Genomic DNA, 57,315 nt, shown 5'->3' with positions numbered 1-57,315 from the left:
CCGGAGCCCGACGGTCCCTACAACCTCGTCGTCATCGGCGCCGGGCCGGCCGGGCTGACCGCCGCCCGCGAAGCGGCCGGCCTCGGCGCAAGGGTCGCGCTCATCGAGCGCAACCTGATCGGCGGCGCCTGCATCAATGTCGGCTGCATCCCGTCAAAGTCGATCATCCGCACGGCCAGGCTCTATGCCGATATGCGCGATGCCGAAAGTTTTGGTGGCGACACGCCGGATCATCTTCACGTCGACTTTCAGCGCGCAATGACGCGGATGCGTCAGATCCGGCAGCGGATCAGCCGCGCCGATTCGGCCGCGACCATCGCGTCGGAAGGCATCGACCTCTATTTCGGCGAAGCGCGATTTGCCGGACCGGACGCGGTCATGGTCGCCGGCAAGACTCTGCGTTTCAGGAAGGCGCTGGTGGCGACAGGCGCGCGTGCGAGCCTGCCGACGATTCCGGGACTTGCCGAAGCCGGTTATCTCAGCAACGAGACCATGTTCAACCTCACAGCCTGCCCGCCACGGCTTCTGGTCATCGGCGGCGGACCGCTCGGTTGCGAGGCAGCGCAGGCCTTCTGCCTGCTGGGTGCGAAAGTCATCCTGGCGCAGCGCGACCCGATGTTCCTGCCCGGCGAGGAACGCGACGCCGCCCAGGTGCTTTCGGACGCGCTGGCGCGCGAGGGGATCGACGTTCGCCTCAACACCGAGGTGGTGGAGGTCCGGACGGCAGGTGGGAAGAAGCTCGCCGACCTGGTGCGCGACGACGACACGACGACGATTTCCGTCGACGAGATCGTCACCGGCATCGGCCGCTCGCCCAATGTCGACGGTCTCGAGCTGGAAAACGCCGGGGTGGCGTATGATTTCAACGGCATCAAGGTCGACAATTATCTCAGGACCACAAATCCGCGCATCTATGCGGCGGGCGATGTCTGCCTCGACTACAAATTCACCCATACCGCAGAGGCAACGGCCCGCATCGTCGTGCAGAACGCCCTGTTCCTCGGCCGCAAAAAGCTGAGTGAGCTGGTCGTCCCGTGGTGCACCTATACCGATCCGGAAATTGCCCATGTCGGCTTCTACCCGGCACAGGCGCGCCAGAATGGCATCCCGGTCAAGACCTATACGGTGCTGATGCACGACGTCGCCCGTGCGGTGATGGACGGCGAGGAAGAGGGGTTTGTCAAAATCCACGTCAAGGAAGGGTCCGATCGCATCCTGGGAGCCACGGTCGTCGCCAGCCATGCCGGCGAGATGATCAATGCGGTGTCGCTGGCCATCAAATCCGGTATGGGATTGCACGCGCTGGCCAACGTCATCCATCCCTTCCCGACCCAGGCACAAGGCATAAAGATGGCCGGCGACGCCTACCGGCGAACCCGGTTCACCTCATTTAGGAGGCAGCTGTCGGCGCGCTGGCTGGCGTGGTCCAGGCGATGATCGCTGCGCGGCTGCCGGCATGCATTCTGGCCGGCCTGTCGCAAAGCCGGTGGCAGCGATATCCGGCGCTTGACGAGAGGGCGGTTCGGCTAAACAAGTCGACACTGTTTTTGTGATTGCGGAACCATCTGAAATGCCATCTGGAATCGAGCTGCGGAGCGCCGAACGGCGTATGCTGGTCGTGTCGCACGATCCGGCTTTTCCACCGGCCTCCGGCACGGATCTGCGAAACCATCGCAATGCCGTGTCGGCAGCGGCATTCGGCCCTGTCTGCCTGGTCTCTTTGCGACCGCGAGTCGCGGTGAAGGAAGCAGTCGATCCGCCAATCCGCATCGAAGCCCTGTCGACCGAGGGAGAGGCGCGCTCCGGCTCGATCGGCTGGTGGCGTATAAGGGCAGAGCACCGCATTTCGCGCTCCGCTCTGGCGCGGCTGGAGACGCTCGTTCGAGACTTCCGCCCGGATACCATTGTGGTCGAGGGCATCGGCCTGTTCAAGCTGCTGCCGCCTTTGAGACCACTGACGACACAGCTCATCCTCGACATGCACAATGTCGAGTCCGACCTGGCGGGGCAATTGCATCGCGCCGGCAAGGCACGATCCGCCGCGGCCAGGTTCGCCACGGCCCTTGCCATCAGGCGCCTCGAAAGAAAGGCGCTTTCGCTTGTCGACAGGGTCTGGGTCTGCTCGAACGAGGATCGCGGCAGGCTGAATGTGCTTTTCCCGCGCAAGGTGCCGATCGATGTCGTTCCGAACGGAATTCCCCACGCCGGCGATAGTCCCGAAACGCTGCCCGCCGAGGCCGCCGCCGACAACGGTTTCCCGGTGATCCTGCTCGTCGGTCATCTCGACTATCCGCCTAACGTCGATGCGGCCGAGCGGTTAGCCGGCTCCATAATGCCGCACATCCGGCAGGTTTTGCCGGCGGCGACACTGGTTCTCGCCGGGCGCAGGCCGAAGCCTGCCGTGCGGGCGTTGGCCGGATTGCCTGGCGTGGAACTCGTCGAAGACCCCGAAACCATGGCGCCGCTGCTGTCCAGGGCGCATCTCACCATCATCCCGCTTACGGCAGGCGGCGGCACGCGCATCAAGATCCTGGAGGCGATGGCCTGGGGCGTGCCGGTGATCGCCACGCCGCTGGCGGCCGAGGGGCTGGGCTTCGTCGAGAACGAGGAGCTGCTGCTGTCGGATACCGACGAAGGGCTTGCCGACATGGCCGTCGGACTTTGCCTGGACACTGAGCGCAGAGCAAGGCAGCGCCTCCGCGCGCATCAAGCGGTTTGGGCCAGGTTCGGACCGCGAGCCATCCGCAACGCCGTTCGCGACGGGCTGGGACGGGACGAGGCTGGCGCTTGATCACGGTTCAGCGCAGAAGCGCAGGCTTCAATCGTGCAATTTCCGCGCTATCGGCGGACCGACGGAGAAACCGGAGAATGTGACCTCGAAACCCTCGCGTTGCGGCGAACAGCACATCATGCCGACATCGACCGTCTTCGAGATCGGAAAATAGGCAAGCCGCACCGGCTTCCAGTGGCCATCGGAAGCATCGAGGTACTGGATGCGGATCGTCTCGGCATGACGGGTCAAGCGGATCCGCACACCATGCGGACTGGCCGCGATGGTGGCCAGCGACCAGTCCGAGGCATCGTTGGTGACGACCACGGAAAAATACATCACACCGTCGGTGTATTCGATGCCGGCCTTGATCCAGTGCGTTTCGCTCAGCCGGACCATCAGCCCAGCCTGGTCGTAGAGCACCTCATAGCGCCCTTCGACCATGACTTCGGCGGTGAAATCGCCTTCGACCGGCCGGTACAGGAAGTGGCCGTTGTCGCGCCAGAAACCGTAGAAGGTCTCGCGCCAGAAATCGGTCTCCTTGCCGGTACGCACATGAACGGTATCGCCGACGATGGCATGGTGCGGCGGCGGATTGAGCCAGGTCAGGTCCTGCAATGTCATCGCCTTGCGCCGTTCCGGTGTTCTTGGTGTCGGCCTGTCGCAGGCATGATCGGCCGGTGGCCGATCAGCCCGGCATGATCGGCCGGTGGCCGATCAGCCCGGCATGATCGGAGCCGATCAGCCTGCGAATGTATAGGCGGTCTTCACCGTGGTGTAGAACTCCATGGCATAGCGCCCCTGTTCGCGCGGACCGTAGCTCGACCCCTTGCGCCCGCCGAAGGGAACATGGAAGTCGACGCCCGCCGTCGGCAGGTTGACCATCACCATGCCGGCCTCCGAATTGCGCTTGAAGTGTGTGGCCTGCTTCAGGCTCGTTGTGCAGATGCCCGAGGTCAGCCCGAAGGGCGTGTCGTTGGCGACGGAAAGCGCCTCGTCATAATCCTTGACGCGGATGACGCTGGCAACAGGTCCAAAAATCTCCTCGCGCGAACTGCGCATGGCGTTGGTGGCCTGCGTCAGCAGCGCCGGCTGTAGGTAGAAGCCGGGCGTCTTGCGGTCGAGCCGTTCGCCGCCGAAGGCGAGCGTGGCGCCTTCCCTGACGCCGATGGCGATGTAGTCCTCGTCCTGCTTCAGCTGGGTCGCGTCGACGACCGGGCCGATCTGGGTTTGCGCGTCGAGCGCGTCACCGACGACCAGTTTGGCCATGCGGTCCTTGAGCGCATCAACGAAACGGTCATGGATGGCGTCCGTCACGATCAGCCTGGACGAGGCCGTGCAGCGCTGGCCGGTCGAGAAGAAGGCGCCGTTGAGCGCGCAATCGACGGCGACCGCAAGGTCGGCATCGTCGAGCACGACCAGCGGGTTCTTGCCGCCCATTTCGAGCTGGAACTTGCGCATGTGCTCGATGCTTGCCGCGGCGACGCGCTTGCCGGTGCCGACCGAACCGGTGAAGGTGATGGCGTTGATATCGGGACTGTCGAGCATAGCCTGGCCAACGACCGAGCCCTTGCCCATGACGAGATTGAGCACGCCTTTCGGCAGGCCGGCGCGATGCAGGATGTCGACGATGGACCAAGCGCTCTCGGGAACCAGCTCCGCCGGCTTGAAGACGATGGTGTTGCCATGGGCGAGCGCCGGAGCGATCTTCCAGGCCGGTATGGCGATCGGGAAATTCCACGGCGTGATGATGCCGACCACGCCGACCGCCTCGCGCGTGATCTCGACGCCGACGCCCGGCCGCACGCTTGGCACGACCTCTCCCGACAGGCGCAATGTTTCGCCGGCAAAGAAGTCGAAGATCTGGGCGGCCCGGATGGTCTCGCCGATGCCTTCGGCCAGCGTCTTGCCTTCTTCGCGCGCCAAATTGCGGCCGATCTCGTCCTTGCGCGCCATGATCTCGTCGGCGGCTTTCTTCAGCACCGCGTGGCGCGCCAGCGGACCGGACCGGGACCATGCCGGAAACGCCGCCTTGGCCGCGGCGATCGCCTGCGCCGCCTGCGCGGCTCCCGCCGAGGCATAGTCGCCGACGACATCGCCGGTATCCGAGGGGTTGATGTTGCGGGAACCGGCGTCGCCGACCCATTCGCCATCGATGAGGTTCTGTCGAAACAGGGTCATGTTCTTGTCTTCCTGCTGGTTGGCCGCGCGGCGGCATCTGTCTGAATTGGTATTTGCCAGACAATTGCCTCTCGGGGAAGCACGCAGTGGGCCGGCCGCCGCGACAAAACCCCTCGGCTTGGAGGCCTGCCGTTGGTGTGGCGACGACAGCGCCGCATCGACTTCAATCCGGCTAACATCTCTGACGTACTATCCGGGCCGGATTGAATTGCTCTGGACAGAGGTGTCCACAGCTTGATTTGCCTGATGCAGCGTGTCATGCGTCGTGTCAATGGACACAGATAAGACGATCCAGCGCGCCGGCGCCACCGGCAACATCAAGGCCACCCGCGAAGACTGGCTGAAGCTTGCGCTTGAAACGTTGATCTCGGATGGCGTCGAACGCGTCCGCGTGCTGACGCTTGGCCAGAAGCTCGACGTGTCGCGCTCCAGCTTCTACTGGTATTTCAAGAGCCGGCAGGACCTACTCGACCAGCTGTTGGACTACTGGCGGCAAACCAACACCAGGTTCATCGTCGAACACGCCAGGCGGCCCTCCGCGACCGTGATCCGCGGGGTGATGAGCATTTTCGAATGCTGGGTGGACGAAAGGCTGTTCGATCCGCAACTCGATTTCGCGATCCGAGCCTGGGCGCGTCGCTCGCCTGCCATCCGGCGCGCGCTCGACGAGGCCGACAAGGAGCGCGTCGAGGCCATTCGCGACATGTTCGTGCGTCATGGCTATGACGCGGAAGACGCGTTCGTGCGCGCCCGCGTGCTTTATTTCATGCAGATCGGTTATTACTCGCTCGAGCTCAACGAGCCGATGAGCAGCCGCCTGGCTCAGGTCGCCTTGTATCTGCGCAGCTTCACCGGCCAGGAACCTGCGGCAGAGGATGTCGAAGAGTTCTCGCGCTATGTCGAGAAGACCCTTTCCGGCAACCGGTAGCGCAGCCATTGGTCGCCGCGCTCTGACAACGGGCGGATCGCGCCGAGCCGCTATGGGCGAATCTGCGCCAGGCCGGCCAGGCGTTCGACGCCGTTGTCATCGGCCTCGAAGCGCTGTTGATCCTGCGGGCGGAGAAGGGGTTCATCGTCATCGGCAAGGACACCGACGGCACGACGCTGCCGCATGATCTCGGCGTCGATGGTCCACGCGCCAGACGCCGGAGCGAATTCGTCGGCCGCCGCTCGCTGTTCACCGAGGAGGCTTCGCGCGGAGACCGCCTGCAACTCGTCGGCTTGACGGTGCCGCAAGGCGAGGCGCCGCTGCCGACCGGCGCGCATGGCATCCGACGAAGCGACGGCAGATTGCGCAGCCAGGGCTTTGTCACCTCGAGCTACCAGAGCCCGACGCTTGGCCGGCCGGTGGCGCTTGGCCTGATCGAGCGCGGTGCGGAGCGCCACGGCGAGACGATCGACATCCAGCATCTCGGCAAGGTCAGGACGGCGACGATCGCCGCGCCTTGCGCCTTCGACCCGGCAGGAGACCGGCTGCATGCGTGATCTCGCGGAAAAATGGTCCGTCCCACCGGACTGGCAGAACGCCACGATCGAAGTGCCGGGGCTCAAAACAGGCGCCGTTACCGGGCTGCACCAACGCCTGGTCAGCGGCGATCTTGCAGCGTGGGCCGAGGCTTCCGGCTTCGATGGACCGGCCGTCGGGGCATTCGGCCTGGCGGAAGGCATACGCTATTCGGTCCGCCTGGCACGCGACCGCCTGCTTGCCGTGTCCACCACACCCATCGGCATGGCCACAGGGTGGTTCTCCGAGGGGTTCGCCGTGACGGAGATCAGCGCCGGATTGCAGGTGTTCGAGGTCGATGGCCCGGCACTTGATGCTTTCATCGCACGCGGGACGACGCTCGACCCTGCTGGGCACCCAAGCGCCAGTGCAACGCTTTCCTTCGCCGGCATCAGTGCCATCGTGTACCGCCATCAGCGCAGCCTGCGCATCCATATCGATCGTGGCCTCGCCGCCTATCTGTGGACATGGATGGAAACGGCTGCCGCCAACATCGCCGCCGGATCCCAGAATTAGCCGGCCACGACAACGCCGGACATCCCGATCGCTACCCCAGGTCGGGGTGGGTGCGTCTTGCGCAAATCAGTTGCAAGGGCTGGACGCCGTCGCGCAAGGGTTCGACTGTGCACTCCGCGTTCATGAATCGCCGTCGCAGTTTTACCGGAGCAATTGCCGATCATGGTCCAAAAGCATACAAGCCGGTCATCCCCCCATCCCTGGATCGACACTGTCTGGCAAACTGTGTGTTTAAGTGACGGGATTTACAAAGCCACACCGGACGGTTCGTGGGATCTGATCCGCAGCGTCGCGCCGGACGGGATTTCCGTGGTGTTCTTGAGCGGCCAGGCGACCGAGCCCGTCGACGTTCCATATGTTGAGGGTGAGCACTCGGTTGTCATCTCATTTGCCGCCCATGTCCATCTTGCGCGTGACAAAGAGGTGCGAACCGGCGCGACGGTCCGTTTTCTGGATGTAAAAGAAGACGAATTTCTATTGGATGGCGTGGAACTGCCGTTACCGACATTCCTGAACGCCGAAGCTCTTGTCGATGAGATGATCGCGGCAGGGCAGCTTGCGTCCGACGACGTCGTGGCCAGGGCCTTTACCGAGAAGCCCAAGGCCGCCTCCAAACGCGCGGTGCAACAGCATTTCAAAAACACCACCGGCATTACGCAGAAGGATTTCCAGTTGATCCGCCGCGCACAGGAAGCGGTTCGGCGCTTGAAAGCCGGCCATGGTGCCGCAGCCGTGGCTTTCGATCTTGGCTACACGGATCAACCGCACATGATCAAATCCATAAAGAAGATAATGGGTTCTCTGCCCTCCAACCTCGATGCGGTTCACAAGATCTGATGCCGGGCGAGGGTTTCGCCCGGCGGAGGTTCACGACTGAGCTTATCTCGCGACAAGCGCAGCGAATTGCTTGATGTCTTCGACATAGAATGCGGGATCTTCCCACGCGGCGAAATGGCCCGCCTTCTCCATATCGTGAAATTGCACGACATTTCCCGAGGTCTGGCGGTCCGCCCATTCACGCGGCAAGCGAACTCCGCCTGGGATCGGCGCTTCAGTCGCCACCGCCACCGGCACCCCCGTGTTTTTTCCCTTGATGGTCGGCGGCTGCATCGCGTTTTGATTGTAAATGCGGAAGGACGAGGCCGCCGTTTCCGTCAGCCAGTAAATCATGATGTTGGTCAAAAGCTCGTCGCGACCAAATCTGGCATCAGCATCATCGCCGACCCCCATCCCGGCCATGAAGCTCATGATCCATGCGGCAAGTCCGACCGGCGAGTCGTTCATGGCGAAGGCGAGGCTTTGCGGCTTGGTCGCCTGGACCAGATTAAAGGCGCCATGCATGAAGAACCATTGCTGGATCGCCCCCGCGTAACCCTGTTCCGGCCCGCTCAGGGCGCCAAAGTCCGTGGTATGGTCCGGGTAGCCCACATCGGTCAGATGGGAGCCAATAAGCTTGTCCGAGTGGCGCTGCGCCAGCGACATGGCGATCACCGACCCCAGATCGCCGCCAGCTACGATGAAGCTGTCGTAACCCAGGACCTCATTCATAAGGTGAGCAAAAATGTCGGCCACCTTGTCGGCCGGGAGAGCCGTTCTGCCGGAGAAGCCGGTCCCCGGAATGGACGGCACGATGACGTGAAATTCCTCCGCCAGCGCATCCACGACCTTGTGATAGCGGTAAAAACTGTCCGGCCAGCCATGAAGCAGAAGGATTGCCGTCGCGCCCTTCTTTCTCGACGGCTGATGGACGAAATGCAGGTCAATCCCCTCGATATCGACCTTGTAGTTCGGCAATGCGTTCAGGCTCGCTTCGGCCTTTCGCCAATCATAGTCATGGAGCCAGTAGTCTGTCAGCTTCTTCATGTAATCGAGATTTGTACCAGTCATCCATCCTGCTCCGGCGGTTTCATCCGGCCAGCGGGTGTGGCTCAGGCGCGCCTTGAGATCGGCGAGCTGGTCATCGGAAATGGCAATTTTGAACGGCATCGGCTTGGCCATTGTCGTATTCTCCTGTGAGACGGCGCTGCGATCGGTGAGACCGCCGAGAAGAGCTGCCGCGATGAGGCTTTTCGCAAATTCGCGGCGGTTCATTCTCGCAGCTCCTTGTTCTTTTTCGATGGAGCCAAACTATTGGAACGGCGGCAGCGCCGATTGTAAATTTGCGCAATTCATCCGGACGAAACGAGCGCTCGATAGGTCCCATTCTCGCGCTCGTTGAGGCATGAAGGATGCACAGCGACAAGGTGAGCGGTGCAGCGTTCCGCCATCCGGCCACAGAGGGAGGCAGGCGGATGAACATTCCGCTTTTTCTAGAGTGTGAACGACCAGAACAGGCAAGCCAGCGTCGCGGCGGCGAAAACCACGAAGAACAGGCTGCGCAGCAGCACGTTGCGGCGCAGCTCGTTCATGACGAAGTGGCAACCGACGATCGCCGCTGCAAACAGGAACCGCCAGTTCAGCAGCGCCCACATGGCGCTGCCCTGGCCGAAGGCCCATCTGGCGAGAAGGCCGCCGACAATGGCGGCAAGCAGCACGATCACCGTCCAGAAAATCGCGTCGGCGGCATGGGTCAGAACGATGCTGGCCGCGCGGATCGGCAGGATCATCATCAACAGCGCGCTGAAGAAATAGACGGCGGCGAGCGGAATGAAGGTTCCGGCATCGGCGATGCCGTCGAGCCGTCTGACGCCGATCGCGCCATAGGGATAGCCGTGCCTGGCCACGGCCAGGCTTAACGCCATGAGCAAGGCGGTCAACACCGCGACCAGTGCGAAGGATGTGAGGGCTTTGCTCATGACGTTCCTGTCCCAGACGAATCAGACAGGAACAGATGTAGCCGGCGGTCGTAAATTGCGCGTAAGCGAGATTACGCACCACGCGGATTTTCGATCTCGGCGCTTTCCGGTGAGCCGGCTACTCGGCGGCTATCCTGCCTGCCGAGCGGTTGGCCAGCACGAAGCCGACCTCGTCGACCGCCTGCGCCGCGCGCTTCAGGATCGCATCCGAGCGCAGCACGCCGTCGGTGAAATCCTTGTCGGTGGCGTAGACGGCGGTGGGCAGGGTGAAGGCCTCGAAGAAGCCGAACAGCGGCCGCAACTGGTGTTCGACGATCAGGGCGTGGCGCTCGCCGCCGCCGGTCGCGGTCAACAGGATGGGCTTTCCCCGCAACACTGCCGGGTCGATCAGGTCGAAGAAATGCTTGAACAGGCCGGTATAGCTGCCCTTGTAGGTCGGCGAACCGACGACGAGCACGTCGGCGGCGAGGACTTGCTCCAGGATTGCGCGCGCCTGGCCGTCGAGATCGCGCGCCCATCTTGCCGTGCCCAGCGACGGGCCGAGGTCCTCGATGTCATAGGTGCTCGCCGACAGGCCATGGCGGGCTGCGATATCCCTGGCGACCAGATCGACGAAGGCGCGCGTCTTTGACGGCCGGGTGATGTTGCCGGAAAAGCCGACGACTGTTGGATTTGACATGGCAGTGGGCCTCTTGGATGGTCGACGTTTTGATGTGGCGAGCCGCCCGCCCGCCGAGGGGAAATCAGCTCCAGGCGTGCATCGGCGGGTTTTCGCCATTGAGGAAATATTTGCCGAGGATCGAGTACTTCCAGCGTATCGGATCGTGCAGCGTGTGGGTGCGGGCATTGCGCCAATGCCTGTCGAGATTGTGCTCGGCCAGCGTCGAGCGCGTGCCCGCCAACTCGAACAGCTTGTTGGTGGCGGCGATGGCGATTTCGGTCGACAGGATCTTCGCCTCGGCGGTGACGATCTGCGCATGCGCCACCGTCTCGGCAGTCGGCTCGGCCACCGCCTTGTCGATCGCCAGGCCCGCCTTTTCGAGCAGCGCCTGCGCGGCGTGCAGGCGTAGCGTCAGGTCACCGACCGCCTGGATGGTGTAGGGGTCGTCCCAGGCATTGTCGACGCCGCTGTCGATCCAGGCGCGGCTCTTCGTCCTGACGAAGTGAACCGTTTCGTCGATGGCCGCCTGGGCAATGCCCGTGTCGACCGCCACCTGGATGATCTGGAAGATGGCGCCGTCGGCGGTCGGTTTGTCATAGCCCTTGTAGCCGGGTACCAGATGCGTCTTCGGCACCTTGACGTTGTCGATGATGACGGTGCCGGACAGCGTCGTGCGCTGGCCGAAGCTCGACCAGTCGTCGATCACCGTCAGGCCGGGCGCACCACGGTCGGCGATGGCATACCAGGCGCGTCCCTCGTCATCGAGCGCCACGATCGGCACCAGATGGGCAAGCAGCGCGCCGGACGAATAGAATTTCCGGCCGCTGACGACCACATGATCGCCGGCATCGGTGAAACGGGTCTCGAAATCGGCGGCACGCTTGGAGCCGAACTCGGAAAAAGCATTGCCGAACCGCGTGCCTTTCAGCACTTCGGCGAACAGCAGCTTCTGCTGATCCGCATCCGACACGGTACGGATGGCGGCAACGACGCCAAGATGGTTCTGCGCAATCTGGCCGATCGAGGAATCCGCCGCCGAAATGATCTCGATCACCCTGGCGAGCGTGGCGTAGGATAGTTCGGGACCACCAAATGCCTTCGGCACGTTGATCGACCACAGGCCGCTTTGCGAGAACGCATCGAGTTGGGCAACCGGCCAGATCCGCTCGCGGTCGCGCCGGGAGGAGTCCTTGACGAACTCGGCCGCGAGCGCGTGGGCGATGGCGATCGCCTCGGCGTCATCCCTGATGATGTGCGCCGGTACGGCTGGCCTTGCGACTGGCGGCACGGCGGCGGACGCGTGGTCGGTGTTGACGGTCGAGACGGTCATTTCACTGCTCCTTGAGATTTTGGTTCAGGCAACGGCATGGAGATGGGCTGGCTGGGCTGCCGGCGATGCCTGCTGCCCGAGATAGAAGGCCCGCACGTCCTCGCGCTGGCGAAGATCGGCAGCCGCGCCGGAGAGAACGGAGACGCCGTTTTCGAGCACCGTGGCGTGGTCGGCATATCTGAGAGCTACCGCCGAGTTCTGCTCGGCGACCAGGATCGACAGGCCGGTTTCGCGGTTGAGTTTTCTGAGTGTCTGGAAGATGTCCTGGACGATGAGCGGCGCGAGCCCCATCGACGGCTCGTCGAGAACCAGCAGACGCGGCCGCGACATCAGCGCCCGGCCGATCGCCGTCATCTGCTGCTCGCCGCCGGAGGTGAGACCGGACAGGGTCCGGCGCTTCTCCTTGAGACGGGGAAAATAGCCGTAGATCCGCTCGCAACAGCACGCCGTAATAGCCCAGCGTGTCGGCGGCCTTTGCCACTTGCGTCAGATAGGGCAGATCGACGGCCCGGCCGCCTTCGGATGTGCCGAGATAGCGGTTGTCGCCATGCGTCGGCAGGAACCACAGCGCCTTGATGCGGTCTGGAATATCCCAGGTCATGGCCTGCCCTCCGCGGCCTGAACGGTGGCGATGGCGGACTGTGCCTGACGGGGTTGAGAGCGGGCGCAGAGAGGCGGGCATGGCGGAATCCTGTCCGGGAAAACAGATCGTCCGCACTTTGCTTGTTCTATAAACTCTGTAGAGTTAGTTTATTCCAAATTCCCCGTTGAAATTGGAAATTCTCCTCGCCCGCCCAATCTGGGCCTGATCCTTGGCGAAGCCCACTGACGTCAGTCCTTGGCGGATTGGAGAAGACTGTTTGGTGGAGCCAATCGGAATCGAACCGACGACCTCTTGAATGCCATTCAAGCGCTCTCCCAACTGAGCTATGGCCCCACTTCCGGCAGTCAACCGGCGCCGTTTCCGGCGAAGAGATCCGGCGCGGGTTGGAGACCGTGCCGTTAGTGCAGGCGGCTTCTAACCCCGCCTTTCCCAGATATCAAGCCTTCAAGAGCGGCTTTTTCTTCACAGGCCACGAAAGCCTGCAAACGCTGGCTTTCAAGGCCGATCAGACCTCGTCGTCGTCGTCGCCGACGCCGATCATGTCGGCAACGTCGTCGTCTTCTTCCTCTTCGTCGGCAAGGAAGGTGTCATCCTCGTCGTCGCCGAGATCGACATCATCCTCGTCGTCGCCGAGATCGGGAAGGTCATCGGCCTTGACATCCTCGTCGGCCTCTTCGAGCGAGACGACCTCAACGCCCTCCTCGTCCTCGGCGTCCACTTCCTTCTCGGCCACTTCCTCTTCCTCCTCGAGGGCGGCAATCTTGCCTTCCTCGAAATAGGAACGCGGATAGGTCTTGCCGGTGTACGGCGAGACGATCGGGTCCTTGTTCAGGTCGTAGAATTTTCGGCCCGTCTCCGGGTCGATACGTTTTGTGCCAAGTTCGGTTTTTGCCACGGCAAGCCTCGTCGATAAAAAGAGTGGTCCCCTTAACCACAGTTTGCAGCGCTGTCAAAGCGAAAAGCCGGCGTCACAAAACCATGCAATGAAAGGCCTCGCGTCAAGTGACGACCATGGGGGATGACCATTTCGCCCCACCGTGATACGAGACCGCCGCCACAAATGAAAAGCGCCGGCCCGCCGGCATTCCGTCCAGGGAAATTCCATGTCTCACGCCGCCGCCCCAAAGTCGGCCACCGCCCGTAAATCATCAGCCCTTTCCGGCACGGCGCGCGTGCCGGGCGACAAGTCGATCTCGCACCGCTCCTTCATGTTCGGCGGCCTCGCCTCCGGCGAGACCCGCATCACTGGTCTACTGGAAGGCGAGGACGTGATGCGCACCGGCGCGGCCATGAAGGCGATGGGCGCGCATATCGAGAAGCGCGGCGCCGAGTGGGTGATCCGCGGCACCGGCAATGGCGCGCTGCTGCAGCAGGAAGGCCCGCTCGATTTCGGCAATGCCGGCACCGGCTCGCGGCTGACCATGGGCCTGGTCGGCACCTATGACATGGAAACGACCTTCATCGGTGACGCCTCGCTGTCCGGCCGGCCGATGGGCCGCGTGCTCGAACCCTTGCGCCAGATGGGTGTGCAGGTGCTGAAGGCGACGCCCGGCGACCGCATGCCGATCACGCTCCACGGACCCAAGCATGCCGCACCGATCACCTACCGCGTGCCGATGGCCTCGGCGCAGGTGAAGTCGGCGGTGCTGCTGGCCGGGCTGAACACGCCGGGCATCACCACCGTCATCGAGCCCGTCATGACGCGCGACCACACTGAAAAGATGCTGAAGGGCTTTGGCGCCAATCTGTCGGTCGAGACCGACGAGCGCGGCGTGCGCCACATCTTCATCGAAGGCCAGGGCAGACTGACCGGCCAGACCATTGCCGTGCCGGGCGACCCGTCCTCGGCCGGCTTCCCGCTGGTGGCCGCACTGATCGTGCCGGGCTCCGACATCGTCATCGAGAATGTGCTGATGAACCCGACCCGCACCGGCCTGCTTTTGACGCTACAGGAGATGGGCGGCAAGATCGACATCCTCAACCCGCGCAATGCCGGCGGCGAGGATGTCGCCGACCTGCGCGTGCGCTATTCCGAGTTGAAGGGCGTCACCGTGCCGCCGGAGCGGGCGCCGTCGATGATCGACGAATATCCCGTGCTTGCGGTCGCCGCCAGCTTCGCCGAGGGCGAAACGCTGATGCAGGGACTGGAAGAGCTGCGGGTGAAAGAATCCGACCGGCTGTCGGCCGTCGCCAACGGGCTGAAGCTCAACGGCGTCGACTGCACCGAGGGCGAGGCAAGTCTGGCGGTGCGCGGCAGACCGGGCGGCAAGGGCCTTGGCGGCCACCCGAACGGACAGGACGCGACCGTGCAGACCCATCTCGACCACCGCATCGCCATGAGCTTTCTGGTGATGGGCCTAGCGACGGAAAAGCCTGTGACCATCGACGACCAGGCGATGATCGCGACGAGTTTTCCGGAGTTCATGGGGCTGATGAAGGGGCTCGGCGCGGAGATCGGGTAACGGTTGATGGCAATCGCAACCCTGCCAGACTGGGGCCGGACATTCCTCCCTTCGTCATCCTTGGGCGGAGCAAGGAGCGAAGCGACGCGGCGCAGACCCAAGGATCCATGCCGTTACGTCAAAGCGTTTCTGCGGCGCAGAATTCTGGTCCGTGGCATTCTTCGGCCGATATCACGGCATGGATCCCAGGGTCTTCGCTCCGCTACGCGTTCGCTGCGCCCTGGGATGACGAAGGCGCGAGCTTGTTGCCAAGCAGACAAGGCGTTGAGCTAGCAATGACACACGTCTTCACCATCGCCATCGACGGCCCCGCTGGCGCCGGCAAAGGCACGCTGGCGCGGCGGCTCGCCGACCATTACCGGCTGAACCTGCTCGACACCGGCCTCACCTACCGTGCCGTTGCCTATGCGTTGCTGCAGCACGCGCTGCCGCTCGACAATGTCTCGGCGGCCGAAACCGCCGCCCGCCAGGTCGATCTGGCCAAGCTCGACCGGTCGGTGCTGTCGGCGCATGCGGTCGGCGAGGCGGCCTCGAAGGTGGCGGTGTTTCCGACGGTGCGGCGCATCCTCGTCGAGAAGCAGCGCGATTTCGCCAGGACACCGCCGGGCGCCGTGCTCGACGGCCGCGACATCGGCACCGTTGTCTGCCCCGATGCCGACATAAAGCTCTATGTGACAGCCAGCGCCGAGGTGCGGGCACAACGCCGGCTGGCCGAGATCGAGAGCATCGGCGGCACCGCCAATTTTGCCGAGATCCTCGCCGATATCATGCGCCGCGACGAGCGCGACATGGGCCGCGCCGACTCGCCCTTGAAGCCGGCAGCAGACGCGCACTTGCTTGACACCAGCGAAATGGCTATAGAAGCCGCGTTTCTTGCGGCCATGGCGATCATCGACGACGTCTTAGCCAAGAGAAACAAGGCCTGAGCCGGGTTTTTCCCTCGTGTTTCCGTTGTCGGAGGCGAAGAAAATACCCATATCGGGCACGAACCAGCCTGCCAGCATTCTTCATGCGCCGGAATTGCCGCTTAAAGAGCGGCCCAGGGCTTTTTGCAGCCCGGAACGCCGGCAGGCCAACGCAACGCTAACCCACGGCGCCCGTCCCGCGACAGAAGCGGGGCACTCCAGGAGAAACAATGTCAGCTGCAAATCCCACTCGCGACGATTTCGCGAGCCTGCTCGAAGAATCATTCACAACCGGTCATTCCGGCGAAGGCCAGGTCGTCAAGGGCACGATCACGGCGATCGAAAAGGACATGGCCATCATCGACGTCGGCCTCAAGGTCGAAGGCCGCGTGCCGCTGAAGGAATTCGGCGTCAAGGGCAAGGACACCACCCTCAAGGTCGGTGACACCGTCGAAGTCTATGTCGAGCGCATCGAGAACGCGCTTGGCGAAGCGATGCTCAGCCGTGAGAAGGCCCGCCGCGAAGAGAGCTGGGTCCGCCTCGAAGAGAAGTTCACCAAGGGTGAGCGCGTCGAAGGCGTCATCTTCAACCAGGTCAAGGGCGGCTTCACCGTCGACCTCGACGGCGCCGTGGCCTTCCTGCCGCGCAGCCAGGTCGATATCCGCCCGATCCGCGACGTCTCCCCGCTGATGCACAACCCGCAGCCCTTCGAGATCCTCAAGATGGATCGCCGCCGCGGCAACATCGTGGTGTCGCGCCGCACCGTGCTCGAGGAGAGCCGCGCCGAACAGCGTTCGGAAATCGTGCAGAACCTCGAAGAGGGCCAGGTCGTCGAAGGCGTCGTCAAGAACATCACCGATTACGGTGCGTTCGTCGACCTCGGCGGCATCGACGGCCTGCTGCATGTCACCGACATGGCATGGCGCCGCGTCAACCATCCGACCGAAATCCTCAACATCGGTCAGACGGTCAAGGTGCAGATCATCCGCATCAACCAGGAAACCCACCGCATCTCGCTCGGCATGAAGCAGCTCGAGAGCGATCCGTGGTCCGAGATCGGCACCAAGTTCCCGATCGGCAAGAAGATCAAGGGCACCGTCACCAACATCACCGACTACGGCGCGTTCGTCGAGCTGGAGCCGGGCATCGAAGGCCTCATCCACGTTTCGGAAATGTCGTGGACGAAGAAGAACGTGCATCCCGGCAAGATCCTGTCGACGACCCAGGAAGTCGACGTGGTGGTGCTCGAAGTCGATCCGGCCAAGCGCCGCATCTCGCTCGGCCTCAAGCAGACGCTCGAGAACCCGTGGCAGGCTTTCGCCAGCAGCCATCCGGTCGGCAGCCAGGTCGAGGGCGAGGTCAAGAACAAGACCGAGTTCGGCCTGTTCATCGGCCTCGAAGGCGACGTGGACGGCATGGTCCATCTCTCCGATCTCGACTGGACCCGTCCTGGCGAGCAGGTCATCGAAGAGTACAATCGCGGCGACATGGTCAAGGCGCAGGTGCTCGACGTCGACATCGACAAGGAGCGCATCTCGCTCGGCATCAAGCAGCTGGCCAAGGATACGGTCGGCGAAGCCGCGACTTCCGGCGAACTGCGCAAGAACGCCGTCGTCACCTGCGAGGTCATCGGCGTCAAGGATGGCGGTCTGGAAGTGCGGCTGGTCGACAGCGGCATCGAGACCTTCATCAAGCGCTCCGATCTGAGCCGCGACCGCGATGAGCAGCGCCCCGAGCGCTTCACCGTCGGCCAGAAGGTCGACGCGCGCGTCATCGCCTTCGACAAGAAGACCCGCAAGCTGCAGGTCTCGATCAAGGCGCTGGAAATCGCCGAAGAGAAGGAAGCGGTCGCCCAGTACGGCTCGACCGACTCCGGCGCTTCGCTGGGCGACATCCTGGGTGCCGCGCTGAAGAAGCAGGGCAGCTAAGCCTCCTGTCCCACCGCCCCTCGGGGCGGTGGTCGGATCAAAGCCCCGCCGGAGCGATCCGGCGGGGCTTTTCTTTACGGTAAGATAAACTTCCTCGCGTATTTGCCGGTGGTCCGTGAGGGAGGCTTTCCATGCGCAATGGCGACGATCGTTCCGCTGCGGGATCTTCGTGGTTGCTGCGTCTTTACACCCGGTCGCCGGCCTTGTTATGCTTCTGCGGAATGGCGATCCTGATGATCGCCCTATGGTCCCTGGGCTTCCAGCTCAGCGGCGACGTCGACGATCTCGTCAAACTGCATGAAGTCCGCACCTTGCTTCAAACGGGCGACATCTTCGACCGGACGCTGCCCGGCGTAGCCCAGCCAGAGCCCTATATCTCACATTGGCCATGGATCGTGGACCTACCCTACGCCGCCTTCGCGCGCCTGCTCGCGCCGCTTGCCGGCTTCGAGCCGGCGCTGACGGTCGCAAGCTTCGCCGTCCCGCTGCTGCTGCTCGCGCCCGCGCTCTATTTCTACAATCGGCTGGTTATCGCCATGGGCTTTGCCAACCCGGCCGTCGCATTGCCGCTGGCCTTGATTTTTGCTGCGCGCACCTTTTTCGAATACGCCCCTGAGCGGATCGACTATCACAATCTGCAAGTGCTGCTTCTGCTGGCGGCCCTGGTGTTGTTGCTGTCGCAAAATCGCTTTGCCGCGTTCGTCAACGGGCTGCTGGCCGCCTTGGCGCTTGCGATCAGCGTGGAATTCGCACCGTTCTATGTGCTGGTGATGGCAATCTATGCCTTTGACTGGATTTTCGACCGCGAAGGCAGCGCAAACAGGATCGCTGGCTTTGGGCTGGCATTGGCCATGGGCGGAGTGGGTCTGTTCGCCGCGATCGTGGCGCCTTCAGCCTATGCCGCCGTCAAATGCGACACCTATTCGGCGCCGCATGTGACGGCACTGGCCGCGGGCGGGCTTTCATTTGCCGTCGTGCCCTGGCTTGTCGGCCGGCGCGGCGGATGGGCCACGCGGACGGCAATTCTAATGGTGTTCGCGGCCGCCAGCGGGGCGGCGCTGGTGATGTTGTTCCCGCAATGCCTGGCCGGCCCTTATGCTTCGCTCGACGCCTATGTCCGCGACAACATGCTCGACAGAATCCCTCAGGAATTGAGCATGTTTCGGCGCCCTGATGTCGTCCTGTCGGCGAGCTTTCCCAGCATGGTGCTGCTGTTCGTGGGCGCGCTCGCCCCGGTCGTCGTCTGCCTTGGGCCACACGGCCGAAGCCGGCCCCTCGTCATCCTGGCGCTGTTCTCGCTGCTCGCGCTGGTGCTGGCGATCGGCTACTTCCGCTACTTCCGCTATCTTCCGGTTTTTTCCGGCATCGGTCTGATCTTCGTGCTGGCGAGTCTGCTGCCGCCGGATGCCAGGCTGGCCCGCTATTTGAAATCTCCCGTGCCCGTGGCATCGCGCGGATACGCGTTGATCCTGCCCGGTCTGGTTTTGTCCGTGGCGATAGCGCTCTACCAGCTATCGGCACGGCCAGCCCCGGATGCCATCCCCGCCGCCGAGTTTGCCGACAGTTGCGATCTCAGGCATTTTGAGGCGCAATCGGGTTGGCCGGCAGGCGCCATCGTTCTGACGCCGCCGCTGATCGGCGCGCATTTTCTCGCCCTTGCCGAAGGTCCCAAGGTGGTGACGGTCCCCAACCACCCGTCGGCCTGGGGTATCGAACGGAGCTACCGTTTTCTCGATCCTTCGACGGCCGACCCGCGCGCGTTCCTCGATGCATCCAGGGCAACACATGTCGCGCTTTGCGCGCGCAGAGGCCCGCCGTCGCCCTATCTCGAAACCGCCTATCCATTCGCGGCCGCACTGATGGAGGGCCACCCGCCGTCATGGCTCAAGGCATGTACGACGGATGTTTCCTCGCCGCTGCGGCTCTACAGCTACCGCAATGCGGACGGATCAGACGCCACCTGCCCTGCTTCGGCGGCTTCTGCTCAGGCCCGGCCGTAAAGCGGCACCAGCGTGCCGCTCATCGCCTGATTGGCCGGCGAGGCGAGATAGGCGATGGCTTCGGCGGCCGCTTCGAGGCTGACCCATCTGGTGACATCGGCATCCGGCATATCGGCGCGGTTTGCCGGCGTATCGAGCGTCGACGGCGCCACGGCATTGACCAGAATGCCCTTGCCTTTCAGCTCCTCCGCCATCGCCACAGTCATGGCTGCCACCGCCGCCTTGCTGGCGGCGTAGGCGACCATGCCGGCGCCGCGCCGCGGGTCGAGCCCGGCGCGCGCCGTGACATTGACGATGCGTCCCGCGATGTCCGACGCCAGCATCGAGCGCACCGCCGCGCGGCAGCACAGGAAGGCAGTGCGTGCATTGGTGTCCATCATCTCGGCAAAGGATGCCGACTCGATCTTTTCCACCGGCGCCGAGGTGAAGCCGCCGGCCAGGTGGATCGAGCCCCACAGGCCTTGGACCTGGCTGTAGAACGCCTCGACCTTGGCGGAGTCCGAGAGATCGACATTGTGAACCAGCTTGACGCGGTCATGCTCGGTGAAGGGGAAATGCGCGGGCGCCGCGGCATGGGCATTGGGCACATGGCAGATCGCGCCCTCACTCAGCAGTTTGCCGACGACCGCACCACCGAGCGCCCCGGTGCCTCCGGTCACGACAATATGCCTGCCTTCAAGTGTTTCCGTCATCCTGGACCGCTCCTGTCATTTTTTATGATTATGTCGTTTTTTTAGCCGCGCCGACGCGAAGCGTCGCGCCTTTCGCACGATCACTCAACTGAAATCTCGACATGGCAGGTGTTGCGTCTTTGCATGCGTCAGCCCGCCAGGCAGCCGGGGTCCATGCCAGGCATTCGGTACGTTGCGCCGCCACTCTTCAGTCGACTGTGATTTCGATGACGCGCGGCAGTCCGGTTGCCCGTGCGCGTTTCAACGCGTCCGCCAGAGCCTCGATATCGGCAAGCCGTTCGGCGCCAAGGCCATAGGCTTCGGCCAGTTTGCAGAAATCCGGCGGCGCCGGCGACACGCCGACCGGCTCGACGCCGACATCCAGCATCGAGGTTTCGATCTCGCGGTAGCCGCGGTTGTTCCAGATGACGAAGATGACCGGCGCCCGGGCGTCGAGCGCGGCGCCCAGTTCCGGCAGTGTGAACTGGAAGCCGCCGTCCCCCGTGAGACAGACCACCGGCGCATCAGGCACGGCAAGGGCGGCGCCAATTGCCGCCGGCGGGCCGTAGCCAAGCGCGCCAAAACCGGTGGCGGCGTTGAACCAGCCGCCGGGACGATCATGGTCGTAGTAGAGGTTGGCGGCATAGATCGGCTGCGTCGAATCGCCGACGATGAGCGCGCCCGGCAATGCATCGCGGATCACCTCGACCGCGCGAACCTGCGCCTGCAGCGTCGGACTGATCTCGGCAAAAGCCGCTTCCCGTGCGGCGGCGGCGCGCGCCGGGCCGCCCTCGCTTGCCGGGACATGGCCGGTTTCCAGGAGCAGGGCGTCGAGCGCCTCGGCGCAATCGGCCTGAATCGAAACCGTCGCCGGGCGGCGGGCAAGCTGGTCCGCTCCGATATCGATGCGGATCAGATTGGCGGGCAGGACGAAACCGCCATCGCTGTAGCCGTCATAGTCGGTCGGGCCGAATTCGGTGCCGGCGGCAATGACCAGATCCGCTTGCGCCATCAGCGCCCGCACAGCCTTCAGGCTGGGACTGGCCGGCACGCAAAGCGGATGGGCATGCAGGAGGCCGCGCGCATTGGCGGTCTGGACGACCGGCGCCCCCAGCCGTTCGGCCAGACGCCGCAACGGCGCTTCGGCGCGTTTGGCACCGCCGCCGGCCAGGATCAGCGGACGGCGCGCGGCGGCGATGAGTTTGGCCGCGCTGGCAATTGCCGCGTCATCCGGCGCGGGCGGCGCTGCGTTGCTCAGCATGGCAGCGATGCCATCCGCCGGCTTGACCATGACGTCGGTCGGGATTTCGATATGCACCGGACCGGGCCGGGCCGATGAAAACAGGGCGAAGGCCTGCGCCAGCGCGCCGGGCAATTCGCCGGCCTCGGTGATCCGCTGCGAAGACAGCGCGACCTTCTCCATCATGCCGCGCTGGTCGGGCAGTTCATGCAGATGGCCGAGGCCCTTGCCCAGCGTCGGCGTGGCGTTGACGCCTGAGATCACCAGCATCGGGACCGAATCGGCGCGCGCCTGTCCCATCGCGGTTATGGTGTTGGTGAGCCCCGGCCCGGTGATGACGAAGGCGACGCCCGGTCGGCCGCTGGCGCGCGCATAGCCGTCGGCCATGAAGCCGGCGCCCTGCTCATGGCGCGGCGTGACATGGCGGATCCTGGAACGCGCCAGCCCGCGGTAGAGTTCGACCGTGTGCACGCCGGGAATGCCGAAGACCGTGTCGACGCCATGGGCTTCGAGCAGCGAAATGAGCGCCTCGCCGACGGTCGTCCCAATGGTTCTCATTGGCGCAGCACCGGCCGCGTCAGGCAGGTCGGGCCACCCTCGCAAGCGATGCACAGCGCATCCGCCTCGAAGGTGGAAACCGTGCAGCCCGCCGCCTGCATGGCAGCCGCCGTCCTGGGAAAGCCGGCGACGGCGATCACCTGGCGCGGGGCGGTCGGCAGCACGTTGAGGCTGAGCCCGTTGGAAGCATGGAACTCATCGGCATCGCCCTCGACCAGCTTGATGCCGCGCCCCTTCAGCATCTGGTAGAAAGCGGCCGGCAGCAAGGGCGCGTAGACCAGCGCCAGATCGTCGGCAAGCGGACTGATCACCGACATCAGATGCAGGCAGGCTTCCTCGCCGTGCCAGAGCGGCAGATCGAAGCCAAAAACCGAAATGCCCTTGGGCGAAAGCAGGTTGGCGAGTTGCTGGATGCCATCCTGGTTGGTGCGCACGCCACGGCCGACGGCCAGCGTGTTTGCATCCACCCAGACGCAGTCGCCGCCTTCCACCTGGCCCGGATCATCGATGCGGCCGAGGATGGGAATGCCCATGCGTTTGTAAGCTGCTTCGTGCAGGCTCGGCTCAGCCCGGCGCAACGCCTTGCCCATGGCAAGAATGATCGCGCCATGATCGGTCATCAGCGACGGGTCATGGGTGAAGACGGAATCGGCCAGCCTGTCGTCGGCGTCCGTCAGCCATTCGACTTCGGCGCCGGAGGCCGAAACAAGCTGCGTCAACCGCTCATGCTGGGCAGCGGCCTTTCCCGGCTCGAAGCCCGGGCCGTAGTGCCATTCCCGCGCCCTGGCATCACGCATGGCACTGGCGGCCGACCGCATAAGCACGCGTTTCAGCGATCCGGCCATGGACTGCGACCCGTATGATTTGCCCACTAAATTCTCCCGAGACATCCGTTGCCGCCACTAACCACTCCAGCAAGCCGTGATCAATAGTCCAAAAACCATGGTTGACGGAGGCAAGCGGAACGGTCCATCTTGAGAACGGGAACTCTGTCCAGTGACGGGTAATGGGTAAAAGAATCCAGCAGCGACGGGCTCGACCACTCCGCGGAGCGTCGAAGGGATGATGGCGCAAGGCGCCGCACCTGCACTGAAACACACGGCGCAGGACGGCGCCGCCGAAGCCATCCATGTCGAGAATCTGCACAAGCGGTTCGGTCAACTGCATGTGCTGAAGGGCATCTCGCTGTCGGCGCGCGACGGCGAGGTCATCGCCATCATCGGCGGCTCAGGCTCGGGCAAATCGACATTGCTGCGCTGCATCAACTGCCTGGAGAACCCGACCAGCGGCATCATCCGCGTCAATGGCGAGGAGATCAAGCTGAAGGCCGACAGCCACGGCCACACGGTTCCGGCCGACCGCAAGCAGATCGAACGCATCCGCTCCAAGCTCGGCATGGTGTTCCAGAACTTCAACCTGTGGAGCCACATGACGCTGATCGAGAACGTCATCGAGGTTCCCGTGCATGTGCTTGGCGTCAAGCGCGACGTGGCGATCAGCGAGGCCGAAAAGCTGCTGGCCCGCGTCGGCCTGGCCGAAAAGCGCGACGTCTATCCGGCCTATCTGTCGGGCGGCCAGCAGCAGCGCGCCGCGATCGCCCGGGCGCTGGCCATCAATCCGCGAGTCATGCTGTTCGACGAGCCGACCTCGGCGCTCGACCCCGAACTGGTCGGCGAAGTGCTGAAGGTGATCGGCGACCTGGCGCGCGAAGGCCGCACCATGGTGCTGGTCACCCACGAGATGAAGTTCGCCCGCGAGGTCGCGACGCATGTCGTCTATCTCTACAATGGTTTGGTCGAGGAAGAAGGACCGCCGGAGCAGATCTTCGGCGCGCCCAGATCCGAAAGGCTCAAGCAGTTCATCCGCAACATCGGCTAGGACAGGCCGGGACGGAAGAAAACCGGGAACCAACAACACACTGGGAGTCGTGAAAATGAAGACTGTTCTGAAGACACTCGCCGCAGCGCTGCTGCTGGGGGTCGCCGCCGTGGGCGTGGCCAAGGCCGATCCGGTCAAGATCGGCGTCGCCGCCGAGCCCTATCCGCCCTTCACCTCGCCGGATGCCTCGGGCAAGTGGGTTGGCTGGGAGATCGATTTCATCGATGCCGTGTGCGCCGAGGAGAAGCTCGACTGCGTCATCACGCCTGTTGCCTGGGACGGCATCATCCCGGCGCTGACGACCAAGAAGATCGACCTCATCGTCTCCTCGATGTCGATCACCGACGAACGCAAGAAGACGATCGACTTCTCGAACAAGTACTACAACACGCTGCCAGCGATCATCGGGCCCAAGGACCAGAAGTTCGGCGCCACGCCCGACGACCTCAAGGGCAAGGTCATCGGCGTCCAAGTGTCGACCACACACGCCGTGTACGCCAAGAAGCATTTCACCGGGGCGCAGGAAATCAAGGAATACCAGACCCAGGACGAAGCCAACCAGGATCTCGCCGCCGGTCGCCTCGATGCGGTGCAGGCCGATTCCATCGCGCTTGTTGAATACCTCAAGAGCGACCAGGGCAAGGCCTGCTGCGACCTGAAGGGCATGGTGGCTCCGGACGATGAAGTACTGGGACCGGGCATCGGCGCCGGCGTGCGCAAGGAGGACACCGACCTGAAGGACAAGATCAACGCCGGCATCAAGGCCATCCGCGCCAACGGCAAGTATGACGAGATCACGAAGAAGTACTTCGATTTCGATATTTACGGCGGCCCGACGCAGTCGAACTGACGTCGTCCACGCATGAGCCAAAACCGCACGGCATCTCGTCGTGCGGTTTCGCCGAAACCGCTGCCGAGAGTTGACAGCGGCTGACGCCAGCAATCCGGGGGCGACGCTGATCGACGCACTTCTTTCGGCCTCCGCGGCCGGCATCATCGAGCTTCTATCGCCCTACCCGCCAGGCTGGGGCGGCGCTCTTCTGGTCGGATTGCTCCATTCGATCGAGATCGCGCTAGGCGCCACGTGCCTCGGTCTTCTGATCGGCACCGGCGGTGCCTATGGCAAGCTCTATGGCGGCCCGGTGGTTCGCGATCTCCTGGCCGTTTACACCACTGTGGTGCGCGCCGTGCCCGAACTGGTGCTGATCCTGCTGCTCTATTATGCCGGAACCGACCTGATCAACCAGGCGCTGACGTCCATGGGCTATCAGCGCGTCGACATCAGCGGGCTTGCCGCCGGCATCGCCGTGCTCGGCTTTGTCCAGGGCGCCTATTCGACCGAGGTGATACGCGGCGCGATCCTGGCCATTCCGCAAGGCCAGATCGAGGCCGCGCGCGCCTATGGAATGTCTCCCGGCCTGCTTCTGCGGCGCATCACCTTGCCGGCCATGCTGCCCTTCGCCATACCGGGCCTCGCCAATCTCTGGCTGATCGCCACCAAGGACACGGCGCTGCTGGCGGTCGTCGGTTTCTACGAACTGGCGCTGGCAACGCGGCAGGCCGCGGGCGTCACCAAGGCCTATTTCACCTTCTTTTTCGCCGCAGCCGTGCTCTATCTGCTCCTGTCGCTGTTCTCCAACCTGATCATCGGCCGTGTCGAGGCCTGGTCGCGGCGCGGCATGCCTTCGCTCAAGGAGGCGCGCTGATGGCCAACGAGGCAGCCATCATCAACGTCGTCGCGCGGACGTCGCTGTGGCTGCGGCCGCACCGCATCGTGCTGATTTTGATCGCGCTGGGCCTGATTCTGGCAGCCGCCTTTTTCATGCGCTGGGACTGGCTGCCGCAATATTATGAAATGGGATTGATCGGCATCTGGCGCTCGCTGTGGATCCTGGCCGTCACCTGCGGACTGGGCTTCCTGCTCGCCGTGCCGCTCGGGCTCGCGCAGGCGACCGGCTCGTTCTGGTTCGCCGCACCCGCCAAGGTCTTTTGCACGGTGATCCGGGGCACGCCCCTGCTGATCCAGCTATGGCTGCTCTATTACGGCCTGGGCTCACTGTTTCCGCAATATCCCTGGATCCGCGAATCGTGGATGTGGCCATATCTGCGGCAAGCCTGGCCCTATGGCGTGCTGGCGTTGACCTTGTCTTTCGCCGGTTATGAGGGCGAGGTGATGCGCGGCGCCTTTGCCGGCGTCCCCAAGGGGCAACTCGAGGCCGCCCGCGCCTTCGGCATGACCCGCTGGAAGACATTCCGGCGCATCTGGCTGCCGCAGGCGTTCTATCGTGCGCTGCCGACGCTGACCGGCGAGACCGTGCTGCAATTGAAGTCGACGCCGCTGGTGGCGACAATCAGCGTCATCGACATCTTCGCCGTTTCGTCCAAGGTGCGGCAGGACACCTACCTCACCTACGAACCCTTGCTGCTGCTGGCGCTGATCTACATGACGATCACCGGCATTCTGGTCTTCGCCTTCAGCAGGATCGAGGCGCGGATCCCCAACAAGATTGGTTAGAGGGGAGTAGGGGAGTAGGGGAGTAGGGGAGTAGGGGAGTAGGGGAGTATCCAGCCACTATTCACATTCACATTTCCATCCCCATTCGCTATTCACTGCTCACCATTCCCCTAGTCCCTTACTCCATATTCCCCTACTCCCCTCGGATGGCCATGATGCAACTCAGTCTCGACCAGGCAAAAGGACTGTGCCGGATGGCGGCGCTTGGCGCCGGCGCCAATGAGGAAGCGGCGCAATCGCTCACCGCCTCGATCATATCAGCCGAGGCGGAAGGCCTTTCGACCGTCGGACTGTCGCATTTCATCGATTATCTCGAGGCGCTCGAAGCCGGACGCATCGACGGCAATGCCGACCCGGTGATCACCCGGCCGGCGCTGGCGGTCTATCTTTCCGATGCGCGCGGCGGACTGGCGCATACCGGCTTCGACCGCACTATCGACGATCTCGCCAAGGCGGCAAAGCTGTTCGGCGTCGCCATCTTCTCGCAGAAGAACGCCTATACATGCGGCGCGCTCGGCTACTTCACCGGAAGGCTGGCAGCACTTGGGCTGGTGTCGTTCGCCGCCACCAATGGCCCGGCCGTGCTTGCCGGTTCGGGCTCGGTCAAGCCGGTCTACTGCACCAACCCGATGTCGTTTGCGGCACCCGCCGCCGACGGCGCGCCGCTGGTCATCGACCAGTCGTCGAGCGCCACCGCTTTCGTCAACATCCGCAAGGCGGCGGAGGACGGCAAAAAGATCCCCGAAGGCTGGGCGCTGGACGCCAGCGGCAACCCGACCACCGATCCGGCCGCCGCCATGAAAGGCGCCATGCTTGCCTTTGGCGGCCAGCGCGGCGCCAACATCGCGCTGATGGTCGAAGTGCTGGCAGCGGGCCTGTCGGGCGCCAACTGGTCGCTCGACGCGCCATGGTTCACCGGCGGACCGGACAGCCCCGGAACCGGGCTGTTCGTGCTTGCCGTCGAGCCCAAGCTGCTCGATCCCGACTTCGAGCAGCGCATGAAGGACCAGCTCGACCGGCTGCGGCGGCGCTTCGGCGTGCATGTGCCCGGGCGTGCCCGGGCCGAAGCCGCCGAGAAGGCGCAAGCGCGGGGCATCACCGCGCCCAAGGCGGTGGTGCAGCGCATTTCCGAATTTGCAGCGCGTTATTCTTCCTAAATAATCCTTTATTTATCAGATAGTTATCTGAAATCTGCCCGGCTCAGGCGCGGGCCGGTGCGATTTTTTTTGCGCGCCGCTGAACCTTTCCGCGCATCGCCGCGACCAAGCTTTGTCCAGGGCAAGGCGAGCTTGCCCGATCCACACCGAGGGGAACAGCAAACCGAAGAGGAAGTCTGTTTTCACGCAGGGGATGTCCCTCTGCGCCTCGGAAACCCAACCCAAACCAAAAGGAAAATTGCCATGACCAACACCAAGATCACCATGCTGACCGCCGTCCTTCTTCTCGGCTCGTTCATGGGCGCCACACAGGCTTCCAGTTTGAAGGCCGCGCCGGTCAAGCCGTCGGCGCCCGGCGTCATCACCGCTCCGAGCGGCGGTGCCACCGAGGATCATTACTGCAAGAACGGCTATGCGAAATTCGCCAGCTGCAGCGCCGATTTCATCGCGGCCTGCAAGAAGGTCGGCGGCACCATGTCGGATGTTCAGGGCTGGGGTGGGCGTACTTGCTTCACGCCCTCCTGATACCGTCTCAGGTCAGGCCGCTCCGTCGGCCCCTTGCTTCGCATGGATGTCACCCCGAAAACCCCGCTTCGGCGGGGTTTTCTGTGTTCGCGCCATGTCGTTGTGGCGGCAACGGCCGCTCCGTCGACGCCCGCATCGGCGAGGCGTTTTGACAAGCGCAAACAAGCGCGGCAGCGACGACGCGTCGCCCTTTGCCTTTGGCGCGAAACGGATTATGAAACGGCTTCAGCCAAGCTTGCGAGCGCCGGAGCCAGCCATGACCGAAATCCTGCAGACCCCAAAGCTCGTTGTCGTCTTTGGCGGATCAGGCTTTGTCGGCCGCCATGTCGTGCGCGCGCTGGCCAAGCGCGGCTATCGCATCCGGGTCGCCTGCCGGCGGCCCGATCTCGCCGGCCACCTGCAGCCGCTCGGCAATGTCGGCCAGATCCAGCCGGTGCAGGCCAATGTGCGTGTGCGCTGGTCGGTCGACCGCGCCGTGCAGGGTGCCGACCATGTCGTCAATCTGGTCGCCATCCTGCATGAGAGCGGCCGGCAGAAATTCTCCCCGGTCCATGAGTTCGGCGCCCGCGCGGTGGCCGAGGCCGCGCGCTCGGTTGGCGCCGGCCTCACTCATATTTCGGCGCTTGGCGCCGATCTGGACTCCAGATCGGACTACGCGCGCACCAAGGCGCTTGGCGAAAAGGCCGTCCTGGAGACGATCAAGGACGCCGTGATCTTCCGGCCGTCGATCAATTTCGGGCCAGAGGACGACTTCTTCAACCGCTTCGCCAATATGGCGCGCTATTCGCCGGTGCTGCCGCTGATCGGCGGCGGCCACACCAAGTTCCAGCCGGTCTATGTCGGCGACGTCGCCGAAGCGGTGGCGCGCTCGGTCGACGGCAAAGTCGATGGCGGTCAGATCTATGAACTTGGCGGCCCCAAGGTGCTCACCTTCAAGCAGTGCATGGAAGAGCTGCTTGAAGTGATAGAACGCAAGCGCCTGCTGGTGCCGGTGCCGTGGTGGGTGGCGAACATCCAGGCCTCGATCCTCGGCCTCCTGCCCAATCCGCTGCTGACCAAGGACCAGGTGATGCAGCTGCGTGAGCACAACATCGTTTCGGACGCGGCGGCCAAGGCCAACCGGACATTGGCCGGGCTCGGCATCCAGCCGCAGTCGATCGCCACGATCCTGCCCAGCTACCTCTGGCGCTTCCGCGCCGCCGGCCAGTTCCAGCAGCGCAAACCCGCGGCCTGAGTCGGTGCTGCCCCAAGGCGTGCTGAGATTCAGGTCAGGCCGAGTCGAGAACGATGGGTTCCGAGAACCGGAGCGGAGCGTACTTAAAGTACGTGAGCACCGGAAGCGCAGGAAGCCATCGTTCGGAGGCCGGCATCACCTGAATATCGGCACGCCTAACGGGGCGTGACCTGCATCGGCAGACCGCCTTGCGGCTGCGTGGTCAGCTTCTGCACCGGCCAGGGTTTCGTTTCGGCGGTGGTGTCGAAGCGGAAGCGCGACAGCAGGATGGCGAGTGCGATGATCGCCTCCTGCATGGCGAAGCTGGCGCCGATGCAGACGCGGGGTCCCGCGCCGAACGGCAGATACTGGAAGCGGTCGATTTTCTCGCGGTTTCCCGGGTGGAACCGTTCGGGCAGGAAGGCGTCGGGCCGGTCCCACAGTTTCCTGTGGCGATGGACAACCCACGGCATGACCAGCACCGCGGCGTGCTTGGGGATATAAAGATCGTTCCACATTTCCGGTTCGATCGGTTCGCGGTTGATCGACGGCGCCGGCGGATAGAGCCTGAGCGCTTCGTCGAAGGCGGCGCGGGTAAACGGCATGGCGTCGAGCCATTTCGTCGGATCGGGTTCGCGCGCCAGCACCTGGTCGATCTCCTGCTCGACCCTGTCGCGTTCCCACGGCGATTCCGCGAGGCAGTAGAGCGTCCAGCCGAGCGCGCGCGCCGTGGTCTCGTGGCCGGCGCCGATGAAGGTGATGATGTTGTCCTCGACCTCGGCCCGGGTCAGGCCCCCAGGCCCCTCGGCCTTGAGCAGGAGCGTCAGGAAATCCTGCGGCACGGCATCGGGGTCGCGCTTGAATTTCGCTTCGCGCATCTTCACCGTGTCGGTGACGATCTTGCGGAAATAGGCCATGGTCTTGCGGCCGCGGATGCGGGTGAGCCGCGGCAGCCAATCGGGCGCGCGCAACAGGTCGAGCGGATCGACGCGACCCATGGTCTCGAACAGCCGGTCGATCTCATTGCCGAAACTGCCCGGCTGACCGGCAATCTCGCCGGAAAACAGCGTCTCGGCCAGGATGTCATAGGTCAGCAGCGTCATGTCATGGGCGATGTCGGACGTGCCGCCATCCTCGTAGCGGGCGGCGAACTCCCGCGTGCGCCTGAGCATCGGCTGGGCGAAGCCGAAGATATGGCGCGGCGTGAACACCGGCGCCATCGCCTTGCGCGAGCGCTTCCACACCTCGCCCTCGGCGGTCAGCAGGCCGTCGCGCAGGATCGGCCGCAGGATCTTCTGGCGCACCGTCGCCATCTTGTAGTTCTTGGCATTGTCGACAAGCACATGGCGGATAAGGCCTGGATCGTTGGCGACGACCAGATGTCCACCAACGCCATTCACCGAAATCCAGGGCTCGTTGTAGGTATGCTCACCCCACAGTTCGAGCGGGTTGCGGTAGACGATGCGGATCATCTCCAGCGTCGAGGGAGGCGTCGTGCGCGGCTTTGGCGCCGGGGGAATGAAAGGGGCGGGCTGCGTGTCCATAGAGTGCTCCGCTGATACACCAATGTAGTGGGTCGCAAAGCAGGCGTCCATGTGACCGCGAGGCCTGAGGCTGCCGCTCTCCGTAATGTGACCGGATTCGGGAAGCGCCTGCTTGTTGTGGATGATTGCATGCCTTAGGTGGCAGTCACCAACAGATACCGACAGCCAGCGGGAGCCCGCCTTGAAGCACCAGTTGAACATCATCATCAGCAGCACGCGACCTGGGCGCGCCGGGCCGGTTTTCGCGGAATGGCTGGAGCGGTTCGCCCGCGAGCACGGGAAATTCGAACCGGTGCTGACCGACATCGCCGCGTTCAACCTGCCGGTGCTGGACGAGCCGCATCACCCCAGGCTCGGCAACTACCAGAACGACCATACCAAGGCCTGGTCGAAGGCGGTCGACGCCGCCGACGCCTTTGTGTTCGTGGCGCCGGAATACAATTATTTCGCCGCCCCGGCGATCATCAACGCGATCGACTACCTCGCGCGCGAGTGGAAGTACAAACCCGCCGCCATCCTGAGCTATGGCGGCGTCTCAGGCGGCCTGCGCGCGGCGCAAGCCCTCAAGCCGCTGCTTGCTTCGGTGGGTATCATGCCGATCCCCGAAGGGGTCGCCCTGCCGCTCTACCAGAAACTGCTCGACAACGACGGCTCTTTCCGGGCGAGCGAGCAGGTGCAGGGCGGAACCGGGACCATGCTGGACGAGCTGTTGCGCTGGAGCGAGGCATTGAAGCCGATGCGGGCTACTGCCTGAAAGCGCCGGCTTTCGGTCCGGCTTGCTTGCGCCATAAAGAGGTGGAATGGTCGGCGAACGACTGAGCCGGGGCGGTTCGACTTGCGTTTGCTGTTTGCCTTGCTGCTGATGCTTACGACCACCGCCGCCGCTGTGGCGGAGCGGCGCGTGGCGCTGGTCATCGCCGACGATGACTATCGCCTGGTTCGGCCGCTCGCCAATCCGGTCAATGACGGCGAGGCGATGGAAACGGCGCTGAAGAAGCTCGGCTTCGAGGTTTTGCTCGAAACCAATCGCGATCTCAGGCGCATGCGCCGCGCGCTCGACGATTTTCGCCAGGATGCGAAAGGCGCCGACGTGGCGCTGGTCTATTTCTCCGGCCATGGCGTCGAAATCTCCGGCGACAACCGGCTGCTGCCGATCGATGCCGACGCCTCTTCGCTCGGTGCGCTGGAGAAGACCAGCCTGCCGCTCGAAGAAGTGCGCGACGCGGTCGCCGCCACCGCCAAGGTCGGGTTGATCGTGCTCGACGCCTGCCGCAGCGATCCCTTCTCGGGAAGCGGCGGCGAAGGGCGCGGTGCGACGTCACTGGCAAAGGACGTCGCGGAAAAGGTCCGGCCGGGCCTAGGCCGGATTGGCCGCGCGGAAAACATCCTGTTCGCCTTCTCGGCCGCCCCCGGCGAGACGGCCGCCGACGGAACCGGCCGGAATTCGCCGTTCACGATAGCGCTGGCCAAATATCTCGACACCGACGGGCTCGAAATCCGCTCGGTGCTGACGCTGGTGCAGCAGGAGGTCTATGACCTGTCGCGTGGCAAACAGTTGCCTTACGTCGAGAGCGGCCTACCGAAGCTGTTCTTTGCCGCGGCGGCCAAGGAACAGCTGCCGGAGCGCGAACGCCTGCTGCTGGCCATGGCCGATGTGACGCCCGAAATGCGCGGCCAGGTCGAGCAGATCGCCAGCGACGCCGATATGCCGCTGGCGCCGCTCTATGGCGCGCTGATCAGTTCCGACACCAGCCATTTGTCGGCGGACAACCTGAACGCCAGGCTGCGCGAGGCAGCCGACGCCTTCGTCAAGGTGCGCGAAGAAATGAAGACGCTGGCCGCCGACGATCCGCGCGTGACGGAACTGCGCCGGCAAGCCGAGGAGCAACTGGCACTGGGCGCCTTCGACTCGGCGCAGGCAAAGCTGGCGCAAGCGGCCAATATCGACGAGGTGTCGCGCAACGCGCTGAAGGTGAATTTCGTCGACCGCACGCTGTCGCAGGCTGCAACGCTGTTCCTGTCGGCAGGCGCGGCGCGCGCCGACCTGCACTATGCGGCAGCCATCAACGGCTACGAATCCGTGCTTGCGCTCTATGGCGAGGCCGGGCAGACCTCGCTCAGCCTGGAGCAGGCCGACCGCCAGAGCCGCGCGCTGGAGGAACTCGGTATTCTCTATACGACGGTCGGCAGCACCGAAGCGGCCGGCCGCGCCTTCGCCGCGCTGCTGGCCAATCTCGAACAGCGGTCGCGTCAGGAAACCGATCCCAGCGTCAGGCGCGATCTCGCCATCAGCCATATCAAGCTCGCCAACATAAGGATGGCGCAAGGCGACCTGCCAACCGCCCTGGAAAACTATGAGGCGGCCAGGGACATGCTGCAGGACCTGACCACAAGCGTTCCGGACAAAAAAGACTGGCTCGGCGACCTTGCCATGGCCAATGACAAGATCGGCAACGTGCTGGCGACGCAAGGCGATGTGGGCGCCGCGGCCCAGGCCTATCAACAAAGCCTGTCGATCAAGCAGCAGTTGGCTGATGCGGAGCCGGGCCGCGCCTATCTGCTGCGCGATCTGACCATAACCTATGACGAAATCGGCGACCTTGCCCATACCGCCGGCCAGTTGGACGGTGCCCAGACTGCCTTTGAAGAGAGCCTGAGAATTCGGCTGGTGCTGGCCGAGAACAAACCCGATGACCCTGAGCGCCAGCGCGCTGTCTCCGTCAGCCACGGCAAGATCGGTGACTTGCTGCGCGAGCGCGGCAACACCGCCGGTGCGCTCGCGGCCTTCAACAAGAGCCAGGCGATCGCCGAAGAGCTGGTGCGCCGCGACCCCAACGATACCGACTTGAAGCGCGACGTGTCGATCGGTTACGCCAAGATCGGCAATGCGCTCAGCGATCAGAAGAACTGGCCGCCAGCACTTGCTTCCTATCAGCGGGCGCTGGCCATAGCGCGTGATCTTGCAACGAGCGATCCGGGCAACGCAGACTGGCAACGCGACCTGTCGATCTGTCTGGAAAAGGTTGCCGGCGTGCTTGATGTCCAGGGCAATGTCAGCGGCGCACTGCAAAACTATCGGGACAGTCTTGCCATCGCCGACCGGCTGGCCAAGCTCGACCCAGCCAATTCCGACTGGCAACGCGACCTGTCGATCACGCTCTCGGAAATTGGTATGCTGGAGACCAAACAGCGCCACTTCGAGGGCTCCAGTACGGCCTTCGAAGCCAGCCTCGGCATCCGCCAGCGACTGGCCCAGTCCGATCCGAACAATGCGATCTGGCAATTTGATCTGGTACAGGCCTACATCAACTATGCGTACGTGGCGAAGGATCCGAAGGCCGCGCTGACCAAGGCGCTGAACCTGACGCTGGAGCTCGACCGCACGGGCCGGCTGGCGCCTCGGGACAGATCCACGATCAAATATTTGCGCGGCCTTCTCGCCAAATTCGACGCCCAGAAAAAATAGCCGGCTACCGGCCCGGGATTTGCCCGGGGAATGCCTGCAAACCTTGGAAAAACCGCCTTTAGCGCCTATATCTAGTCCATATCAGAGGCGCGATTCGGGGCCCGATTTTCAGCGCCGCGCCAGCGGCATCCAGACAACAGGTTTTCATGAGCGACCAGATCGAGAACAACAACGGCGCTGAAGCCGAATACGGCGCCGATTCCATCAAGGTTTTGAAGGGGTTGGATGCTGTCCGCAAACGCCCCGGCATGTATATCGGCGACACCGACGACGGTTCCGGCCTGCACCACATGGTCTATGAGGTGGTCGACAACGCCATCGACGAGGCGCTGGCCGGTCATGCCGACCTAGTCACCGTGACGCTCAACCCCGATGGTTCGGTCACGGTGATCGACAATGGCCGTGGCATTCCGACCGATATCCACACCGGCGAAGGCATTTCCGCAGCCGAAGTGATCATGACGCAGCTGCATGCCGGCGGCAAGTTCGACCAGAACTCCTACAAGGTGTCGGGCGGCCTGCATGGCGTCGGTGTCTCGGTGGTCAACGCCCTGTCGGCGTGGCTGAAATTGAAGATCCGCCGCAACGGCCAGACCTTCGAGATGAGCTTCACGCATGGCAATGCGGACGCGCCGTTGAAGGTGACCGGCAGCTACGACCAGAACAAGCAGCCAGGCACCTATGAGGGACGCAGCGGCAGCGAGATCACCTTCTTCCCGTCGGCCGAGACCTTCACCATGGTCGAGTTCGACTTCGGCACGCTGGAACACCGGCTGCGCGAGCTCGCCTTCCTCAATTCCGGCGTGCGCATCGTTTTGACCGATGCCCGCCATGCCGACATTGTGCGCCACGAGCTGCACTATGATGGCGGGCTCGAGGAATTCGTCAAATATCTCGACCGGGTCAAGAAACCGCTGATCGACAAGCCGATCGCCATCAAGGCCGAGCGTGACGGCATCACCGTCGAAGTGGCGATGTGGTGGAACGACAGCTACCACGAGAACGTGCTGGCCTTCACCAACAACATTCCGCAGCGCGACGGCGGTACCCACCTGGCCGGCTTCCGCGGCGCGCTGACCCGTCAGATCACCGGCTATGGCGATTCCTCGGGCCTGACCAAGAAGGAAAAGGTCTCGCTGATCGGCGACGACTGCCGCGAGGGCCTGACGGCGGTGCTTTCGGTCAAGGTTCCCGACCCGAAATTCTCCTCGCAAACCAAGGACAAACTGGTCTCATCGGAAGTCCGTCCGGTGGTCGAAGGGCTGGTCAACGAGGCGCTCGGCACCTGGCTGGAAGAACACCCGACCGAGGGCAAGGTGGTCGTCGAGAAGGTGATCCAGGCCGCGGCGGCCCGTGAAGCGGCGCGCAAGGCGCGCGACATCACCCGCAAGAGTTCGCTCGGCGTCACTTCGCTGCCCGGCAAGCTGGCCGATTGCCAGGAACGCGACCCGGCGAAATCCGAAATCTTCATCGTCGAGGGCGATTCCGCCGGTGGCTCGGCCAAGGGTGGGCGTTCGCGCCAGAACCAGGCGATCCTGCCCTTGCGCGGCAAGATCCTCAATGTCGAGCGGGCGCGATTCGACCGCATGCTCGGCTCCGACATGATCGGCACGCTGATCACCGCGCTCGGCACCTCGATCGGCAAGGACGAGTTCAACGCCGACAAGCTGCGCTACCACAAGATCATCCTGATGACCGACGCCGACGTCGACGGCGCCCACATCCGCACCTTGCTGCTGACCTTCTTCTTCCGTCAGATGCCGGAGCTGATCGAGCGCGGCCATCTCTACATCGCCCAGCCGCCGCTCTACAAAGTGACGCGCGGCAAGAGCTCGCAATACATCAAGGACGAGAGCGCGTTCGAGGAGTTCCTGATCGGCTCAGGGCTGGAGGAAGCATCGCTTTCGCTGGGCTCGGGCGAGGTGCGCGCCGGACAGGACCTGCGCAGCGCCATCGACGATGCGCTGGCGGTGCGCCAGCTGATCAACGGCCTGCACACGCGCTACAGCAGAGGCGTGGTCGAGCAGGCGGCGATCGCTGGCGGGCTCAACCCGGATGTCTTTGCCGATCTCGGCAGCGCCGATGCCATGGCCGAGCGGATTGCGAAACGCCTGGACATCATCGCCGAGGACACCGAGCGCGGTTGGACCGGCCGCATGTCGACCTCGAATGAAGGCGTCGGTGGTTATGTGTTCGAGCGCACGGTGCGCAGCGTCAAGGAATACGCGCATCTCGACCTGGCGCTGATCAATTCGGCGGACGCCCGCCAGCTCGACCGCTACGCACAGCGCCTCAGCGACGTCTACGGGACGCCACCGGTGCTGCGCCGCAAGGATGTCACCGAAACCATCTCGGGGCCGCTGGCGCTGCTCAACGCGGTCTTTGCGACCGGCCGCAAGGGCCTGACCATGCAGCGCTACAAGGGTCTCGGCGAGATGAACGCCGAACAACTCTGGGAAACCACGCTCGACCCGAATGTGCGCTCGCTGCTGCAGGTCAAGGTCAATGACGCCACCGACGCGGACTCGCTGTTCTCGCGGCTGATGGGCGACGAGGTCGAACCGAGGCGCGAGTTCATCCAGGACAACGCGCTGTCTGTCGCCAACCTGGATATTTGATCTCCGAGTTCGTTTCTACGCTTGCGGACTCGCCGGCGGTGGCCGGCCCGGCTCCAGCTTGCGACCGAGGTCGACAGCGTCGCGCAGCACGGCAAGGTGCGAGCGCGACGCAACGCCAACCGGCACAGTGACCTCGACGCCGGTCGCCGCCAGCGACCAATAAAGCGTATGCGTGAAGATGCGGCCGAGGGAACCGCGCAATTCGACCTGAACATTCTCCACGCCGGGGCCGAAATTCTCCGCCATCGGTCCGGAAATCGGATCGCCGGTCAACCAGCCATTGCCGCTGTCGAAGATGTTGGTCCACCGCGTCGCGGCAAACACCGCGCCATGATGCACCGCACGCTGCGGTTTGCCTGAAGGACTGCGCCCTTCCTGATAGAGGACGGTGCCGCCGGCCGCTGCCCCTTCGGCAATCGGCGGGCATGCCGAGAACAGCCGCTCGGCAATGCCCCGCCTGAATTCGGCGAGATTGTAGGTCACCAGAAATTCGCCATGGGTCAGCGGACTGCCAAGCGTGACGAAATCGCTGATCTTCCACGGCAGTGGATGGTCGGCATCCCTGGTGCGCAGCTGCCGGTAGAGCTCCCACTGATCGCGCCGGAAGCCGGCGAGATCATCCAGCCTGTCGGGCCATGCAGAACCATCGGCAACCAGCGTGGCCTTGTCGAGGGCCCGGATCGCCTTCAGTTTCGCCTTGTCGCGGATGGCCTCCAGTCTTCGGGGCCTGAAATCGGACCACAATATCTGCAACAGATCATAGGCGATCATCGACCCAAGGCTGTGCGAGACGAGTACGATCCGGTCGTAGGCATCGTCCATCATCAGACCCCTCAGCAGCCTCAGGCCGCGATCGCGGACCAGCGCGCGCTTCTCGACCGTCGCCGCTTCCGCACGCACATAGGCCGCGACATCGCCGAAATAGGGGAGGCCAAACCGATCCACCGACCAGATGATGAACGAGGCCAGGGTCGTGACGAGAACGCCGGCGCCCCAAGACATATAGCCTTGCCGAACCGACGTCGCGAGCGCCAGCGTCGCGCCGAGAACGACGATGACGGCAAAAAGCGTGACGAGATAGAGCTTGCGGGCGTCGCGCGGAATGTCGGCGGGCTTGCGCCAGAGCAGATTTGTCACCCAGGCGGCAAGCCGGCCCCGTGTCGTGCCCTGCGTGATGTCGGCCCAGTAAAGCTCGTAGAAATCGGTGCGACGGCCATCGACATCGTAGGGCGTGGTGATCCGGCGAAGTTCGTACGAGTTTGTGCGGCTATCGGGTGTGATCCAGCTCTGGTTGATCTGCGCGCCAGCGGGGTCGGCCGGATCGGCCACATGGGCATAAAACGGCGCGCGGGTGGGGTCATAGCTCCAGACAGCCTGAACAAAGCCCCGCAGCGTATCCATGGGCCGCTGTTCGCCCATGCCATGCACGATCACCACCGCCTGGCTGAGCTTGCGCGGCGCTTTTGCGGTGGCCGGCGATGCAACAGAGTCGGGCACCAACGTCTCCGTTGACGAAAAGCCCGTCGGCAGGACGGGAATACATTATCGTAGCCCCGAAACAGCCATCAAGCCAAGAAAAAGCCCGGCGCGGGGCCGGGCTTTTTCTTGGCGTGTCCCAATGCTGATCCCTGATCAGTGATCCATGGCCTTGACGATTTCCTCGGTCATCTTCTTGGCGTCGCCGAGCAGCATCATGGTGCCGTCCTTGTAGAACAGCGTGTTGTCGATACCTGCATAGCCGGAGCCGAGCGAACGCTTCACGAACAGGCAGGTGCGCGCCTTGTCGACGTCGAGGATCGGCATGCCGTAGATGGGGCTGCTTTTGTCATCCCGCGCGGATGGGTTGGTGACGTCGTTGGCGCCGATGACATAGGCGACATCGGCCTGGGCGAACTCCGAGTTGATGTCCTCGAGCTCGAACACCTCGTCATAGGGCACGTTGGCTTCGGCGAGCAGCACGTTCATGTGGCCGGGCATGCGGCCGGCGACCGGATGAATGGCGTACTTCACGTCGACGCCGTTGGCCTTGAGCTTGTCAGCCATTTCGCGCAGCGCATGCTGCGCCTGGGCAACCGCCATGCCGTAGCCCGGCACGATGATGACCTTCTGTGCGTTCATCATCAGATAGGCGGCGTCGTCGGCCGAACCCTGCTTGACCGTGCGCTCGATGCCGTCGTCAGCCGCTGCCGCCGTCTCGCCGCCGAAGCCGCCAAGGATGACCGAGATAAAGCTCCGGTTCATACCCTTGCACATGATGTAGGACAGGATCGCGCCGGACGAGCCGACCAGCGCGCCGGTGATGATCAGCGCCAGATTGCCGAGCGTGAAGCCGAGTGCGGCCGCTGCCCAGCCAGAATAGGAATTCAGCATCGAGACGACGACCGGCATGTCGGCGCCGCCGATCGGGATGATGAGCAGGATGCCCAACACCAGCGAGGCGGCGACGATCAGCCAGAACACCAGCTTGGACTCGGTGGTGACCAGAAGCACGATCAGCACGATCAGCGCGATGCCAAGCGCGGCGTTGATGAAGTGGCGGCCGCCGATCATGATCGGCTTGCCGGACATGCGGCCATCGAGTTTCAAAAAGGCGATGACCGAGCCGGTGAAGGTGATGGCGCCGATGGCGACGCCAAGGCTCATCTCGATCAGGGCCTGGGCATGGATGTCGCCCGCCGTGCCGATGCCAAAGCTTTCCGGGGCGTAGATGGCGGCGGCGGCCACCATGACGGCGGCAAGGCCGACCAGCGAGTGGAAGGCAGCGACCAGCTGCGGCATCGAGGTCATGGCGATGCGGCGCGCGGTGACGGCGCCGACCGAGCCGCCGATCAGCAGACCGAGAACGATGAGACCGAAGCGGCCGGCCGACGGGGTTGCCAGCGCCAGCGTGGTGGCGATGGCGATGCCCATGCCGATCATGCCGTAGAGGTTGCCCTGGCGGCTGGTGGTCGGATGCGACAGGCCGCGCAGCGCCATGATGAACAGGACGCCGGAGACGAGGTAGAGGAAGGACGCGAAGTTGGCGTTCATGGCGCTCTACTTGTCCTTCTTCTTGTACATGGCCAGCATGCGCTGGGTGACGAGGAAGCCGCCGAAGATGTTGACCGAGACCAGCATCAGCGCGACGAAGCCGAAGCCGGCGGCAATGCCGGAGGCGGCGATGCCGACGGCAAGCAGCGCGCCGACGACGATGACCGAGGAGATGGCGTTGGTGACGGCCATCAGCGGCGTGTGCAGCGCAGGGGTCACCGACCAGACGACGTAATAGCCGACGAAGATCGCCAGCACGAAAATGGCGAAGCGGAAGACGAAGGGATCGATGGCGCCGCCGGACAGCGCGTGCGCGGCACCACCCGCCGCCTCGGCACCGCCGGGCGCCGTCGCCATGTTCTGCACCGCCAGCCGAACGGCAGCAGTCGCCTGATCAAGCTGGTCGAGGGCTTTCTGCAGGGTCTCATCCATCACGCAATGCCTTTCGACTTCGACGAGGGCGACTTGGCTGCGGCCGGTTTCTTCGACGCGGCTTTCTTGGGCGCAGACGGTTTGGCCGAAGCGTCGGCGACGATGGTCGTGGCCGGGACTGCGGCCGGCTCGACATGTTGGCCCTTTGGCGGCTGCTGGTCGGCCTTTGCGAAGGCCGGGTGCACGACTTTGCCGCCGTCGGTCAGCATCGTCGCCTTGACCAGGTCGTCGTCGCGATTGATGGCAAGCGTCTTCGTCGCCTTGTCGACCAGCGTCTCAAGGAAGGCGAACAGGTTCCTGGCATAGAGCAGCGAGGCGGATGCGGCGACGCGGCCGGGCACATTGAGGTGGCCGACGATCTTGACCCCGTTGGCCGTCGTCACGACCTTGCCAACCTCGGCACCCTCGACATTGCCGCCACGCTCGACGGCGAGGTCGACGATCACCGAACCCGGCTTCATCGACGCGACCATCGCCGCCGACACCAGTTTAGGCGCCGGCCTGCCGGGAATAAGCGCCGTGGTGATGACGATGTCCTGTTTGGCTATATGCTCGGCGGTGAGTGCCGCCTGCTTGGCCTGATATTCCTTCGACATTTCCTTGGCGTAACCGCCGGCCGTCTCGGCGGCCTTGAACTCCTCGTCCTCGACCGCGAGGAACTTTGCGCCGAGCGAGGCGACCTGTTCCTTGGCGGCGGGGCGAACGTCGGTCGCGGTGACGACCGCGCCCAGCCGGCGGGCGGTGGCGATCGCCTGCAGGCCGGCGACGCCGACGCCCATGATGAAGACTTTCGCCGCCGGCACCGTGCCCGCCGCCGTCATCATCATCGGCAAGGCGCGATCATATTCCGAAGCGCCGTCGATGACCGCCTGGTAGCCGGCAAGATTGGCCTGTGAGGACAGCACATCCATCGACTGGGCACGGGTGATGCGCGGCATGAACTCCATCGAGAAGGCGGTGACGCCGGCCTTGGCAAGGGCTGCCACCGCAGCATCATTGCCGTAGGGATCCATGATGGCGATGACCGCCGCACCGGGCCTGTAGCTCTTCAGCTCGGCATCCGTCGGCCGGCGCACTTTCAACACCACATCAGCCTTGGCGACGGCGTCAGCCTTGCCGATGGCGGCACCGGCTTTGGCGAATTCCTCGTCGGGGATGCGCGACCGCGTGCCGGCACCGGTCTCGACGACGATGTCGAAGCCAAGCCCGGCCAGACGTTTCACCGTATCGGGCGAAGCGGCGACGCGCGGCTCGTTGGCATCGAGTTCACGAGGGATGAAAACCGTCTGTCCCACCGCATGATCCTTTCGGCCGGAAGCTGTTTCCCGCAAGACGCCGACCGGCCTCGCGGCGGCGCCGTGGACAAGGTGTCGGAAAAATCTATCGGAGGATAAGGGCGCCGATGGCCAGAATCAGAATGAACAGGACGGTCGCCGAAAAGAAGCCGCCCGCGAAGAAGCCGAAAGCCATTGCCAGGAGCAGGGCGCCGCAGAAGAGCGATCCGTATTTGGCCAGCCTGAGAAAGCCCGCATAGGTGCGGTCATGCTCGGCGTAGTCCATCTTCGCACCCAGTTCGACAGGACCGGTCGGCGCATGATCAGCCATAGCAATACCCCTTCGAAGACATCTTTCAGGCACATACCGAAAAGCTGGGCCGAGAGCAATGGCGCTATTGCCGCATCGCAGTCGACAACTGCCTCAAAGGAAAATTGAAGCCGGCGCCGACCACAAGCTGGCACCCGGCGACCCTGTCAGCCGGCTAGATGCGGGAAAAGCCCGAGCAGTCCGACGACGATCAGATAGAGCGCGACGATGTAGTTCAACAGCCTTGGCATCACGAGGATCAGCACGCCGGCAATCAGCGAGATCAGCGGGGTGAGCGCAAGCGTGGAAATGGTCATGTCGGGTTCCTTCTGACAGATCCGTCTGAAATGATGACAAAGTCAGCGGCAACGACGCACCGCCGCCATTCAGAACGCGGATGTGGCCGGAAAGCTCCGAGCGCTTTCAAGAAAAGCGCGAAGCCTCAGGCGGCTTCGCGATAGTATTTCGCTGTCGGCACGATGGACAAAGGTGTCAATCGGTTGATGGCCGGATTGGCAAACATCAGCCGCTGTTCCGTCGGCGTCGACCTGAAGAATGGGAACCGTTCGAGTGTCAGCCGCATATTTTCGCCGGCAGGGATTTCGAACAGGGCGATCCCGGTAAGAACGCCCGGAAATTCCTTGGCCTCGGTCCTCTGCACGGCATTGAAATAACGGGAATAAAAATTGGAATGCTCGACCTTGACCGGCGTCAGCACCGAGTTCTGGCCGAAATAGAGCGAGGCCACCATGGCAAGCCTGAGTGTCAGAAAAGGCAGCACTCCGGGCGCCGGCGCGCTGTCGGGATCGGTGGCGAACCGGGTTCCGTCGATGAAAGTTTCTCCGCGGGCAAGTCGCTCGATCAGTATTTCCGGATAGGCATCGACGGAGGGCGAATACGGGTGCTCGCGAGAAATGTAATGGAAGCGGATCGTGCTGACCAATTCGCCATAGCAATAGACACCGAACCGGTAGGAATTGGGCAGATTGTCCCAGCGATCCTCGAACATCCCGCTGGCGATCGGACCGCACATGCCTGAGCGCAGGTAGGATTTGTAGCGAAGCCGATAGATCGCCTCCAAATCCTCGCCGCCCGTAATGAGGCGATAATCGACATGCTCCAGCAGTTGCATGATCGATCGATTCAGCACCGAATCGCCATGTGTACGGACGCCGCCCGACGCGTTCACTGCAGCATCCATTGTCTGTCCTCGAAAATTCCGCCTGCGAATAGGCTAGTCGAGCTGAAATGAGACACAAGCCGAAATTTCGATAGTCTTGATTTACCTTCTGTTAACCTTAACAGGCGGCCGACCGTTTGAGATGTCTATTGGTGAGTAATTCGCGTGAGAAGGATGCCGCCAAGGGCGATGTGGACCATGGCCTTCCGAGACATCGATGCGGTCTTCGCAATCGCGTGCCAGGCGCGCCTCAATCCCGTGGCCCAGCCATCGTTTCACGGAAAACGCCGAACCGCTCTATCTCTTTGTTTTAACGCAATTTCCCGGGGAAAAGCGTTTCACACTTTTGCTAGAATTGCTCTAACTGGCGTCCGTTTGCTGGTGGGACGCAGGTCCGCGGCGAATGGCCAGGTGACACTCGACATCGTCTCGATGCCCGACGCACTAAGCGCGGCACCGAAGAGGAAGCCTTGCACGAGATCCGGTTTGACCTGCAAGGCCAGGATCTTGAGCTGCTCGAAGGTCTCGACACCTTCGACGGTCACGGAAAGTCCGAGCGGTCGCGACAGATTGACGATGCCCTTGAGCAGTTCGAGCGAGCGGCTGTTTTGAGTGACGTCGATCAGGAACGAACGGTCGATCTTGATCTTGTCGAGCGGCAGCTTGTGCAGGTAGCTCAGGCTCGAATAGCCGGTGCCGAAATCGTCGAGCGCGATGCGCACGCCAAGCTGCTTCAGCTCCTCGATGTACTGGCGTGTCAGCGACTTGTCGTCGAGCAGCGCCGTTTCGGTGACCTCGATCTCCAGCCGGCCAGCGGCGAGGCCGGAGCCGGTCAACGCGTCGCGAACCTTCTGGATGACGTCGCGGCTGCGGAAATCCTTGGCCGAGAGATTGACCGAGACGCTGGTCTGGTCCGGCCATTTGGCGCATTCAGTGCAGGCCGCCTGCAGCACGAAGGTGCTGATCTCGGAAATGATGCCCATTTCCTCGGCCAGCGGAATGAAGATGCTGGGCGAGATCGGCCCGAGATCGGGATGGTCCCACCGGCACAGCGCCTCGCAACTGGCGATACGCATGGTGTTCATCGCCACGATCGGCTGATAGACCACCCGCAGGGCCTTGCTTTCGACGGCCGTGCGCAGATCCGCCTTCATCAGCTGACGGTTGCGGAAGGCGGCATCCATCGAGGCCTCGAACAGCCGCCAGCTGTTCTTGCCGAGTTCCTTGGCCTTGTAGAGCGCCAGGTCAGCCTTGACGATCATGGCGTCGACATCAGTATCCTTGACCCGTGACAGCACCGCACCGCCGCTGGCCTGGATGCGCAGCCCGTGGCCGGCGACGTCGACCTCCCCGTGCAGGCCGACGAAAATCTCGTCGAGCTGGCTGGTCAGATGGCTCTCATCCTCGACGCGGTCGAAGAAAATCATGAATTCGTCGCCGCCAAAGCGGCTGACCGTGATGCCTTGCCCGGCAATCGCGGCAAGCCGCTCGGCGACGGCGTAGATCAACCCGTCGCCGATCGGATGTCCAAGCGTGTCGTTGACGCTCTTGAAATCGTCGAGGTCGAGCACCGCCAGCCCGCAGAGACGGTCGAGGTCGCCGGACGCCATGGCCTCGCCGACCAGTTCGTGGAAATAGGCGCGGTTGGGCAGGCCGGTGAGGTTGTCGTAGCGTGCCATGAAGCGGATCTTGTCTTCCGCCTCAACACGGGCGGTGACGTCCTCGAAAGTGATGACGCCCAGCTCCTGGCTACCTTCGCGAGCCGAGAATTCATAGTGCTGGCCGTTGGCGAGGGAAACCAGCACCTTGCGGTCGCGGCCCTCGCGCAGGGCGCGCGTCAGCTGGGCCTCGATGTAGCGGCAATCCTTCGGCGCCAGCATGCCGCCGGCGACACCGCGCATCAAAAGACCATGGATCGACCGCCCGAGCAGCGCATCCGGCGACTTCAGCGACATCAGATGCGCGGCCTCGGCATTGGCCACCGCCACGCGGCCGTCCGGGCCAAGCATGACAAGGCCGTGCGACATGGTGTTGAGGGCGCGATCGAACCTGCGCGCCAGCTTCCCCGCTTCCTTGTGGCCGATGACCGCGGAGAAAAGCACGTTGCGGACGTGGTCAGCGCTGTTGATCGTGATGAAAGTCATCGGGATGATCATCAACCCAAGAACGACCGAGGGGAGATCCATGCGCAGCAAGAGAGCAAGTGCTGCCGGGCCAATGAAGGTCACGGAAAAAATCCGCACCATGAGCGGAGATCCGTAGTTCCGGCCGACAACCGTGACCAAGGTAGCAATGGCCAGCGACGTCGCCGCCAGTTCGGCAAAGGGATCAGGATATACATAGATCGATATGAAGCATAACGCGCCCAACCCGAGGCCCTGCAGGCTGCCCTTGAGGATGTAGTTGCGTTCCCACCGCCGCGCCTCGTCGACATTGGCTATGACACCGCCCGCCTTGCGGAAGCCGCGAATGCCGAAGTAACGAAAAAGGCTGATGGACAGCAGAGCAAAAGAAAAAGCCAGGAACAACGGATTGTGCGTTCGCAAGTAGATCATCAATCCGAGGATCCAATAGCATGCGCCGCCGATCACCAGCATGTGGGCGTTGTCGAACAACGACCGCACAAACTGGATATAAACATCCGCCGGGATGTTTTCGGTCTTTGTTCTGCCCATTATCGTCGGCCCAACGCTAAGCCCTGTCATGTCACGTCCGCCTTAAGAAAGGCTTAGAACAGCGGCTTGGGCTCGGTTGCCGAAGACACACAAATGCAGGATCTGCCGAGAAACCCGGCTTCAGGTAAACAAGGCGTATCGATCATTCGGCGGCCTGAAGTTTCGGCCGTGCCGGCGTGCTCGACAGGCGTTCGAGCAGCCTTTGGCGTTCGCCGGCGGCCTTTACGGCGCTGGCCTGTCGGACGTGGCCATAGCCGCGAATGAGGGCCGGCACCGACGCGAGGGCAATCGCCGCATCGACCCTGGCCGGCGCCAGCGATCTGGCGACGAGCTCCAGATCCGCTTCGTATTGCGCGAGAAGCTGCCGCTCCATGCGCCGCTCGGCGGTGTAGCCGAACAGGTCCAAGGCGGTGCCGCGCAGGCCCTTCATCGCCGCCAGCAGGCGAAATCCCTTCATCATCCAGGGACCGAAGCTCGACTTCCGCGGTTTGCCGTCATTGCCGCGGCGGCCCATGATCGGCGGCGCGAGATGGAATTCGAGTTTCTCGTAGCTCTGGAACTGCTTGCCCAGTTCGGCGGCGAAGGAGCCGTCGGTATAGAGCCGCGCCACCTCGTACTCGTCCTTGATCGCCATCAGCTTGAACAGGTTCTTGGCGGCGGCCTCCGACACCGCGGTCGAACCCGGCACGGCCTTGGCTTCGGCGGCGCGCAAGACGGCGAGCCTTTCGGCATAGCGCCTGCCGTAAGCCGCATTCTGATAGGCGGTCAGGAATGCGACGCGGCGGGCAATGATGTCGTCCAGCGTCTCGGCGACCGCCGCAGCCTCCCCTGTCTTGTCCGGCTGGGCGACAAGGCCGCGCACGAAATCCGGCTGATGGGCGGCACGGCGGCCCCAGCGGAAGGCGGCGATGTTCATCGCCACGGCTTGGCCATTGAGCTCGATCGCCTTCTCGACGGCCTCGGCCGACAGCGGCAGGCCGCCGTGCTGGAAGGCAAAGCCGAGCATGAACATGTTGGCGCCGAGCGAGTTGCCGAACAGCGCCGTGGCGGTGCGCGTGGCGTCGAAGAAATGCGCCTTGTCGTCGCCGGCGGCGGTCCGGATCGCCTTCTTCAGGCGCTCGACCGGCAACGAGAAATCGGCCGACCGGGCAAATTCGCCGGGCATGATCTCGGCGGTGTTGGCGAGAAATATGGTGTGGCCCTCGCGCACCGCGGTCAGCACCTTCTTGGCGCCCGACACGACGAGATCGCAGCCCAGCACGAGATCGGCCTTGCCGGCCGAGACGCGGATGGCATGGATGTCGTCGGGCGTGCGGGCAATGCGGACGTGGGTGAACACCGAGCCGCCCTTCTGGGCGAGACCGGCCATGTCGATCATGCCGCAGCCCTTGTCCTCGAGGTGGGCCGCCATGCCGAGCACCGCACCGACGGTGACGACGCCGGTGCCGCCGACGCCATCGATGATCGCCGCCCAGCCCTGCTCGCCAAGCGGAAATTCGGCTGGCGTCGGCACACCCTCGAGCGGGTCGGCCTTGCCGGCCGTGCCTTCGGCCTTGCGGATCTTGGCGCCGTGCACGGTGACGAAGGACGGGCAGAAGCCGTTGACGCAGGAGAAGTCCTTGTTGCAGCTCGACTGGTCGATCCTGCGCTTGCGGCCGAACTCGGTCTCGACCGGCTGGATCGAGACGCAGTTCGACTGCACGCCGCAATCGCCGCAGCCCTCGCAGACCAGTTCGTTGATGAAGACCCGCTTGTCGGGATCGGGAAAGGTGCCGCGCTTGCGGCGGCGGCGCTTTTCGGCGGCGCAGGTCTGGTCGTAGAGCAGCACCGATACGCCTTGGACGCCACGCAACTCGCGCTGGACGAGATCGAGGTCGTCGCGGTGATGGATGGTGGCGCCGGCCGGGAATTCGGCTTTGCCGGCATATTTATCCGGCTCATCGGTGACGATGGCGATGCGCGCGACACCTTCGGCCCGCACCTGCCTGGCGATCATGTCGACGGTCAGCCCGCCTTCGTGCGGCTGGCCGCCGGTCATGGCGACGGCGTCGTTGTAGAGGATCTTGTAGGTGATGTTGGCGTCGGTCGACAGCGCGAAGCGGATCGCCAGCGTGCCGGAATGGTTGTAGGTGCCGTCGCCGAGATTCTGGAAGATGTGGTCGCGCTTCGAGAACGGCGCCTGGCCGACCCATTGCGCGCCCTCGCCGCCCATCGCCGTGAAGCCAAGGGTGTTGCGGTCCATCCATAACGCCATGAAGTGGCAGCCGATGCCGGCAGCGGCGATCGAGCCGTCCGGCACCTTGGTCGAGGAATTGTGCGGGCAACCGGAACAGAAGAAGGGCGTGCGCGAGCCGATGTCGGTAGCATCCGCCAGCATCGCCTGGAACTGGCGCAGCTTTGCCACCCGCGCCGAAATTTCTTCCGACGGGCCGATGGTCCTGATGATCCTGTCGCCAAGCTCGATGGCGATCTCGTTGGGGTCGAGCGCGCCCTTGGCCGGGAACAGCCAGTCGCCGCGCTCGTCCTTCTTGCCGACGATGACCGGCTGCGTGGCGGTGCCGTAAAGGCTCTCGCGCAATTGCACCTCGATCAGCGAGCGCTTCTCCTCGACGACGACGATGGTGTCGAGGCCACGGGCAAAGTCAGCGATGTGATGCAGGTCGAGCGGCCAGGGGCAGCCGACCTTGAACAGCCGCACGCCGATGCGGTTGGCCGCAGCTTCGTCGATGCCGATGTCCTCCAGCGCCTGGCGGACATCGAGATAGCTCTTGCCCAGCGTGATGATGCCGAGCTTCGGGTTGCGGCCACCCGAATAGACGATGCGGTTCAGCCCGTTGGCATGGATGAAGGCGGAGGCCGCGGCGCGCTTGTGTTCATGCAGCCGCTCCTCCTGGCCGAGCATGTCGATCTCGTGGCGGATGTTGAGGCCGCCGGGCGGCATGTCGAATTCCGGCACGACGATGTTCAGCCGTTCGAGCGCGGCATCGACCGAAGCCGTCGATTCGATGTTGTCCTTGACACATTTGATCGCCGCCCAGGTGCCGGCAAAGCGCGACATGGCAAAGCCGTAGAGCCCGTAGTCGATGATCTCCTGGACGCCGGCCGGGTTGAGGATCGGCACCATGGTGTCGACGAACAGGAATTCGGTGGCGTGCGCATTGGTCGAGGATTCGGCCATGTGGTCGTCGCCCATCAGGGCCAGCACACCGCCATGCCTGGACGAGCCGGCGAGATTGGCATGGCGGAACACGTCTCCTGAACGATCGACGCCCGGCCCCTTGCCGTACCAGACCGAAAAAACGCCATCATGGGTGCCCTCGCCCAGCAGTTCCGTCTGTTGCGATCCCCAGCAAGCGGTGGCGGCAAGCTCCTCGTTGAGGCCGGGCTGGAAGACGATGTCGGCCTGGGCGAGCTGCTTCTTCGCCTTCCACAGCTGCATGTCGAGGCCGCCGAGCGGCGAGCCGCGATAGCCGGAGACGAATCCCGCCGTGTTGAGGCCGGCGCGACGGTCGCGCTCGCGCTGCATCAGAAGCATGCGGATGACCGCCTGCGCACCGGACAGGAAGACGCGCTCCTTCGAGAGGTCGAACTTGTCGTCGAGCGCGACATCATGCAGCGTCATCGGGCATTTCCTCTGCGGAGGCCGCGCGGGGCAGGCAGCCAACGTTCGGAGTCGGATGACGCATCCTTTCTCCCCTTGCAAGGCAGGTCAAACAAAATCGAAGGTACCAGGCAACGCGCAACGAACGGTCGTGGCCATCTCGAATCGGGTGCAAAACCGATCCGCGGACGTTGCCCGGCGCACGAAATTTCTGCGCGGCCGGATCTGGCGGCGATGCGTCAGATGCCCTTCGAGCAATCCGGCTTCGGTTCGCCCGGCAACTTGCCGTCAGGGTGGCCGACGAGATCGGGATTGGCCGTGTAGAGCTGGTCGATGACCAGCGGCCGGTCGGGCAGCACCGACTGGTCTTCCGTCGACATCAAGGTGGTGTCGATCTTCTGCAGGATCGCGCCGTCGGCACCTTTGATGCTGATGGCAATCGCATAGGGCTTGTTCTTGACGATGCAGGTCAGGGCCGGGCTCTCCAGGGTCACCTTGTCGAGCTTCGGCCAGACTTTCTGCTCGACCACCAAAGGCGCGCCGCCGGCGGGATCCTGGAAGCTGGCGACCGCTACCTGGCCGTCTCCCATCGGGCGCAGGGGCCGCAGCGTGACGACATAGGTCGCCCTGGCGAGACGGTAGTTGAAGACGAATATCTTGCCGGAAATCTCGAACAGCTTGCCGTCGTCGTTGCCGGTATCGCGGCAGGCGCCGAGCGCAATGGCGGCGATCAGGGCAGCGCCGACGACGATCGTACGGGAAAGACCTCTAAGCATCCTTGACCTCATTGGCCGCCATGCGGCGGCGGTAGTGACGACTCGCCTTCTGACGGTTGCCGCACACCGCCATGTCGCACCAAAGGCGGCTGGAATTGCGGCTTCTGTCGACGAATAGCCAGGTGCAGTTGGGACAGATCCGGAGCCTTGCGACGGTGTCGTCGCGCAGCAGCGACAGGGCGGAAACCGCCAGCGCCGCCTCGAAGGCGATCGGCGTCACCGGGTCGCCGAACGGCCTTCCCGGCGCACCGATCTCGGTCCGGCTGCCAGCCAGCCCCTCCGCGCAGGCCGTCAGGAACCCGGGCAGATCGGCGGTGGCGACCGCGCCGTTCGACACCGCGCCGCGAAACAGCCGGTCGGTCGCCTCGCGGATCGACAGCACGACGGGCGCGATCGCCACCGGCGACGATACCGCCAGTGGCCTGTCGCCCAGCTCGGTTGCGCGAAAGCCGCTCGCCGCATCGGCGAAGCGGGCGATCTCGGCCGGATCGTCGAAGCGATCGAAGGTTCGCTGCGGATCGCCGCGCAGCACCACGGTGTTCGCCGTGTCGAGGGCAAGCAGGCCGCCGGTGAAGCGGTGTGGGGTCCAGGATACCGTCATGTCAAAAATCTAACCGATAAATCGCATTTGACAAGTTAGATTCAGCGATGCAAACCTTCGCTGGGATGCGGTTCCCGCGGCCTTTTTTGAGCATGTCGTCGTCACGTCAGTCGCTTCGGCATGATCTGAGGTTTTGCATGCTCTATTTCTTCCAGCAGATGCTGAACGGCCTGCATTCGGGAGCGCTCTACGCTCTGCTCGCCTTCGGCTACGTGCTGACCAACGGAATCCTGCACCGCACCAATCTTGCCTATGGCGCGATGTTTGCCTTTTGCGGCCAGACGATGATCCTCACCGCGGCCTTCGGCTATCAGGTGCTGTGGCTGACGCTGCTTGCGGCGGTGGCACTCGGCATCGTCATGGCTTTCCTCTATGCCGCGCTGATCAGCCACGTCCTGTCGCGCAGCGTCTTCGAACCGTTGGCCGACCGCTCGCCCAATGCGATCGTGGTGACGACGCTCGGCATCCTGCTTTTGTTGTCGGAGGCAAGCCGCATCGCCGCCGACACCCATGATCTGTGGCTGCCGCCGATGCTGGCGCAGCCCGTCGTTTTCGCGCAGGATGCGAGCTTCAAGGCAACGCTGACCCTCATCCAGCTGATCGACTGCGCGGTGGTGCTGGCGGCGATCGCGCTGGCCGCCTGGGCATTTGCCCGATCGAGCTTCGGCCGGCGCTGGCGCGCCGTCTCCGACGATCCCAAGGCTGCCGCGATGTGCGGCGTCGACGTGCGCGCTGTGTTTCGGCATGCGGTGCTGTTCGGCGGTTTCTGCGCCGCGCTGGCAGGCGTCATGGCCGGCCTTTATTACGGCAATGTCAGTTTCGGCTCCGGCCTTGTCTACGGCTTGAAGATCCTGTTCGTGACGGCGGTCGGCGGCTATCTCTCGCCGCCGCGCGCGGCGCTGGGTGCGGCGGCCTTCGGCATGGCCGAATCATTGTGGGCCGGCTATTTCCCAGTCGAATGGCGCGACGCCTGGATGTATCTGTTCCTGGTCGCCACGCTGGTGCTGATCGGTGCAGGCCGCGACACCGGTAAAATTGCCTGAGGACATCAGACTTTGGTTGCATGACGCGGGGTAGATCCCCGGTACCCGGCACTGCCCTTCCGTGCGACGGCACTTTGCTGCCTCTATCCTTGTTGACCCGTCCGGCCACACACGGCATACCGTTGGGCCACGTGGCGTGACGGGACAAAGGGGGAGCCGGCACGCCTCCGACATCAGGGAGGAACGCATGGCAGGGCTTCTCGCTCTATCCAGGACCATTGATCGCGCGACCGAATTCATCGGCAAATGGGTGTCGTGGCTGATCCTGCTGGCGATCCTGGTCAGCGCCGCCAACGCCGTCATCCGCAAGGTCTTCGACGTATCCTCGAACGCGTGGCTCGAACTGCAGTGGTATCTATTCGGCGCCGCCTTCATGCTGGCGGCCGCCTATACGCTGAAGCAGAACGAACATATCCGCATCGACATCGTCTACGGCATGTTTTCGCGCCGCGTGCAGCACTGGATCGACCTTCTCGGCCACATCCTCTTCCTGATGCCGTTCGTGACGCTGATGGTGATCTATTTCGTTCCCTATGTGTCGCTGTCGTTTCGCAGCGGCGAGATGTCCAACAACTCCGGCGGGCTGATCATCTGGCCGGCCAAGGCCATCCTGCTCGTCGGCTTTTTCCTGCTCGCCCTGCAGGGCATCTCCGAGATCATCAAGAAGATCGCCATCATGCGCGGCGACATGGACGACCCCAATCCGTTCATATCGGCGCATGAGCAGGCCGAACTCGAAGCCAAGGCGTTGGCCGACGAGGTGCGCTCATGATGGAGTTCATCGCCCAGAACATGGCGCCGATCATGTTCGCCTCGCTGATCATCTTCCTGCTGATCGGCTACCCCGTCGCGTTTTCGCTGGCCGCCAACGGCCTGATGTTCTTCTTCATCGGCGTGCTCCTCTCGCCCTATTCCGGTGGATCGATCAATCTCGCCTGGCCGCTTCTGCACGCACTGCCGGATAATTTCTACGGCAGCCGGGTGATGTCGAACGACACGCTGCTTGCCATTCCGTTCTTCACCTTCATGGGTATCGTGCTTGAACGATCGGGCATGGCCGAAGACCTGCTCGACACGATCGGCCAGCTGTTCGGACCGATCCGCGGCGGCCTTGCCTATGCGGTGATCTTCGTCGGCGCGCTGCTGGCGGCAACCACCGGCGTGGTGGCGGCATCCGTCATTGCCATGGGCCTGATCTCGCTGCCGATCATGCTGCGCTACGGTTATGACCGCCGGCTGGCATCCGGTGTCATCGCGGCATCCGGCACGCTCGCCCAGATCATCCCGCCATCGCTGGTGCTGATCGTGCTGGCCGATCAGCTCGGCCGCTCGGTCGGCGACATGTATGCGGGCGCGCTGATCCCGGGCCTGGTGCTGACCGGCCTCTACGCGCTCTACATCCTGATCATGTCGATCGTCCGGCCGGCGTCGGTGCCGGCGCTGCCGTTGGAGGCCCGTACGCTCGGCCACGGCGTTCTGTCGCTGCTGGTGGCGTTGCTGGTCGCGCTGGCGATTTCCTACGCAGCGTATCGCTATCTCGCGCCGGCGCATGGCGACAATGCCGACATTCTCGGCGCCACTGCAGGCGTGCTGTTCATCTACGTCGTGGCAATTGCCGACAAACGCCTGAACTTCAACATGATGTCCAGGCTGGCGCAGCAGGTGATCATCGTGCTGATCCCGCCACTGGCGCTGATCTTCCTGGTGCTGGGCACCATCTTCCTCGGCATCGCCACCCCGACGGAGGGCGGCGCCATGGGTTCCGTCGGCGCCTTGATCATGGCGGCGGCAAAGGGGCGGCTGTCGCTGGACGTGGTCAAGCAGGCACTGACCTCGACGACGCGGCTGTCGTCCTTCGTCCTGTTCATCCTGATCGGCGCGCGGGTGTTCTCGCTCACCTTCTACGGCGTGAACGGCCACATCTGGGTCGAACACTTGCTGACCTCGCTGCCGGGCGGCGAAATCGGCTTCCTGATCGGCGTCAACCTCCTCGTCTTCTTCCTGGCCTTCTTCCTCGACTTCTTCGAACTCGCCTTCATCATCGTGCCACTGTTGGCACCGGCCGCCGACAAGCTCGGCATCGACCTGATCTGGTTCGGCGTGCTTCTGGGCGTCAACATGCAGACCAGCTTCATGCATCCGCCCTTCGGCTTCGCGCTGTTCTACCTGCGCTCGGTCGCCGCCCGCGTGCCCTATCTCGACCGCATCACCGGCAAAAAGATCGAACCGGTGACCACGGGACAGATCTATTGGGGCGCGGTGCCCTTCGTCTGCATCCAGGTGATCATGATCGGGCTGACCATCGCCTTCCCGCAAATGGTGATGCATTACAAGGGCACGGTGGTCGATCCCGGCACCATCGACTACAAGGTGCCGGAAGTGCCCGGCCTGTCGCCGCTCGCCGCACCGTCGGCCGACGGCGGCACAGTGCCGGCGGCTCCCGCCACCCCTGATCTGTCGCAACCGCCGAATTTCGGCGACACGCCGCCGGCCAAACCGGCGGCACCGCAGCCGGACCTGTCGCAGCCGCCAAGCTTCAACTGAACCGGCATGGCGACGATGATGAGAGCAGTGCGGCTGGAAGCGGTGGGCAGCATCGCCCTGCGCGAGGTCGACAAGCCCGACATCGACCCGGATGAGCTTCTGGTGCGCATCGAAGCCTGTGGCGTCTGTGGGACAGACCGGCATCTGTTCCACGGCGAGTTTCCGTGCACGCCGCCGGTGACGCCCGGCCATGAGTTCTCCGGCATCGTCGAGGCGATCGGAAAGTCCGTATCGGGCTTTGCCGTTGGCGACCGTGTCACCGGCGACCCCAACATCGCCTGCGGGCGTTGCGCGCACTGTCATGCCGGACGGGTCAACCTGTGCAGTAAACTGCGCGCCATCGGCATTCATCGCGATGGCGGCTTTGCCGAATATCTTGCCTTGCCGCAGAAGCAGGCTTTCATCCTGCCTGCCAGCCTGAAGCCGACGCATGGTGCCTTCTGCGAACCGCTCGGCTGTTGCCTGCATGGCGTGGACCTGGCCGAAATCAGACCAGGCAGCTCGGTGGCCGTGCTTGGCGGCGGCGTGATCGGCCTGCTCATCGTGCAGCTGGCGCGTCTGGCCGGGGCCACGACCATCATCCTGTCGACCAGGCAAGCCTCGCGGCGCGCGCTCGCCGAGGATCTCGGCGCCACGGCGACGGTCGATCCGACCGCCGCAGATGTCATCGATACCGTCGCCGGACCAGCGGGCCTGGCGCCAGGCGGTGTCGACGTCGTCTTCGAATGCGCGGGCGTGCGCGAGACCGTCGAGCAGTCGATGCGGCTGGCCCGCGCCGGCGGCACGGTCGTCATCGTCGGCGTGACGCCGCAAGGCATGAAAGCGGAATTCGAGCCTTTCGACCTTTTGTTCCGGGAATTGAAGGTGCTCGGCTCCTTCCTCAATCCCTACACGCATCGCCGCGCCGCCGAGCTCATTGCATCGGGCGCAATCGAGATCGACCGGCTGATCTCCAGGCAGGTGGCGCTCGAAGACGCGGCGGCGGTGATCGCCAATCCGCCGGCGCCGGGCGAGGTCAAGGTGCTGGTGGTGCCGCATCCGGGCTGAGCCGCCACGGCCGTCGCTTGGCCTTGCGCGCTTGCCGGCAACCCATCGATCGGCTATTGGGTTCGCGCCGAAAAAGACATGACCGGTTCGGTAGTCCGGTCTCTTCCGTTTTGAACGGAGGCCTGTTCACCGCATGATTTGCGGGAGAACCCGCGGCCGGCAAGCGAGGTGAAAGTCCGCGAGCCGGTTGGGTCATGTCCGGATTTCCAGATGCCACGCCCCGACGGTTCACGGTCTGCAGCCAAGCCTGTCCGCATTTCAACCCGCGACAGGACAAAGACCATGAAACTGAACCATGCCAATCTCATTACATCAGAAGTCGCAGCTCTTGCCGGCTTTTTCACCAGCCATTTCGGCTTCGAGCTTGTCGCCATGCGCGGCAAGGAGGCCTTCGCGGTCTTGCGCGGCACCGACGGTTTTTCCCTCAACCTGATGATGCCGGGCAAGGGAGACCCCGCCACCTATCCCGACGGTTTTCACGTCGGCTTCTTCGTGGGCAAATCGGACATTGTGCATGCAAAGCAGGCCGAGCTTGCCGATGCGGGCCTCGCGCCGGGCGAGGTTCAGGAGCTGATGCGCGGCGGCGTCAATTCGACCACCTTCTACTGCCGTGCGCCCGGCGGAATCCTAGTCGAGGTCAGCTCCTCGCCAGCCTGAAATGAAAAACCCCGGGCGAGCAGGCCCGGGGTCTTTCCAAGGGTGGCAATGCGCGGTCTACAGCTTGCCGTTGCGCTGCTGGACCATCATGAAGGTGTCGTAGTTGTATTCGGCCACCTGCGCCCAGAGATAGTGCTCCTTGCGGAAGCCCTTGATCGAATCCCAAATCTTCTTGAACGGCGCGTTGGAGGCTTCCATTTCGGCATAGACCTCGTTCGCCTTTTCGAAGCAGGCGGCCATGATGTCCTGGCTGAACGGGCGCAGCTTCGCTCCACCGGCCACCAGCCGCTTGACCGCCGCAGGGTTCAGATAATCGTATTTCTGCAGCATGTTGGCGTCGGCAGCCTGGGCGGCGGTATGCAGCAGCGACTTGTAGGCCGGCGAGAGCTCGTCGTATTTCGCCTTGTTGAACATCAGATGGACGGTCGGGCCGCCTTCCCACCAGCCGGGGTAGTAGTAATAGGGCGCGACCTTGTAGAAGCCGAGCTTCTCGTCGTCATACGGGCCGACCCATTCGGCGGCGTCGATGGTGCCTTTTTCCAGCGCCGGATAGATATCGCCGCCGGCGATCTGCTGCGGCACGACGCCGAGCTTCTGCACCACCTTGCCGGCAAACCCGCCGATGCGCATCTTGAGGCCGGACATGTCGGCGACCGTGTTGATCTCCTTGCGGAACCAGCCACCCATCTGCACGCCGGTGTTGCCGCCCGGCAGGCCGAAAAGGCCCTGCGTGGCGAGAAACTCGTTGAACAGGTCGATGCCGCCGCCATGGTAGTGCCAGGCATTCATGCCGCGCGCGTTGAGCGAAAAGGGAACCGCCGCACCGAGCGCCCATGTCGGGTCCTTGCCCCAGTAATAATATGCCACCGTGTGGCAGGCCTCGACCGTGCCGGCCGTGGTGGCGTCGGCGGCCTGCAGGCCGGGCACGAGTTCACCGGCGGCGAAGACCTGGACCTGGAAGTTGCCGTCGGTGGCTTCCGACAGCATCTTGGAAAACACCTCGGCGCCGCCATAGATGGTGTCGAGCGACTTCGGGAAGGACGACGCGAGCCGCCATGTCACCTTGGGATTGGACTGGGCTATTGCCGGCGCCGCCAGCGTGGC

The 57,315-nt window shown here is 63.8% G+C and carries 48 protein-coding genes, 1 tRNA gene and 3 pseudogenes (2 of these 52 running past the window's edge); 26 read left to right on the top strand and 26 right to left on the bottom strand.

Annotation, left to right across the window (positions count from 1 at the left end; all coding sequences use genetic code 11):
- Nucleotides 1-1,437 carry the 3' portion of a mercuric reductase gene (locus tag ACFSQT_RS24810; protein WP_379023066.1) on the top strand. The gene continues 93 nt to the left of window position 1, outside the view, so 1,437 of the gene's 1,530 nt are visible here — the last part of the coding sequence; the start codon falls outside the window, past its left edge; it ends in the stop codon at nt 1,435-1,437.
- Between the two features lie 133 nt (nt 1,438-1,570).
- Nucleotides 1,571-2,791 (top strand): glycosyltransferase family 4 protein, encoded by a 1,221-nt coding sequence (locus ACFSQT_RS24805; protein WP_379023064.1) that lies wholly within the window; start codon nt 1,571-1,573, stop codon nt 2,789-2,791.
- 27 nt (nt 2,792-2,818) lie between these two features.
- Here the strand turns inward: ACFSQT_RS24805 and ACFSQT_RS24800 are convergent, their stop codons facing one another.
- Nucleotides 2,819-3,394, bottom strand: a complete 576-nt coding sequence (locus ACFSQT_RS24800) for a DUF1349 domain-containing protein (RefSeq protein WP_379023062.1) — start codon at nt 3,392-3,394, stop codon at nt 2,819-2,821.
- 117 nt (nt 3,395-3,511) lie between these two features.
- Entirely contained in the window at nt 3,512-4,951 is a 1,440-nt protein-coding gene (locus ACFSQT_RS24795; RefSeq protein WP_379023060.1) for an aldehyde dehydrogenase family protein, read from the bottom strand.
- A gap of 271 nt (nt 4,952-5,222) precedes the next feature.
- Here ACFSQT_RS24795 and ACFSQT_RS24790 point away from each other — a divergent pair, with 271 nt between their 5' ends.
- The 5 genes and pseudogenes from ACFSQT_RS24790 to ACFSQT_RS24770 all read left to right on the top strand — a co-directional run bounded on the left by ACFSQT_RS24790 (nt 5,223) and on the right by ACFSQT_RS24770 (nt 7,808).
- Complete coding sequence (locus tag ACFSQT_RS24790) at nt 5,223-5,879, top strand: TetR/AcrR family transcriptional regulator (protein ID WP_379023058.1); 657 nt, start codon at nt 5,223-5,225, stop codon at nt 5,877-5,879.
- A gap of 44 nt (nt 5,880-5,923) precedes the next feature.
- Nucleotides 5,924-6,067 (top strand): annotated as a pseudogene (locus ACFSQT_RS24785) (hypothetical protein); the annotation flags it as partial.
- Between the two features lie 111 nt (nt 6,068-6,178).
- Entirely contained in the window at nt 6,179-6,436 is a 258-nt protein-coding gene (locus tag ACFSQT_RS24780) for a glycine cleavage T C-terminal barrel domain-containing protein (protein ID WP_379023201.1), read from the top strand.
- Nucleotides 6,429-6,971 (top strand): hypothetical protein, encoded by a 543-nt coding sequence (locus ACFSQT_RS24775; protein WP_379023056.1) that lies wholly within the window; start codon nt 6,429-6,431, stop codon nt 6,969-6,971. Before ACFSQT_RS24780 ends, ACFSQT_RS24775 begins: the two co-directional genes overlap by 8 nt.
- 162 nt (nt 6,972-7,133) lie before the next feature.
- Nucleotides 7,134-7,808: an AraC family transcriptional regulator gene (locus tag ACFSQT_RS24770; RefSeq protein ID WP_379023199.1), complete on the top strand. Its 675-nt coding sequence runs from the start codon at nt 7,134-7,136 to the stop codon at nt 7,806-7,808.
- Nucleotides 7,809-7,850: 42 nt separating this feature from the next.
- Here the strand turns inward: ACFSQT_RS24770 and ACFSQT_RS24765 are convergent, their stop codons facing one another.
- From ACFSQT_RS24765 to ACFSQT_RS24730, 8 genes and pseudogenes are all read right to left on the bottom strand, one after another.
- Nucleotides 7,851-9,062 (bottom strand): epoxide hydrolase family protein, encoded by a 1,212-nt coding sequence (locus ACFSQT_RS24765; protein ID WP_379023054.1) that lies wholly within the window; start codon nt 9,060-9,062, stop codon nt 7,851-7,853.
- Between the two features lie 218 nt (nt 9,063-9,280).
- A complete protein-coding gene (locus ACFSQT_RS24760; RefSeq protein WP_379023052.1) occupies nt 9,281-9,766 on the bottom strand; it encodes a hypothetical protein in 486 nt (161 codons plus the stop codon).
- A 118-nt stretch (nt 9,767-9,884) separates the two neighbouring features.
- Nucleotides 9,885-10,445, bottom strand: a complete 561-nt coding sequence (msuE, locus tag ACFSQT_RS24755) for an FMN reductase (RefSeq protein WP_379023050.1) — start codon at nt 10,443-10,445, stop codon at nt 9,885-9,887.
- Nucleotides 10,446-10,509: 64 nt separating this feature from the next.
- Nucleotides 10,510-11,757 (bottom strand): SfnB family sulfur acquisition oxidoreductase, encoded by a 1,248-nt coding sequence (locus tag ACFSQT_RS24750; RefSeq protein ID WP_379023048.1) that lies wholly within the window; start codon nt 11,755-11,757, stop codon nt 10,510-10,512.
- Between the two features lie 24 nt (nt 11,758-11,781).
- Nucleotides 11,782-12,192, bottom strand: a pseudogene (locus ACFSQT_RS24745) (ATP-binding cassette domain-containing protein); the annotation flags it as partial.
- 1 nt (nt 12,193) lies between these two features.
- A pseudogene (locus ACFSQT_RS24740) lies at nt 12,194-12,358 on the bottom strand (alkanesulfonate monooxygenase); the annotation flags it as partial.
- A gap of 260 nt (nt 12,359-12,618) precedes the next feature.
- Nucleotides 12,619-12,694 (bottom strand) — tRNA-Ala (locus ACFSQT_RS24735).
- A 172-nt stretch (nt 12,695-12,866) separates the two neighbouring features.
- A complete protein-coding gene (locus tag ACFSQT_RS24730; protein ID WP_091581070.1) occupies nt 12,867-13,256 on the bottom strand; it encodes a TIGR02300 family protein in 390 nt (129 codons plus the stop codon).
- A 208-nt stretch (nt 13,257-13,464) separates the two neighbouring features.
- Here ACFSQT_RS24730 and aroA point away from each other — a divergent pair, with 208 nt between their 5' ends.
- The 4 genes from aroA (at nt 13,465) to ACFSQT_RS24710 (ending at nt 19,656) form a co-directional block, all read left to right on the top strand.
- Nucleotides 13,465-14,823 (top strand): 3-phosphoshikimate 1-carboxyvinyltransferase, encoded by a 1,359-nt coding sequence (gene aroA, locus ACFSQT_RS24725; RefSeq protein ID WP_379023045.1) that lies wholly within the window; start codon nt 13,465-13,467, stop codon nt 14,821-14,823.
- 275 nt (nt 14,824-15,098) lie between these two features.
- Nucleotides 15,099-15,749, top strand: coding sequence for a (d)CMP kinase (gene cmk / locus ACFSQT_RS24720; protein WP_379023043.1), 651 nt, complete (start codon nt 15,099-15,101; stop codon nt 15,747-15,749).
- Between the two features lie 209 nt (nt 15,750-15,958).
- On the top strand, nt 15,959-17,656 hold the full coding sequence (rpsA, locus tag ACFSQT_RS24715) for a 30S ribosomal protein S1 (protein WP_013528183.1): 1,698 nt from the start codon (nt 15,959-15,961) through the stop codon (nt 17,654-17,656).
- 173 nt (nt 17,657-17,829) lie between these two features.
- The gene (locus tag ACFSQT_RS24710; protein ID WP_379023040.1) at nt 17,830-19,656 is read left to right on the top strand and encodes a hypothetical protein; all 1,827 of its coding nucleotides are present in this window, start codon (nt 17,830-17,832) and stop codon (nt 19,654-19,656) included.
- Here ACFSQT_RS24710 and ACFSQT_RS24705 read toward each other — a convergent pair.
- The 3 genes from ACFSQT_RS24705 to ACFSQT_RS24695 all read right to left on the bottom strand — a co-directional run bounded on the left by ACFSQT_RS24705 (nt 19,641) and on the right by ACFSQT_RS24695 (nt 22,970).
- Nucleotides 19,641-20,348, bottom strand: a complete 708-nt coding sequence (locus ACFSQT_RS24705; RefSeq protein ID WP_379023038.1) for an SDR family NAD(P)-dependent oxidoreductase — start codon at nt 20,346-20,348, stop codon at nt 19,641-19,643. The genes ACFSQT_RS24710 and ACFSQT_RS24705 overlap by 16 nt on opposite strands.
- A 187-nt stretch (nt 20,349-20,535) precedes the next feature.
- Complete coding sequence (locus ACFSQT_RS24700; RefSeq protein ID WP_379023037.1) at nt 20,536-22,125, bottom strand: 5-guanidino-2-oxopentanoate decarboxylase; 1,590 nt, start codon at nt 22,123-22,125, stop codon at nt 20,536-20,538.
- On the bottom strand, nt 22,122-22,970 hold the full coding sequence (locus ACFSQT_RS24695; RefSeq protein ID WP_379023197.1) for a dimethylarginine dimethylaminohydrolase family protein: 849 nt from the start codon (nt 22,968-22,970) through the stop codon (nt 22,122-22,124). The genes ACFSQT_RS24700 and ACFSQT_RS24695 overlap by 4 nt, the downstream gene beginning before the upstream one ends.
- A gap of 220 nt (nt 22,971-23,190) precedes the next feature.
- Here ACFSQT_RS24695 and ACFSQT_RS24690 point away from each other — a divergent pair, with 220 nt between their 5' ends.
- The 7 genes from ACFSQT_RS24690 to ACFSQT_RS24660 all read left to right on the top strand — a co-directional run bounded on the left by ACFSQT_RS24690 (nt 23,191) and on the right by ACFSQT_RS24660 (nt 29,434).
- The gene (locus ACFSQT_RS24690) at nt 23,191-24,003 is read left to right on the top strand and encodes an ABC transporter ATP-binding protein (RefSeq protein ID WP_379023195.1); all 813 of its coding nucleotides are present in this window, start codon (nt 23,191-23,193) and stop codon (nt 24,001-24,003) included.
- 55 nt (nt 24,004-24,058) lie between these two features.
- Complete coding sequence (locus tag ACFSQT_RS24685) at nt 24,059-24,853, top strand: transporter substrate-binding domain-containing protein (protein ID WP_379023035.1); 795 nt, start codon at nt 24,059-24,061, stop codon at nt 24,851-24,853.
- 142 nt (nt 24,854-24,995) lie between these two features.
- Entirely contained in the window at nt 24,996-25,709 is a 714-nt protein-coding gene (locus ACFSQT_RS24680) for an ABC transporter permease (RefSeq protein WP_379023193.1), read from the top strand.
- A complete protein-coding gene (locus tag ACFSQT_RS24675; protein WP_379023033.1) occupies nt 25,709-26,518 on the top strand; it encodes an ABC transporter permease in 810 nt (269 codons plus the stop codon). Before ACFSQT_RS24680 ends, ACFSQT_RS24675 begins: the two co-directional genes overlap by 1 nt.
- 155 nt (nt 26,519-26,673) lie before the next feature.
- Complete coding sequence (locus ACFSQT_RS24670) at nt 26,674-27,675, top strand: Ldh family oxidoreductase (RefSeq protein WP_379023191.1); 1,002 nt, start codon at nt 26,674-26,676, stop codon at nt 27,673-27,675.
- A 243-nt stretch (nt 27,676-27,918) separates the two neighbouring features.
- Nucleotides 27,919-28,200 (top strand): hypothetical protein, encoded by a 282-nt coding sequence (locus tag ACFSQT_RS24665; protein ID WP_379023031.1) that lies wholly within the window; start codon nt 27,919-27,921, stop codon nt 28,198-28,200.
- A 256-nt stretch (nt 28,201-28,456) separates the two neighbouring features.
- On the top strand, nt 28,457-29,434 hold the full coding sequence (locus tag ACFSQT_RS24660) for a complex I NDUFA9 subunit family protein (protein ID WP_379023029.1): 978 nt from the start codon (nt 28,457-28,459) through the stop codon (nt 29,432-29,434).
- A gap of 155 nt (nt 29,435-29,589) precedes the next feature.
- On the opposite strand, the gene ACFSQT_RS24655 is transcribed toward ACFSQT_RS24660, so the two are convergent.
- Nucleotides 29,590-30,957 carry a cytochrome P450 gene (locus tag ACFSQT_RS24655; RefSeq protein ID WP_379023027.1) on the bottom strand — a complete coding sequence of 456 codons (1,368 nt, stop codon included), beginning with the start codon at nt 30,955-30,957 and terminating at the stop codon, nt 29,590-29,592.
- A 181-nt stretch (nt 30,958-31,138) separates the two neighbouring features.
- Between ACFSQT_RS24655 and ACFSQT_RS24650 the strand changes: the two genes are divergently transcribed.
- The 3 genes from ACFSQT_RS24650 (at nt 31,139) to gyrB (ending at nt 37,041) form a co-directional block, all read left to right on the top strand.
- A complete protein-coding gene (locus tag ACFSQT_RS24650; RefSeq protein WP_379023189.1) occupies nt 31,139-31,711 on the top strand; it encodes an NADPH-dependent FMN reductase in 573 nt (190 codons plus the stop codon).
- An 81-nt stretch (nt 31,712-31,792) separates the two neighbouring features.
- Nucleotides 31,793-34,423 carry a caspase family protein gene (locus ACFSQT_RS24645; protein WP_379023025.1) on the top strand — a complete coding sequence of 877 codons (2,631 nt, stop codon included), beginning with the start codon at nt 31,793-31,795 and terminating at the stop codon, nt 34,421-34,423.
- A 146-nt stretch (nt 34,424-34,569) separates the two neighbouring features.
- The gene (gene gyrB, locus ACFSQT_RS24640) at nt 34,570-37,041 is read left to right on the top strand and encodes a DNA topoisomerase (ATP-hydrolyzing) subunit B (RefSeq protein ID WP_379023023.1); all 2,472 of its coding nucleotides are present in this window, start codon (nt 34,570-34,572) and stop codon (nt 37,039-37,041) included.
- Between the two features lie 15 nt (nt 37,042-37,056).
- Here the strand turns inward: gyrB and ACFSQT_RS24635 are convergent, their stop codons facing one another.
- The 11 genes from ACFSQT_RS24635 to ACFSQT_RS24585 form a co-directional block, all read right to left on the bottom strand.
- Entirely contained in the window at nt 37,057-38,538 is a 1,482-nt protein-coding gene (locus tag ACFSQT_RS24635) for a hypothetical protein (RefSeq protein ID WP_379023021.1), read from the bottom strand.
- Nucleotides 38,539-38,673: 135 nt separating this feature from the next.
- Entirely contained in the window at nt 38,674-40,071 is a 1,398-nt protein-coding gene (locus ACFSQT_RS24630; RefSeq protein ID WP_379023019.1) for an NAD(P)(+) transhydrogenase (Re/Si-specific) subunit beta, read from the bottom strand.
- A gap of 6 nt (nt 40,072-40,077) precedes the next feature.
- Nucleotides 40,078-40,503, bottom strand: a complete 426-nt coding sequence (locus ACFSQT_RS24625) for a proton-translocating transhydrogenase family protein (RefSeq protein ID WP_379023017.1) — start codon at nt 40,501-40,503, stop codon at nt 40,078-40,080.
- Nucleotides 40,503-41,798 carry a Re/Si-specific NAD(P)(+) transhydrogenase subunit alpha gene (locus ACFSQT_RS24620; protein WP_379023015.1) on the bottom strand — a complete coding sequence of 432 codons (1,296 nt, stop codon included), beginning with the start codon at nt 41,796-41,798 and terminating at the stop codon, nt 40,503-40,505. Before ACFSQT_RS24620 ends, ACFSQT_RS24625 begins: the two co-directional genes overlap by 1 nt.
- 85 nt (nt 41,799-41,883) lie before the next feature.
- Nucleotides 41,884-42,108 (bottom strand): aa3-type cytochrome c oxidase subunit IV, encoded by a 225-nt coding sequence (locus tag ACFSQT_RS24615; RefSeq protein WP_379023013.1) that lies wholly within the window; start codon nt 42,106-42,108, stop codon nt 41,884-41,886.
- Between the two features lie 146 nt (nt 42,109-42,254).
- The gene (locus tag ACFSQT_RS24610; protein WP_013528205.1) at nt 42,255-42,404 is read right to left on the bottom strand and encodes a DUF3096 domain-containing protein; all 150 of its coding nucleotides are present in this window, start codon (nt 42,402-42,404) and stop codon (nt 42,255-42,257) included.
- Nucleotides 42,405-42,529: 125 nt separating this feature from the next.
- A complete protein-coding gene (locus ACFSQT_RS24605; RefSeq protein ID WP_379023011.1) occupies nt 42,530-43,288 on the bottom strand; it encodes an N-acyl amino acid synthase FeeM domain-containing protein in 759 nt (252 codons plus the stop codon).
- Between the two features lie 317 nt (nt 43,289-43,605).
- Nucleotides 43,606-45,942, bottom strand: a complete 2,337-nt coding sequence (locus tag ACFSQT_RS24600) for a putative bifunctional diguanylate cyclase/phosphodiesterase (RefSeq protein WP_379023009.1) — start codon at nt 45,940-45,942, stop codon at nt 43,606-43,608.
- A gap of 142 nt (nt 45,943-46,084) precedes the next feature.
- Entirely contained in the window at nt 46,085-49,564 is a 3,480-nt protein-coding gene (locus tag ACFSQT_RS24595; RefSeq protein ID WP_379023007.1) for an indolepyruvate ferredoxin oxidoreductase family protein, read from the bottom strand.
- 218 nt (nt 49,565-49,782) lie between these two features.
- The gene (locus ACFSQT_RS24590) at nt 49,783-50,319 is read right to left on the bottom strand and encodes a hypothetical protein (RefSeq protein WP_379023005.1); all 537 of its coding nucleotides are present in this window, start codon (nt 50,317-50,319) and stop codon (nt 49,783-49,785) included.
- Nucleotides 50,312-50,920 (bottom strand): CGNR zinc finger domain-containing protein, encoded by a 609-nt coding sequence (locus tag ACFSQT_RS24585; RefSeq protein ID WP_379023003.1) that lies wholly within the window; start codon nt 50,918-50,920, stop codon nt 50,312-50,314. Before ACFSQT_RS24585 ends, ACFSQT_RS24590 begins: the two co-directional genes overlap by 8 nt.
- 137 nt (nt 50,921-51,057) lie before the next feature.
- Here ACFSQT_RS24585 and ACFSQT_RS24580 point away from each other — a divergent pair, with 137 nt between their 5' ends.
- From ACFSQT_RS24580 to ACFSQT_RS24560, 5 genes are all read left to right on the top strand, one after another.
- The gene (locus ACFSQT_RS24580; protein WP_379023001.1) at nt 51,058-51,963 is read left to right on the top strand and encodes a branched-chain amino acid ABC transporter permease; all 906 of its coding nucleotides are present in this window, start codon (nt 51,058-51,060) and stop codon (nt 51,961-51,963) included.
- Nucleotides 51,964-52,150: 187 nt separating this feature from the next.
- Nucleotides 52,151-52,735, top strand: a complete 585-nt coding sequence (locus ACFSQT_RS24575; RefSeq protein WP_379022999.1) for a TRAP transporter small permease subunit — start codon at nt 52,151-52,153, stop codon at nt 52,733-52,735.
- Nucleotides 52,732-54,507, top strand: a complete 1,776-nt coding sequence (locus ACFSQT_RS24570) for a TRAP transporter large permease (protein WP_379022997.1) — start codon at nt 52,732-52,734, stop codon at nt 54,505-54,507. Before ACFSQT_RS24575 ends, ACFSQT_RS24570 begins: the two co-directional genes overlap by 4 nt.
- Before the next feature lie 18 nt (nt 54,508-54,525).
- Complete coding sequence (locus ACFSQT_RS24565; RefSeq protein ID WP_379023187.1) at nt 54,526-55,554, top strand: zinc-dependent alcohol dehydrogenase family protein; 1,029 nt, start codon at nt 54,526-54,528, stop codon at nt 55,552-55,554.
- 282 nt (nt 55,555-55,836) lie between these two features.
- A complete protein-coding gene (locus ACFSQT_RS24560; RefSeq protein ID WP_379022995.1) occupies nt 55,837-56,211 on the top strand; it encodes a VOC family protein in 375 nt (124 codons plus the stop codon).
- Between the two features lie 57 nt (nt 56,212-56,268).
- Here ACFSQT_RS24560 and ACFSQT_RS24555 read toward each other — a convergent pair whose 3' ends face one another.
- A protein-coding gene (locus ACFSQT_RS24555) for a TRAP transporter substrate-binding protein (protein WP_379022993.1) crosses the window boundary here: on the bottom strand, nt 56,269-57,315 show its 3' portion. Its footprint extends 63 nt past the window's final position; 1,047 of the gene's 1,110 nt are visible here — the last part of the coding sequence; its start codon lies off the right edge, out of view; its stop codon occupies nt 56,269-56,271.

This window comes from Mesorhizobium calcicola, assembly GCF_042682105.1.
Taxonomy (GTDB): domain Bacteria; phylum Pseudomonadota; class Alphaproteobacteria; order Rhizobiales; family Rhizobiaceae; genus Mesorhizobium; species Mesorhizobium calcicola.
This window is presented reverse-complemented; position numbering and strand designations above follow the sequence as displayed.

Coding starts and splice junctions, on each gene's coding strand:
- msuE (WP_379023050.1), bottom strand. CDS start 10,445: ATGTCAAATCCAACAGTCGTCGGCTTTTCCGGCAACATCACCCGGCCG.
- ACFSQT_RS24690 (WP_379023195.1), top strand. CDS start 23,191: ATGGCGCAAGGCGCCGCACCTGCACTGAAACACACGGCGCAGGACGGC.
- ACFSQT_RS24800 (WP_379023062.1), bottom strand. CDS start 3,394: ATGACATTGCAGGACCTGACCTGGCTCAATCCGCCGCCGCACCATGCC.
- ACFSQT_RS24790 (WP_379023058.1), top strand. CDS start 5,223: ATGGACACAGATAAGACGATCCAGCGCGCCGGCGCCACCGGCAACATC.
- ACFSQT_RS24580 (WP_379023001.1), top strand. CDS start 51,058: ATGCTCTATTTCTTCCAGCAGATGCTGAACGGCCTGCATTCGGGAGCG.
- ACFSQT_RS24765 (WP_379023054.1), bottom strand. CDS start 9,062: ATGAACCGCCGCGAATTTGCGAAAAGCCTCATCGCGGCAGCTCTTCTC.
- ACFSQT_RS24595 (WP_379023007.1), bottom strand. CDS start 49,564: ATGACGCTGCATGATGTCGCGCTCGACGACAAGTTCGACCTCTCGAAG.
- ACFSQT_RS24670 (WP_379023191.1), top strand. CDS start 26,674: ATGCAACTCAGTCTCGACCAGGCAAAAGGACTGTGCCGGATGGCGGCG.
- ACFSQT_RS24805 (WP_379023064.1), top strand. CDS start 1,571: ATGCCATCTGGAATCGAGCTGCGGAGCGCCGAACGGCGTATGCTGGTC.
- ACFSQT_RS24560 (WP_379022995.1), top strand. CDS start 55,837: ATGAAACTGAACCATGCCAATCTCATTACATCAGAAGTCGCAGCTCTT.
- ACFSQT_RS24565 (WP_379023187.1), top strand. CDS start 54,526: ATGAGAGCAGTGCGGCTGGAAGCGGTGGGCAGCATCGCCCTGCGCGAG.
- cmk (WP_379023043.1), top strand. CDS start 15,099: ATGACACACGTCTTCACCATCGCCATCGACGGCCCCGCTGGCGCCGGC.
- ACFSQT_RS24605 (WP_379023011.1), bottom strand. CDS start 43,288: ATGGATGCTGCAGTGAACGCGTCGGGCGGCGTCCGTACACATGGCGAT.
- ACFSQT_RS24610 (WP_013528205.1), bottom strand. CDS start 42,404: ATGACCATTTCCACGCTTGCGCTCACCCCGCTGATCTCGCTGATTGCC.
- ACFSQT_RS24770 (WP_379023199.1), top strand. CDS start 7,134: ATGGTCCAAAAGCATACAAGCCGGTCATCCCCCCATCCCTGGATCGAC.
- ACFSQT_RS24655 (WP_379023027.1), bottom strand. CDS start 30,957: ATGGACACGCAGCCCGCCCCTTTCATTCCCCCGGCGCCAAAGCCGCGC.
- rpsA (WP_013528183.1), top strand. CDS start 15,959: ATGTCAGCTGCAAATCCCACTCGCGACGATTTCGCGAGCCTGCTCGAA.
- gyrB (WP_379023023.1), top strand. CDS start 34,570: ATGAGCGACCAGATCGAGAACAACAACGGCGCTGAAGCCGAATACGGC.
- ACFSQT_RS24570 (WP_379022997.1), top strand. CDS start 52,732: ATGATGGAGTTCATCGCCCAGAACATGGCGCCGATCATGTTCGCCTCG.
- ACFSQT_RS24695 (WP_379023197.1), bottom strand. CDS start 22,970: ATGGCCGGATCGCTGAAACGCGTGCTTATGCGGTCGGCCGCCAGTGCC.
- ACFSQT_RS24625 (WP_379023017.1), bottom strand. CDS start 40,503: ATGGATGAGACCCTGCAGAAAGCCCTCGACCAGCTTGATCAGGCGACT.
- ACFSQT_RS24760 (WP_379023052.1), bottom strand. CDS start 9,766: ATGAGCAAAGCCCTCACATCCTTCGCACTGGTCGCGGTGTTGACCGCC.
- ACFSQT_RS24615 (WP_379023013.1), bottom strand. CDS start 42,108: ATGGCTGATCATGCGCCGACCGGTCCTGTCGAACTGGGTGCGAAGATG.
- ACFSQT_RS24585 (WP_379023003.1), bottom strand. CDS start 50,920: ATGACGGTATCCTGGACCCCACACCGCTTCACCGGCGGCCTGCTTGCC.
- ACFSQT_RS24775 (WP_379023056.1), top strand. CDS start 6,429: ATGCGTGATCTCGCGGAAAAATGGTCCGTCCCACCGGACTGGCAGAAC.
- ACFSQT_RS24600 (WP_379023009.1), bottom strand. CDS start 45,942: ATGGGCAGAACAAAGACCGAAAACATCCCGGCGGATGTTTATATCCAG.
- ACFSQT_RS24575 (WP_379022999.1), top strand. CDS start 52,151: ATGGCAGGGCTTCTCGCTCTATCCAGGACCATTGATCGCGCGACCGAA.
- ACFSQT_RS24630 (WP_379023019.1), bottom strand. CDS start 40,071: ATGAACGCCAACTTCGCGTCCTTCCTCTACCTCGTCTCCGGCGTCCTG.
- ACFSQT_RS24705 (WP_379023038.1), bottom strand. CDS start 20,348: ATGACGGAAACACTTGAAGGCAGGCATATTGTCGTGACCGGAGGCACC.
- ACFSQT_RS24660 (WP_379023029.1), top strand. CDS start 28,457: ATGACCGAAATCCTGCAGACCCCAAAGCTCGTTGTCGTCTTTGGCGGA.
- ACFSQT_RS24700 (WP_379023037.1), bottom strand. CDS start 22,125: ATGAGAACCATTGGGACGACCGTCGGCGAGGCGCTCATTTCGCTGCTC.
- ACFSQT_RS24750 (WP_379023048.1), bottom strand. CDS start 11,757: ATGACCGTCTCGACCGTCAACACCGACCACGCGTCCGCCGCCGTGCCG.
- ACFSQT_RS24795 (WP_379023060.1), bottom strand. CDS start 4,951: ATGACCCTGTTTCGACAGAACCTCATCGATGGCGAATGGGTCGGCGAC.
- ACFSQT_RS24675 (WP_379023033.1), top strand. CDS start 25,709: ATGGCCAACGAGGCAGCCATCATCAACGTCGTCGCGCGGACGTCGCTG.
- aroA (WP_379023045.1), top strand. CDS start 13,465: ATGTCTCACGCCGCCGCCCCAAAGTCGGCCACCGCCCGTAAATCATCA.
- ACFSQT_RS24685 (WP_379023035.1), top strand. CDS start 24,059: ATGAAGACTGTTCTGAAGACACTCGCCGCAGCGCTGCTGCTGGGGGTC.
- ACFSQT_RS24590 (WP_379023005.1), bottom strand. CDS start 50,319: ATGCTTAGAGGTCTTTCCCGTACGATCGTCGTCGGCGCTGCCCTGATC.
- ACFSQT_RS24665 (WP_379023031.1), top strand. CDS start 27,919: ATGACCAACACCAAGATCACCATGCTGACCGCCGTCCTTCTTCTCGGC.